The following is a 57,051-nucleotide window of genomic DNA, read 5'->3' as shown; positions in this document are numbered from 1 at the left end:
TGATCGATCTCTTCAGCGACCGGACGAAGGTGTCAGAAGCCGATGTCCGGGAGCGGTTCAGCGGCCGGGTAGATCCGGTCGAGGTGACAGAGCGGATCCGTTCGTTTCTCGATCTCGACATCATCACCGACGGCCGCCCGCCAAGGGCGGAGCGGCCGCCGATCCATATCCAGAACTTTCCGCTGACGACGATTGTTCTCAACGTCAACACGGGCTGCAATCTTTCCTGCACCTACTGTTACAAGGAAGATCTGGATACACCGTCCAAGGGCCGGCGGATGGCCTTCGAGACGGCGAAACGCTCGATCGAACTGCTGCTGGCGGAAAGCCCCGACCGGGACAGCTACAATGTTGTCTTCTTTGGCGGCGAACCGCTCAGCAACCTGGCCCTGATCAAGGAAGTCGTTGCCTATGCGGAAGACCGTTTCGGCAATCTGGGCAAGCGCGTCGACTTTACCCTGACAACCAACGCGACGCTTCTGACCGAGGAGATCGTCGACTGGCTCAACGCGCACCGGTTCGGTCTGACCGTTTCGATGGACGGGCCGAAGGCGCTTCACGACAAGAACCGCAAGACTGTCGGCGGCAAAGGCACCTACAATGTCGTAGCCTCCAAGACAAAGATGTTGCTGGAACGCTACACCTCCCGCCCGGTCGGCGGGCGGGTGACGCTGACCCATGGCGTCACGGCGGTCTACGAGATCTGGGATCACCTGAAAAACGAGATCGGCTTTCATGAAGTCGGCTTCTCGCCGGTGACCTCCGGTCCCATCGCGCCGTTCAATCTAACCGGTGACGAGTTGCAGACGGTGTTCGACGAGATGAAACGGCTCGGGCGGCACTACCGCGATGAAGCGCTTCTGGGCCGCAACATCGGCTTTTCCAACATGCACCAGCTCATGAACGACCTTTACGAAGGCCGGTCAAAAGCTCTGCCTTGCGGGGCAGGGCTCGGCATGCTGGCGGTCGATCACGAGGGCGGGCTCAATCTCTGCCACCGGTTCACCGGCTCGGACATGGAGACCTATGGCACGGTTGATGGCGGCATTGAAAAGCAGAAGCTGGCCCGTTTCATCGAGGACCGGGCCGACCGTACCGACAAGGGCTGCTCCACCTGCCGCATCCGCAACATCTGCGCGGGCGGCTGTTACCACGAGAGCTACGCCCATTTCTCCGATCCGATGAAGCCGACCTACCACTATTGCGACCTCATGCGCGACTGGGTGGATTTCGGCATCGGCGTCTATGGCGAGTTGATCGCCGGCGCACCGGCTTTCTTTTCGGATCACATCATGCCTCGGAGGGCATTTGGCAAATGAGACACTTGAAACCCCTGAACCAGAAAGCCGACCGCGTCGTCACTGCGGTCGAAACCGACAAGATGGATGAAGTGCGGGCCATGCAGACTGTTGTGGTCGGCTGCACATCGACCCTCGATCCCGGCTGGGAAGTCGACCCGTTTGGCGGTGTCGCCGCCCTGTGCCAGCCGATGGAGGCCGATCTCTACGGCTGCTCGGACCCATGCTGGTGGCCGGCCCAGGTGCCGGACACGATCAATTCCTATCGCGACTGGAACGCCGATGCCGACAACGCCGGCAAGGACTGGCGCTCGCTCGGCACGGTTTTCCCGTCCGACAGCGAAACCTGACCGGCAGACGCCTTACAAGATATTCGGAGAAACCCGATGCGAAACCTGATTGCTGCGGCAAGCGCAGCCCTGGCCCTGAGCCTTACCGCTCTGCCGGCCCTCGCCAAGGACCTGATCGTCACGGCCGCAAAGCCCGACCGGCTTTACGTGATCGACGCTAAGGCACGGACGATAGAGACCGACTGCAAACTCGACTTCAACCTGATCCCCGGTGTCATCGTCGTGTCGCCGGACAACAAGATCGCCTATATCCTCGGCAATCGCTGGGAGGACGTGTTCGGTATCGACCTGTCCACCTGCGAGATGGTCTTCTCCGCACATCAGTCCGACGGCGACATCCGGCGCAAGACGATTGCCTCCCTGGCCGTTTCCAAGGATGGCAAGGAGGTCTACACGGTGCGAAATCCCGTGCGGCTGCTCGCCGACCGCTACGAGATTCTGGAGCCGGAAATTGCTGTTTATGACACTTCGGCCGGCCTTGACGCCAAGCCGGCCCGCACGTTTCCAAGCCCGCGCCGCATGACGGTTATGGCGACCGGTCGGGACGGGATGCTCTATGCCGCCGGGCACGAGATTTATGCCATTGACCCGAAGACGGGCGAGATCTCGATCAAGATCAAGAATGCCACCTGGGACCGGCCGACCTATTCTCCGCCGGACGTCCTTGCCTTCTGGCCCATCGGCACGCAGGCAGACGAGTTCCTGCTGCTCTATTCGGCCGCCAAGTTCACCGACGAGTCGATGAGCGAGATTGCCGATTTCGTCTGGGGGTACCAGTCGGTCGATCTGACGACTGGGGAAAGCGATATCCAGGATTTCGCCAGCCTGGAAGTGATCATGTTCTCCGCTGTTCGTGATCCAAACGACAAGAGCAAGCTTTACGGTGTCTACACCCAGCTTTCCAAGCATGATGTCGAGAAGAAAGAGCTGATCAAGCGGGTCGACCTGCCACACACCTATTACTGTGTGAACATCTCGTCCGACGGCAAGGAGATCTATGTCGGCGGCACCAATGACGACATTGGCGTCTACGATGCAGAGACCCTGGAACGTATCGGTGAAATTCTCCTGCCTTCGGGCGGCGACATGGCTGCCGGTACGATGCAGGTGATCAGCACCGGAAGTTAGGAGAGAGAACCGAGCCTGCCAGGTCCCCGCTTTTATGGGGATGACAGTGGCAAGGTTGCAGACAAGGAACACGGATGAAACAGGCAGTTTCCTTGCAAGGAGCAGACCGGGCCGGGACCGTATCGTCCCGGCCTTCACTGCTGCGTGGCCTGTTTAACCGGGTCTTCGGCAGCCGCGAGGCGGCGTGGCTGGTGCCGCTGGTCGCGCCCTATCGCTGGCCGCTGGCAATGCTGTTCCTGCTGTCCTTGGTGGCGGCAGGTGCCGCCCTTGTGCCGCCTTACCTCACCAAGCTTGTCATCGACCGGGGCCTTATGGCTGGGGACAAGCAGGCGCTTGTCGTGTTTGTGGCCGTGCTGTTTGGTGTCGGACTGGTCGCCTTGGCGCTGGGCGCACTCAATTCCCTGCTGCACCTGCGATTTTCGGCAAGACTGCTGAAGGATCTGCGCCGGTCCGCGGTTGATCAGATCCTTGCCCAGTCGCCCCGCTGGCAGGCGAGACAATCCATCGGCGAACTCATGAGCCGCCTGGATGGCGATGCCGGGGAAGTTCAGCAATTCACCTTTGCAGTGCTGGTGAACGGCGGCGGCAGTCTTCTGAGACTGATCGGCGGTCTTGTGATGCTGTTTGTGCTTGCGCCTAAACTGGCTCTTCTGGCCCTTGCGTTGGCACCGGTGGAACTGTTGTTTTTTGCTCGTGCCCGGTCCGTGACCCAGGCGAAGGCAAGAGACGTGCGGCACGCGCGCGGTGTGCTGGCATCCGGGCTTGCGGAGACGATTACCGGGCTCTCTGCGTTGCGGGCGCTGAATGCGACTGGCGCGGCGGCAAAGCGGATCGAAACACGGCAGCAAGGCCTTGTCGCTGCGCTGCTTTCTGCGCAGATGTGGAACGAGGTGACGCGGGCGGTGCCGATGGTGCTGACGGCGATCCTGCGCGGCGCTGTGTTTCTCGTCGGCGGGCTGGCGGTGATCGACGGCACGATGCCGCTCGGATCCCTGATTGCCTTCACGGCCTATCTGGCCTTTCTGATCGGCCCTATGCAGGCGCTGATCTCGCTCTGGCACGGACAGGCCCGCATGAAGGCGGCGCTTGACCGGCTGGACCGGATCATGAGCGCCGTGCCGGATGTCCAGGAACCGGCATCGCCAGTTCGGCTGCCAGCCGATGGCGGTGAAATGGTGCTGGCAGGTGTTGCCTATGCACCGGACGGCGGTACGCCGCTGTTTGAGAATGTTTCCCTGATCGTGCCCAAGGGGCAGAAAGTCCGGCTCAGTGGGCCGTCCGGCATCGGCAAGACGTCCCTATTGTCTCTGCTACAGCGCCATGACGACCCGAAGGCCGGAACGATCCTGCTGGATGGCACGGACCTGCGCCATCTGTCGCTGCACGATCTCCGCGCGGTCATCGCGCTGGTGCCGCAAAAGGGGCATGTGTTTTCTGGGACCGTCTCGGACAACCTCCGTCTGGGAGCGGCCGATGCGGATGAAGACGACATGCGGGCCGTTCTGCGGTTTGTGGAACTGGAAGACCGGTTTGCGGGTGAAGGACTTGAAACAATACTGGGTGAAGGCGGGCTGGATCTGTCGGGCGGCGAGCGTCAGCGGCTGTGTCTCGCCCGGGCCCTGCTGCAACCGTTCAACGTGCTGATCCTCGACGAAAGCCTGTCGGAAGTCGATGCGGAGAGGGTGTCGCGGATCATGGCGCGGATCGATAGCCGATTTGGCGACCGCACCCGTCTAGTCGTCACGCATGGAGATGCGGAACGCTATGGCGCTTTTGACGGTGAGCTGGTGTTGAAAGCGAGGGGGGCCGGTTCGTGATCCGGGTCGGGCTGATAGACGGCGCCTTGCCACAGGATTGGCCGGGTTTGGAGGCGCAGGAATGGTTTTGCAGGCCGGATGGCGCGGACCTTGCGACTGGCCATGCCGAGGCCATGGCAAAAACCCTGTGCGCCCATGCGAAAGAGGTTCAGGTGTTCAACGCCGTGGTGTTTCCCGGGCAGCTTTCGACCTCGCTCGGTGCTGTCTGTGCCGCCTTGCACTGGCTTGCCGAAAATCCGCCCGACATCGTCCTATGCGCCTTCGGTATGGCGCGCTCTACCGTTGAGCTGTCCGTCGCAGTCTCCCGGCTGCAACAGGCAGGCAGCTGGATTGTGGGTTCTGCACCGGCGCGCGGCGGCAATGCCTATCCGGCGGCATTTGAAGGTGTCCTGTCCGTGCAGGGCGATGCGCGCTGCGGCCCGGAAGAGCTTTCGCGACTGGACCTGCCGCATGCGACCTTCGGGGCTTGCCCGACTGCCTTTGGGCGAGGCGATATCCGCGGCGCCAGCGCAGCGGCGGCGCATCTGGCCGGGCTGCTGGCAAAATCTGTTCAAACCTCAGAAACGGCAGCCGTGGACGGACTTGAGATTTTCACGCGCTATCGGGGGCGGGAGCGGCGCGAGGCCGCGGTTCAGCGTTTCTGAAGGGAAGAGACGCGGGGTGAGAGCCCTCGCATGCGCACTGACCAGCTGATAAAGATCCCTTCATGAGTGGCACGGTCAGATTTGAAAAATGGCATCACCGGAACGACAGCGCGGAAAATGCGCTGATCTTTCCTGATGGTTGCCGCGACGTGCTGGTGGTGCGCGAGCCGGGCAAACGGGAAAAGGTTCTGCTGACTGATCTGGATTTTCAACCGCGCGTGTCAAAGCTCGCGGAAGGCACCCGGATTACAGGCTTCCGCTTGCGCCCGGGGGCCGTGGTGACAGACGAGGTTCTTCTGGCTGTCGCCCGTGATTGCGCGCAGGTGGAAGAACTCCTGGGCAACGCACTTGATGAGACCAACGATCTGGACGACGTGATCGTTGCCCTGACGCTGCCGCAGGTAACCGTCGACTATGTATCAAAGCAGGCGGGCGTTTCGCTGCGCACACTGCAGAGGCGCTTCCGGGAGCATGGGCTACCGTCGCCGGAGTATTGGCGCCTGCTCGCGCGGGCCCGCAGGGCGGCAGGATTACTGGCCTCCGACCTGCCTCTGGTGGAGATCGCATCCGCCTGCGGCTTCAGCGACCAGGCCCATATGACGCGTGACCTGAAGCGCTGGTTCGGCGGGTCACCGGCGCAATTGCGCCGGGACCCTTATTGCTTGTCGCTGTTGTCTCAACCGGCACTTGGCAACTGGACAGGCGAGCAGATCTCGACGAGGTAACCGAACGGATCGCTCACATAGGAGGTGATCTGGCCCCAGGGTTCTTCGCGCGCATCCTGCAGCTTGGTTGCACCGGCGTCGACGGCGCAGGCGAGCGCGCCTGCAACGTCATCCGTTTCAAAGGCCAGTTCGAACACAGGTGACTTTGGGTCCGGCGTGCCTGGTGTCTTGCCGAGTTGCCTCATCAGCGACTTGGCGGAAAAGGCGAGTTTTGTCTCGCCGGTTGCAAGCTCGCCATAGTCGCCGGACTCATGGAGGAACAGCCGCTCCAGTCCGAAGGCGTTCTCATAGAAGTCGAGCGCGGCTACGACATTGTCGACATAAAGGATGGTGTATCTGAGGATCACATGGGTCTCCCGCTGGGGTTGGTGTGTCGCCAGCCTTAAGTGGTTGTTGCTTGGCCGTCTTGAACGATCGCGACATCAACGCTGATCATCCGCCAGTCATCTGTCAGTCATCCTTCAGCCAGGAGACCGGCCAGCAGTTTGCAGGTTGCGGTTTCATAGGCTTTCCTGTCGCCCCCGTTTGCAATGGCGAGGGCCGCGCGGTCGAACGCGGAGGAAAGCAGGTCTGCCAACGGCTCCAGCGGAACGTCTTTCAGAGCGCCGTGGCTGGCAGCATGCTGCAGGCCTTCCAGAAGGGTTGCGCCGCCGGTTTGCCGGTCGATCTCCGCCATTTCCGCAAGGCCGAGCACGGTTGGTCCCTCCAGCAGCATGATCCTTGCCCGGCCGGCAACGGACATGGCCGAGAAATAGGCGCTCGCCCCTGACATGAAGGCATCAAGTGGTGTCTGGGCGGTGTTCGTCCGGCTGTTGATCTCTGCCGCGATTGCTGCCGATTCCTGGTGAACCAGCGCCCGCATCAAGTCTGCCTTGTCGGCGAAGTGATGATAGAGCGCACCGCGGGTGACGTCCGCTGCCTTGACGATCTCCGGCGTTCCGGTTTCCGCGTAGCCTTTTTCAATGATCAGCGCCCTTGCCGCATCCAGCAGGGCCTTTCGCGTTTCGGCGCGCCGTTCCGCCTGGGTTCGCCGCTCGCCTGTTTTCTTCGGGCTTTTTTCTTGCATACGTGCAGCCTGTATGTTAATTGATTCTTACATACAGACTGTATGTCTTTTTGTTGAGAATGAAAAGTCTCGGGACCTGCCAGAGGCGCAAAAGGAGCAGGCAGTTTTCGCCCGGTTTTGGTGATGAACAGGAGAGAAACGATGAAATGCACACAGTATTACCCCGTTCTCATGACCGACAAGGTCGCCGAGACAGTCCGGTTTTATCGGGACAATTTCCGCTTCAAGGCGATGTTTGAAGCTGACTGGTACGTGCATCTGCAATCGGAGGAAGACGAAAGCGTCAACCTCGCGATCCTGGATCAGAGCCACGAAACCATTCCTGAAGCCGGCCGCGGCCGGGGAGCAGGCGGACTTCTGCTCAATTTCGAAGTCGAGGATGTGGACGCCGTTTATGAGACTGCGCAGGCAAACGGGCTGCCTGTCTTGCAGGTTCTGCGGGACGAGGCGTTCGGCCAGCGCCATTTCATCACCTGCGATCCAAACGGGGTGCTGATCGACGTAATCAAGCCGATCCCGCCCAGCGAAGAGTTTCTGAAGCAGTTTGCTGCTGCAGCTGTGCCTGCATGACAGGACCATGGTCATGCCGGCGAGTGTCTCTCGAGTGAGGGAATGTCGCCCGCTGCTGTAATCCGCTGAGGTCCAAGCCGGCACGAAAGAGGCGTGGCTGGAGATCCGGCCACGCCTCTTTCGTTTTCAAGACTGAAGGTCTGGCCCTCACGAAGACAGAGGCGGACAGGAGCTGCCCTGTTCCGCGCGCGATTTCAGGCCTTGCAGGCTTTGCATCGTGTTCGGGTTGCCCGGCAGGACGAAGCTTTGCTCAAGTGCCGTGCGGACGTTGTTGATCACTGCAAGATCCTGGACAGCCAGCGTCTGGCAGGGTGTGCCGGTGAAACGGACGCGGATGCGGATCACGCGCTGGCCGTTGTCGGACGGGCCGAATTCTGAATCGAGCGCCGGGTTCGGGCCGGTCATCGGCCGTTCCAGAACAACCATGTTGGGCTGGTCCTGCAGCACGACGGTGCCGCGTTCCTGGGCGCTGGAGACGAGGGCCGATCGCACGCTTGCGGGATCGGCCGCGATTTTCACCGACTGCGCACCGGCCGGCACGTTCAGTCTCGGCTGATCGGGCTGCGATGGGCGCTGAGAGGAGCCAGACTGGCAAGCGGCAACAGCAAGGGCGCAAAAAGCGGATAAAACGATACGTCGCATGGGCAGTCCCAAGGTTAAAATGGTCATAATTGGAGCCGGTCTAGAACACGTCTTCATAAAGTACAAGAAAACTGCTTGTGACCGCCGCCCTGTTCTGGAAGTAAACTGACATAACACTCCTAACGAAGCCTTGTGGCGGGATGGCGGCGGAGGTTTTCCTCGTTTGAGGTCAGAATCTATCGCCTGTCTTGAAACCGCTGCCACCAAAACTACCACCGCTTTTAAATCCGCCGCCGCCGAAGCCACCGCTGTTGCCGGAGCTTTTGCCCGTACCGCCGCCGAAGCCGCCGCCGAACCCGCCCCCAAAACCTCCCATGGATTTGGGAAGGCCCGAGCCGTTCGGGAACGCCACCTGACGCCCCTTCGGTTTGCGGCGTTTGTGCGCACGTTCCGCGCGCGCCCAGTATTCGGCACCTGTGATCGCACCCTTGACCAGTTCGCCCAGAAGGACGGTAGTCAGCTTCTCGTCAGAGAAGGTCGACTCCCAGCTGCCGTAGCCACTGGAACGGAAACGCTTAATGACGTCAGCTAGTTCCCCCCTGCGCCGGCCAATATCGCGCTGCAGTTCCCGGTCCTGTCGGATCTCACGCGTAACCTGCTCAATGCGTTCTCTCAGATCCTCGATGCGCTGGACGATTTTTTCGTCTTCGGGCGAGGGCGTGTCGAGCGCAGCGCGCCACAGGTCGCTGAGATCGTCCGCCTGCAGGGAGACGGACAGATGCTCCTCAGCTTTCTGAAAGTCGGCGTCTTCGCCGCTGGAAAATTCGGCAAGCGCGGAAGAAAGCGTTTCGATGCGCCGGTCCAGATTATCGAGCTCGTTGTCGATCCGGTCGATGTCCGCGCTCAGCGTTTCGATGGTGCCGACAAGGTCCGTTCCGGCGGCATCCGTCATGGCGTTGCGGCTGAATTCGGCGAGCTTGTCCTGTTCTTCGCGGGCGATTTCCGCACAGCGTTCCGCATGGCGGGCCATTCGATCCGGAATGCTGGTCAGCATGGCAAAGTTGGCACGGGCGTCGTTAAAGCCGACAAGGCCGGCCACCCAGCGATCGAGCGAGCGCACAAGACCGCGATGCGAATAGGCGGGCGTTCCGAAACCGCGCTGCCACAGATACATGAACAAGGGATCGGCCTCATAGGCCTTTCCCTTTTCCTGGCGGTCCTTTTCGGAAGTTGCCGCCTTGGCGGCAGCAGCCTCGGCAGTGGCAATGGCCGCTTCCGTTCTGTCGCGCTGCGCCTGATACGCGGCATCGCCTTCCAGGCGGCCGTCGACGGCCTCCATCAGCTCGTCCATCTGGTTTTCGGCGGCATCGCGCGCCGTGTCCAGCTCAACCCGTTTCTTCTGCAGCTGGCTGCGGTCGCTTTCGCACTGGCGAAGCTGTTCGGTCAGTACCTTGTAATCGGCGGTGCGCTTGTCGAGAAGCTTGCGGGCTTCGCGTGCAGCGCTGTCAAGCCGGGTGTTCAATGCGCCGGCGCTGTCGGTATCAAGACGGAAGCGGGCAAGGTCGCGGTAGGCTTCGCTCTGGCGTTCCTGCAGGTCCGTCAGCGCTCTTGTCGACCGCTCGATGCGTTTGCTCAGTTCGGCTTCTTCCCGGCGCAAATCGGCGAGCGACTGCTCGATCGTGCCCAGGGTCTGGCGTCCCGTCAGCATGCCGGTACCTCCCGGTGAGGCGGTGCAATCCTAACAGCTACCATTTTGTAATTGCTCCGTCCTGAACGCCGCTGCGCCATTTGATGTCCAGCTCTCCGCGCCGCTTTTGCCCAAGCACACCTTTCTGCACAATGCCGTCTTCCATCTTGTCCCGGCGAACGGCGTTATAGATGGTTTCCGATACGCGCTGGCCCCATTTGTCGACAAGTTCGGCCTCGCTGCTTTCCTCCGACAGGATCTTGCGGTCCAGGATCTTGCCGTCCGGGTCCACGGCCTCCACCACGATGTAGTAGTTTTCGGTGTCCGGATTGGATTCGGGAATGCGGGAAACGCCTGTCGGCACGCCTTCGCGGGAAATGATCCGAACTTCGAAGACCTCCTGCAAACGCCCCGCCAGGTCGCGCAAGTCGGCCTCTGCCTTGAAGGCTGCCTCGTTGTCGCCATCCGACAGGGCAAGGTTGCCGTCACTGGCCATGCGTTCGGCGGTGGCTTCGATGTCGGTGTTTTCGGTCAGGGAATCGATCCGCCCGACCAATTCGGAATAGGTTGCCGGCAATGCCTGTAGCCTTGCCTGCAAATCTGCTTCCGCGCGTTGCGCGGGCAATTTGACGATGAAATACCAAGCGGCAACGCAGACGATGACGACGGTAAAGGCAGCTGCCAGCCATTTCGACCAGGTGCCGCGCGAAATATAGATCATCGCCAGGGTGCGCTGGAAACCGGCGGCAGGCGGTGAATAGACAAAGCGATCGCGCTTCAGATCCTCGACGCCGGCCTTCAGGATATGGTCCGGAACATCGATGCCCTGGGAGGCATAGACCTGCCGCAGCCGCTCCACCATGGCCGCATCGCGCTCATCGCTTTTCAGCTCACGGGCCACCTGTCCTTCTTCATGACGCAGCGTGTCGACCACGTCCATCGCCATCATCAGATCGTCGAGCGGGGCGTCGGAATTGCTTGCCATGAATGCATGTCTTCTTGAAAAAGGGAGGGCGGGCCGGAAGGTCCGGCCTGCCGGATTATCGTCAGATCAAAGGGTCTTGCCCTGGGCGGTCAGCTTGGCAAGCCGGCGCTTGCCGTCTTCCACGGCAGTGCGGATTTCCTCGGAGTTCTTCGTCGACATCTCGCGCATTTCATCAATGATCTCGCGCGACTGGACCTGGAAGTTGACGACGGAGTCGACCAGTTTCTTCACCGAAGCTGCGGCGACGGTTGGTCCGTAACCTGCCTCGAGCGCTTTCTTCTGCACTTCGTCGCCGATGTCCGCAAGCGTTTCCAGGCTCTTGTTGATGCCATCCTTCATCGCATTCAGCGTTTCCGTGCTTTCGTGCAGACCCTGCAAGCCGGTGAAGGAGGCGTTGAGCGCCGTCAGAACGGATTCATTGGTGGAGAAGAAGCTGACCGACTGGGCGTAGACACGTTCCTTGGCGTTGGTGGTCTGTACCAGACGCGCCATGATCACTTCGGAGGTGTTGTAGCCGATGGTGAGATTGTCGGAGAGGTCTTTCGCGATCTGATAGCGCTTTTCCTCATCCTGCATCTCACGCAGTTTTTCGTCGCGCGCCAGTTCCAGACGGGCCTTCTGCGCCGGATCGTCGCCCGTGTAGGCTTCAACGTCGCCAGATGCGCTTTCAAGCGCGGCCTTTGCAGCGTCCAGTTTTCCGGTCGCAATGTTCAGGAGTTCAAGCGCGGTCACTTCCGCCTGCTTCAGCGCGCCGCGGAAATCCCGATAGGCTTCCAGAATGGTCTGTTCACGCTCAATCTGGTCTTTCGTCGCCTTGGCGACATCCTTGTAGGTGCCGCGAATATCGTCGAAGCGGTCGGATATCGTGCCGCGGCGGAAATCGCGCCACTTGTTGGACAGGTTCTCGGTGAAGGAGATCTTGCCGTCGGCCAACTGGTCGACCAGGGCCTTGGCGTCGTCCCGGATGGAATTGAAGGCGTCGGTGATCTGCTCATAGCGTTCACCGATGTCCATCTGCTGAACCTGCGAACGGACAACCTCGTTGAAGTTGGAGGCCTGGGCCAGTGTGCGGGTGATGATCAGCACCTTGTCGGGAGAAAGATCCGTGATCTGCTCCAGCAGGGCATTGATCGGGGCATCCTGCTCGCTTTCCGGCGTGATGCCGATATCGCGGAGTGTCGACAGCGCACGGTCGAGATACTGAAGCGGGGAAAAGCTTCCCGCCGGAGCCGTTTGGGTCTGCGGGGTTTCAGGGGCTGCCGCGTCTGTCATGTTTGACCTCCTTCAAGGACGCGGCCCGGTTTATGGTTTGTTGCCGCAACGTCCTGTTAACGTCATAATTTTGCATGTTAGGGCAGGCTTACGCCGCTCTGTCAACGGCTTGCCATGCATTTCAGGCCAAAGCCGGGCAGCATGCAAAAAGCTGCCATACCCTTTGCTTAGGCCGGTTTTGCGACAAATATGTTTCTATGGTGCAAGAACTGCCGAAATTCGCGCATAAGCTTATGGCAGTGAGTCGACGGGCGAGGGCCAGTCGCCGTCCCGCAGTCCCGTCCGTAGCAAGTTCGTTGGCGCCTTTATGAAATTTCTCAAGAGCATTCTTCTGATTGCCGTTTTTGCCGCCGCTGTTGCTGGTGGCCTGTCTCCGGTTTCACCAAGGGCCCAGACAGCGGATACGGTTGTGGCGCAGACCGATGAAAGCAACGCTGAAGCCACGCGGCGGTCTGATGTCGATGATCTTTTCAGACGTGCAGCCACTGCGCTTGAAGGTGGGGGCGTTTCGCCAAGAACCCTCGACCAGCTTCGGTCTCAACTGGTCATCGTGCGGGATGCGAATTCCCAGATCATGTCGCGCGGCAGCATTCGCGCCAGCGCGCTTGCGGCGCAGCTCAACAGCCTCGGCCCGCCGCCGGCCGACGGGCAGGAGGAAGCCGACGTCATCGCCGCGCGGCGCAAGGAGCTTACCAATGAGCTTGCGATCGCGAATGCCCCTGTCCGCCGGGCGGCGGAAATCCACGACGAGGCCGTGTTCTTCATTCGTCAGGTGGACAGGCAGCTGCGCACCAGGCAGCTCGACAAGCTGTTCGACAGGTATCCATCGCCGCTGGCGCCTTCAACCTGGTCGACCGGGTTTCTGGAAATCGGTCAGTTCTTCAGCCGGTTCGAACGGGACGTGCAAAACGAACTGGCGCGCCCCAGCGTGTCGAAGAAACTTGACGAAACGCTGCCACTCGCGCTCGCCTTGACGTTGTTCGGCATCCTGTTTCTGGCCGTTCTGCAGCAACCGATTTCCCGTGCGCTGAAGCGCTATTGCGAACGGCCGGCAACCGGTATCAAGGCATTGCTGCTGGCGTTGCTCTATAACGCCAGTTTCATCGTGCTGCCGACTATAGGGGCTGTGTCGCTAATTGCGGTGTTCCCGATTTTGGACATTTATCCCAATTCGGTCCGCACGGCCGTGATCGCGATACCCGCCATGGCGCTGGTGATCATCATCGCCAACTGGCTCGGGCACACGCTGTTTGCGCCGGGCCAGAGCCGCTGGCGGCTGCTGGACCTCGGCGACAGGGAAGCAAAGATCGGATTGCGCCTCTGCCAGGGGCTTGGTGTCTTCGTGGCGCTGGAAGTGGCTGTCGAGGCCTTCGAGCTGGACAATGCCTTTGGCCTGGCCGCCATTTCGGTGCTGTCGGCTACTCCCATCGCCGTTGCCGCTGTCATGCTGTGGGCTTTGGCCGGCATCATCCGCTTCAGCGATGCTGCCGAAAGGGAGGTGCAGGAAAGTGAGCAGACGGCGGAACAGCCCGAGGAAGGCTCGGTGAAGCCGCAGGAGTCGGGCTTTCTGCTGTTTTTGTCCCTGCTGATGAAGGCTTCCGCCGTTCTGGCCGTTTGCGTGACGATGCTGGGGTATGTGCAGCTTGCCCGGGTGGCGATCCTGCCGGTGATCATGACCGTCGCCCAGCTCGGCTTCGGGTTCATGCTTTACCATCTTGTGCTGGTCATCGTGAAAGCGGCGCTCGGCAAGCGGGAGGACGAGCCTGTTCCGATCCTGGCTGCCTTCAGCCTGATCTGTGTGCTGACGATGATCTTCGCCCCGTTGATCGCGATGACATGGGGCGCGCGTGCCACGGATATCATCGAAGCCTGGAACTTGCTGACGAATGGCGTGCAACTGGGCGACATTCACCTGTCGCTCGATTCCCTGATCGTGCTTGTCACCATTTTCGGCATCGGCGTTGTGGTGACGCGCTGGCTTCAGAACCTTCTCAAAAGCACCGTTCTGCCGCAAACGCGCATGGATAGCGGTGCGCAGAACGCCCTGGTCACGGGCACTGGGTATGTCGGGCTTACGCTGGCGGTGCTGATTGCGGTCTCGACGGCAGGGCTCAACCTCTCCAGCCTTGCGGTTGTCGCCGGTGCCTTGTCGGTCGGTATCGGTTTTGGTCTGCAGACCATCGTTTCCAACTTCGTCTCCGGCATCATTCTGCTGATCGAACGGCCGATCAAGGAAGGGGACTGGATCGAAGTGTCCGGGCAATCCGGCTATGTGCGCAAGATCTCCGTCCGCTCGACACGCATCGAAACCTTCGACCGTCATGACGTGATCGTCCCGAATTCGGATCTGATCGCCGGAACGGTCAAGAACATGACGCTGACGAACAAGTCCGGGCGTCTCATCCTGCCGGTCGGCGTTGCCTATGGCAGCGACCTTGAGAAGGTGAAGTCGATCCTGTTCGATGCGGCGCGGGCAAACAACACCATCTCGCGCTATCCGACACCGCAGGTTCTGTTCATCGGGCTGGGCGACAGCTCGCTGAACTTCGAATTGCGGTGCTTCCTTAAGGACATCGGCAATGTGATGACGACCAAGTCGGACCTCTATTTCACGGTCTATAACGAACTTGGCAAAGCGGGTGTCGAGATCCCGTTCCCGCAGCGCGACCTGCATATCAAGGATTTCGACCAGTTGGCCGAGGCGCTGGAGCGCCGGCAGGCGGTTCCGGCCTCTCAACCGGAAGAGGACAAGCCGTCCTGACGCGTGGTCCGGGCTTCAGGTTGGTCGTAACCGAAAGCCCGGAGGTCTTTTTACTCAATCCGTCCTAGACGAGTTCCGCGGCAATGCGGGCTGCCAGGCGGGCATTGTTGCGCACCAGGGCAATGTTCGTGTCAAGGCTGCGGCCGCCGGTCAACTCCAGGATCGCGCCGAGAACGAAGGGGGTCACTTCCTTGCCGCGAATGCCCTTGGCCGAAGCGTCAGTGATGGCGGCATCGATGTAGCCGGTCATCTCGTCCCGCGGGATCTGGTCGGTTTCCGGCACCGGATTGGCGATCAGCACACCGCCGTGGTCCGGAAAGCGCGACCGCATCTTCAAAAGCGTGCCGATTTCAGCTGCCGAATTCAGCGAGTAGGGGGCCTTCAGGCCGCTGGCCCGTGACCAGAACGCCGGCAGTTCTTCGGTGCCGAAAGCAATGACCGGCACACCCTTGGTCTCCAGAACTTCCAGCGTCTTGGGAATGTCGAGCAGCGCCTTGGCGCCAGCGGACACTACACACACCGGCGTGCGGCCAAGTTCATCAAGGTCCGCGGAAATATCGAAGCTTTCCTCAGCGCCCTTGTGAACGCCGCCGATGCCGCCGGTGGCGAACACCTTCAGGCCGGCCGCATGGGCCGCCATCATGGTGGCGGCGACGGTGGTCGCGCCGTAGCGCCCGGTGGCAAGGGCGAATGTCAGGTCGGCACGCGAACACTTCATCACGTCCTTGGCCTGCGCCAGACGGTCGAGATCCGTGTCGGATAGACCAACCATGATCTTGCCGTCCATCAGAGCGATCGTAGCCGGAACAGCGCCTTCCGCACGAATATCGGCCTCCACGTCACGGGCCGTCTCGACGTTCCTCGGGAACGGCATGCCGTGGGTGATGATGGTCGATTCCAGCGCAACGACCGGCTTGCCGTTCGTAAGAGCCTCGCGCACTTCATCGCTGTAAACGATCAGATCCTTGATGGAGGAGGGCGATGTCGGGGTGGTCACGGCGTGTGCCTTTCTGTTTCTTCATCCGGCAGCTCTAGGCCGGGGCAAATCTGCGGGTCTTATAGGCGCAAGGCGAGACTGCGCCAAGATTGGAATTTGTCCACATGGTCAAAAGTTGGCGAGGGCATCCCACGTAAGCTCATCGGCGAGCGCGCCCGTGCAGCGCAAGGTCAGGGCGGCGGCCGAAAGGCCAAAGGGGACGGCGTCTGTCAGGCCATACCCTTTTGAAAGCGCTGCGACCGTGCCCGCTGTCAAGGCGTCGCCTGCGCCGGTGACGTCGACAATTTGTGTCTGAAGCGGAGCAAAGCGGTGGAGCGTTCCCCCTTCCAGCACAAGCACGTCTGAGGCAGCACTGGTCAGGACAAAACTCTTCAGGCCGGTCTGCATCAAGGCTGCGGCAAGGTCTTCGGAAGATACATCGCAGGAGAGGCCGGTGAGCGTGGCCGCTTCGCCGCGGTTCAGCATCAGGCAGTCCAGTTCGTCAAGGACGCCACGCAGCCGGATGGCCTTGGCATCCGAAACGGCATTGGCAATGAGGCGCCCGGGCCGGGCAACGCCTGCCAGCCGGGCCAGCATGGCAGCGGGGAGGTTCGCATCCAGAAACCAGATCGTCTCCCGCGATGCACCTGCCGCGAGCTGCTCAACGATGGCATCGAACAGGTCTTCAGGGGCTTCGGACAGCACACGATCATCGACGCAGGCGGCTGCAAGATCGCCCGCCGGATTATGCAGCGCAAGGTATTGGCCTGTGGCGAAACCTGACCGGGCCAGGACATGGAGAACAAGACCTTCCTGTCGAAGCTGGCGAGAGAGCATGTCGGCAGCACCATCGTCCCCGACCGTCCCCACCAGATGCGTTCCCACACCAAGGCGCACCAGCGCTCGAGCTATATTCGTGGCAACGCCGCCCGGCTTCGCACTCAGTCTGGAAGGGGTCGATGTCTCGGGGCGGATCGGCTCGCTGGCATGGGCGATCGTATCGTAATGGATCGCACCGATGGCGATGACGGAAGAAGAATGGGCTGAAGTCACGTTCAGGACTGTCTCATAAAGGGCCGGCATCAGAACCCAAGGCTCGCTCCGCCGGTCGCAGGCAACCGTTGAAAGCGCGGGCTAGCAGATTAAGCGGGGGGCGGCAACGGGAAGCGCGCAGGCATAGCTAACAAGCATCCGTTGATAACATGAAACGACGGATCAGCGGCCAACGGGGCCGTTTTTCGCAGTCAGCGTGCTTTTGTGCCGATGATGAGGCCATTTCGGCGCGTCATTATGAACTTGCCTTGCGATCTGTCGCTTTCCTCGCGGATCAGCTTAGCAAGATGCCTCTGTTGAGCCTCGGCCGCAGTAATGCCTGGTGGACAGGACAACAGGAACTTCACCGCATCTTCTGGATCAGTGCACGTCATCGTATCGGTAAGATCAAATCGCCGTACAACGTCGAAAAGCTCACCAACAACCTGCTCGGCATCATCGAGCGAGAACATTGCGGCCGCGGGATCAACGGGCCTGCCTCCAAATGCCTTGACGCCGATTGAATGCAGTTCGCTCATATTCTCCAGAGCATTTGTGCTTACGAACACCTGCCCGCCCGTGCGCAAGACACGTCTCGCTTCACGCAACGCGGTTCGTGGATCTTCCAAGTGATACAGGACGTGCAAAAGAAGCACCGCGTCAAAGGTCTCATCTGGGTGCGGCAGGTCGATGGCATCTGCCACCTTAGCGCTGACGACCTCAATCTTCTCCACCGTTGCCAGGTTCGCCAAGACCTCCTCGATCATTCCGGGAGAGGCATCTATGAGAGAAAGACGAAGTTGGTTTGGCAGACGGTCTGCCTGAGAACGCCAAATCCAGCCAGGACCGCACCCGACGTCCAATACATGCATTTCTGTTTGTAAATTCAAATGCTCGATCAGCCAGCCAAACCAGCTGACAGTTGCATATTTCGCCTGAAACGAGCCACGTGTCGCAAGATGGCGGGGCGTCGCGTAGTGGCGTTGTGCTTCTTCACTTCGAGACGTGTCATTCATAAGAAGATGCTACGCCAATTATGGGTCTTTATCCATAAAGAGCTCTACGCAGAAACTTGAACCGCACTTGTTTTGAGAGGACGGTTGTTCTCGAACCGAACCAATGGTCGCATCGCGACTGCGGCCACAAAGTTGGCGCTCATCTGCCCCGGACAGATTATGCATTTCCAGGCAAGGCGCGCCGCCAGATCCTAACCGACTGTAGGAGCTAAATTGCAAGACATGGTCGTTGTGTTTCACACCTCTTTTGTCTTCGGGCACCCGGTTTATGTCCCGCATCGGATCACGTTTTTTAAAGGCCTGAGATCGCGCGATCCGGAGATCTCGGGCCTCCAGGTTGTCTCGACCATTTAAACTCCACCCGACTTCCGCATTACGGCTTCTTCCTGGGCGCGCTGTTTGGCGGCGATCTTTTCCTTGATTTCGGAGAGATCACCCTTGGGAGTTTTCGGGTTCCTGGGGTTGTTGGGGACCAGCTCTACGAGGACCGGATTGGGTGAGTGGTCGAGCGTGGCTCCCGAAACACTGTCGACGCCGACACCAATAACGCCGCCAATCAGCACGTTCCCAGCCATGCCGGCGACGCCGCCGGGGGCGACCTTGGTGTTCACCTCGACGGTCTGGGTCTTGTAGCCTTCCTTGGAAACCGTAACGGTGAATTCCTGTTTGCGTGAGACCTGAAGAGAGCAGGGGGACGTGTTGCAGGTCAGCCCGATGGACGTGGCGATCTGTGCTCCTTCCGGTGAGACGTAGACCTTCACGGTCTCATTGGTGCCGCGTGTCGCCGTGGCGCAAGCCGACAAGCCAAGCGCAAGCGCCAGGCACAACAGTTTGTTTGTTTTCATGTAAATCGCTTCCCAGCCAAGTGAAACAAAAGTGGCGAAGACCTAGCCGAACCGAAATTCTTTGCAAATCTGTTTTTCAAGTACCGATTGAAAGACGTGCTCACTGCCACCCGATATTCACATTCGAATTGCGACAAGGCCCAGCTGGTAGGCGCTCGATAAGACTGGACCGAGCCGCAAAGCAGGCTGACAGGGATGGCCAGTCGATCCACCCGAGATGCGGCAGAGCACTGATTCTATCTCAATGTGGAACAGGGAATAACCCGGTGTTCAGCTTACGTAGGGGAATACGCGATCTGTTCAGCTGAGAACATATTGGAAACAAACAGTCATTTTCATTTAAATACCAATCGGTTTTGCCATCTTGTCAAATGAGAACAAAATGTGTACAAAGCTCTCATTGAAACGGCACGTCCATCGTGGAATAAGGAGCGTAAGCCATGTCGCAAAGTACACTTCGTCTCGTAGAAAGCAGCCAGATGGATAAGACAAAAGCGCTGGACGCAGCGCTCAGCCAAATCGAACGCGCCTTCGGCAAAGGCTCCATCATGAAGATGGGCCAGGGCCAGGTGGTTGAGGTGCAAGCTGTCTCGACCGGGTCTCTCGGACTTGATATCGCCCTCGGGATCGGCGGTCTGCCGCGCGGACGTATCGTCGAGATCTACGGGCCGGAATCGTCCGGTAAAACGACGCTTGCGCTGCATGCGGTTGCCGAAGCTCAGAAGACGGGTGGGATCTGCGCCTTCATCGATGCGGAGCATGCGCTGGATCCGATCTATGCGCGCAAGCTTGGGGTCGATATCGACAATCTTCTGATCTCCCAGCCGGACGCCGGTGAGCAGGCACTGGAAATCGCCGACACGCTGGTGCGGTCCGGCGCCATTGATGTGCTGGTCATCGACTCGGTCGCCGCGCTGACGCCGAAGGCCGAACTTGAAGGCGAAATGGGCGACAGTCTGCCGGGCATGCAGGCCCGCCTGATGAGCCAGGCGCTGCGCAAGCTGACCGCTTCGATCTCCAAGTCGAAGTGCATGGTGATCTTCATCAACCAGATCCGCATGAAGATCGGCGTGATGTTCGGTTCACCTGAAACCACGACAGGCGGCAATGCGCTGAAATTCTACGCGTCTGTCCGTCTGGATATTCGCCGCATCGGCGCGATCAAGGACCGGGACGAAGTCGTCGGCAACCAGACCCGCGTGAAAGTCGTCAAGAACAAGCTGGCGCCTCCCTTTCGTCAGGTCGAATTCGACATTGTCTACGGTGAGGGCGTCTCCAAGACCGGCGAGCTGATCGATCTTGGTGTCAAAGGCAACATCGTTGAAAAGTCGGGTGCTTGGTTCTCCTACAACAGCCAGCGTCTTGGCCAGGGCCGGGAAAATGCAAAGCAGTTTCTGAAGGACAATCCGGAAATTGCCGATGAAATCGAACTGGCGATCCGCCAGAACGCCGGTCTGATCGCCGAGGCGATCATCGATCCGGACGGGGGAGTGGAAGACGAAGCAGAGGATTGATCCTCAGCTTCTGGTCGCCGCTCGCATGAGCTCCGGACGTTTGTCCGGTCTTCCAAGGGCCTCCTTCCGTTTATCGGAAGGGGGCCTTTTGCTGTTCGGGGCGAGGACCGGAACAAAATTCCAACATGTCGGATGGCGCGCTGACAGGTGGCCGGAGCGTCGCTTTAACGTGCAAACCGGAATTCGCCTTTATCCTGGCCGGTTTCCGTTGGGTCGGGCCCTTGCAACCGCTGGACAGGGTTGGAGGTCAAAGTTAAAAGGCTGTTCCGGCGCGGATCGGTGAGCCAGATCCCGCGCACCCAAGATTTTCAACAGGCCCTCATATGCGGGGCTGTGACCGATGCGAGATCCGAATGACCGGCGTAAATGAAATCCGCTCTGCCTTTCTGGACTATTTCAAGACAAACGGCCACGAAGTGGTCGAGTCCGGGCCGCTGGTGCCGCGCAACGATCCGACCCTGATGTTCGCGAACGCGGGCATGAACCAGTTCAAGAACGTGTTTACCGGCTTGGAAAAACGCGATTATTCCCGTGCGGTGACGGCACAGAAGTGTGTGCGCGCCGGTGGCAAGCACAACGACCTGGACAACGTCGGTTACACCGCACGCCACCACACCTTCTTCGAAATGCTCGGCAACTTTTCGTTCGGGGACTATTTCAAGGACCGGGCGATCGAACTGGCCTGGAATCTCGTCACCAAGGAATTCGGCCTGCCGAAGGACAAGCTCCTGGTCACCGTCTTCGCTGAAGACGATCAGGCTTTCGATCTGTGGAAGAAGATTGCCGGTCTCAGCGAAGACCGGATCATCCGTATTCCGACATCGGACAATTTCTGGTCCATGGGCGATACCGGCCCGTGCGGCCCGTGTTCCGAAATCTTCTACGATCATGGCGACCACATCTGGGGCGGCCCTCCGGGCTCCCCGGAAGAAGACGGCGACCGGTTCATCGAGATCTGGAACCTCGTCTTCATGCAGTACGAACAGACGCCGGAAAAGCGTCTCGACCTGCCGCGTCCATCCATCGACACCGGCATGGGCATCGAGCGTATCGCTGCTGTCATGCAGGGTGTTCACAACAACTACGACATCGACCTCTTCAAGGCACTGATCGCGGCGTCCGTGAACGCCACGGGCGTTGAAGCGGAAGGCGACGCCACCGGCAGCCACCGTGTGATAGCCGACCACTTGCGGTCGACGAGCTTCCTGATTGCTGACGGCGTTCTGCCGTCGAACGAGGGCCGTGGTTATGTGTTGCGCCGGATCATGCGCCGCGGCATGCGTCACGCTCATCTTCTGGGGGCGAGCGAGCCGCTGATGCACAAGCTGGTTCCGGCTCTCGTGCGTGAGATGGGCCGGGCCTATCCGGAACTGAGCCGCGCTGAAGACCTGATCACCGAGACGCTGAAGCTGGAAGAAACACGCTTCCGCAAGACCTTGGAGCGCGGGCTCGGCTTGCTCGACACGGCAACGGAAGATCTTGAGTCCGGCGGCCGTCTTGACGGGGAAACCGCGTTCAAGCTCTACGACACCTACGGCTTTCCGCTGGATCTGACCCAGGATGCGCTCAGAACACGTGATATCTCCGTTGATATCGATGGCTTCAATGCGGCGATGGAGCGCCAGAAGGCGGAAGCCCGTGCGGCCTGGTCCGGTTCGGGCAGCGCGGCTACGGAAGCTGTCTGGTACGCACTCAAGGAAAAACACGGGGCGACGGACTTCCTCGGCTATGAAACCGAGACGGCTGAAGGTGTCGTTGCCGGCCTTGCCGCCGACGACAAGGAAGTCGACAAGCTGTCCGCCGGCGAAAGCGGGTTCGTGGTTCTGAACCAGACGCCGTTTTACGGCGAAAGCGGCGGTCAGGTCGGCGATACCGGCTGGATGCTGGCGAGCGGCGTCAAGGCAGCCGTGACCAACACCCAGAAGAAGGCAGACGGCCTTTTCGTGCATTCCGTCACTGTGGAGGAAGGCGAGCTGGTTCCGGGTCTTGCCCTGGAACTGAAGGTCGACCATTCCCGCCGCAAGGCGATCCGCTCCAACCACTCGGCCACCCACCTGGTGCATGAGGCGTTGCGCGAGGTCCTCGGCAATCACGTGGCGCAGAAGGGCTCTCTGGTGACGCCGGAACGCCTGCGTTTCGACTTCTCCCATCCCAAGCCGGTGAGTGATGAGGAACTGGCGACGGTTGAGAGCTTCGCCAACGAGATCGTGTTGCAGAACGCTCAGGTCGACACGCGCCTCATGGCCGTGGACGATGCGATCGAAGCCGGTGCCATGGCTCTTTTCGGCGAGAAATACGGCGAGGAAGTGCGTGTGGTTTCCATGGGAACGGCTCTCCATGGTCCGAAGCAGGGCAAGCCCTATTCGCTGGAACTGTGCGGTGGCACCCACGTAAAGCGGACCGGCGACATTGGTCTGGTGACGCTGGTTTCCGAAGGCGCGGTTGCGGCAGGTGTCCGCCGGATCGAGGCGCTGACCGGTTCGGAGGCCCGTCAATACCTGGACGCGCAGGACAAGCGCATGCGTGAGCTGGCCAGCCTGCTGAAGATCAGCGCGGACGATGTTCCGGCCCGCGTGGCGCAACTGGTTGAAGACCGCAAGAAGCTGGAACGTGAACTGGCGGACGCCAAGAAAAAGCTCGCCATGGGCGGCGGAGCCGATGGCGCTACGCCGGTGAAGGAAGCCGGGTCGTTCAAGCTGATGGCCCGCGTCGTCGAGGGCATCAACCCGAAAGACCTGAAGGGCATGGCTGACGAGGCCAAGACCCAGCTTGGCTCCGGTGTGGTTGTTCTGATCAGCGTTGCCGAAGACGAAAAAGCCGCCATCGTGACGGCGGTTACGCAGGATCTGACCGACAAGGTCAGCGCCGTGGATCTGGTACGGATCGGCTCGGAAGCCCTGGGCGGCCGCGGTGGCGGCGGACGGCCCGACATGGCGCAGGCCGGTGGACCGGATGGCGCCAGGGCCGATCAAGCCGTTGCCGCGATCGAGGCACATCTGGCGGGGCTCTGATTGATCCTTCCAGAGATGAAGATTGAAAAGGGCGGCTCCATTGGGGCCGCCCTTGTTTTTTCACAGCCTTCGCTGATCTTCTTCGACGACCGACCGCAAACCTAGCCCTCGTTCGTCATTCTGGACGCAGCGTAGCGGAGATCCATGATCGGGAAGCCTGTGAGTTCTGGCTTTCAGCAGATGACGAGCGAAAGACCTGTGGCTCTCCGCTCCCGGCTCGCGCTTTCGCTTGGCCGGGAAGACGATGGAGAGGTTGGGTTGGAGCGGCTGAGCCGAGCAGTCTCATCAACGCCAGCCTTCCGCGTTTGCAGGTCGGGTCAGTTCACGACAGCGATAATCGCCAGGGCTGCGGCTGTGATGAATGTTGAGACCAGCAACATTTTCAGGACGATGTGGTGCGGCGTGGTTACTGCGGCGCGGGCCTTGTCGGTGTCTATGGTCATGGCATCCTCCTTTGGTGCGGTTGGCTATCCTTGAAGATGGGGCCTGCGGCAAATTAACCCAATCACGATGCTCTCACCCCTATGCACAGCTTCGTGCGGGGGCAGAGGGGCTGTCGGTGCGGAAAGGTTTGTCGTAGCCTGTCTTTCCGCTATTCATGAAAATGCGAGCAAAGACAGAAACGGGGGGCTTGGTGTCCGGCCACGAATTCAAACGAGCGCTCTATGAGCTGCTTGAGGACACAGGCAAACGGCGCATCGGCGCGCGCGTGCTCCGGCACCTGCTGATTGCCCTCATCCTGATCAACATCCTGCTTGCGGTGCTGGAAACCGTTCCGGAAATTCGCGAAATCTTCAGCGCACATCTGCGCCTCATCCAGTTCGCGAGCGGCTTTGTCTTTCTGGCAGAATATGTCCTGCGTCTTTATGTGGCCGATCTTCACCCGCCGCTGCGTCGATACGGGCCCGTTTTCTCGAGGCTGCGTTACGCGATCCAGCCGGACGCGATCATTGATCTGATCGGAGCGTTGCCGCTGTTGTTCGTGTTGTTCCTGCCCAATCAGGCGGTCACGATCGTTGTGATCCTGCGGTTGCTGCGCTTCCTGAAGCTTGCCCGGTATTCGCCCGCCCTGCGCTCGCTGATATCAGCTGTCGGCAACGAACGCCGGGCATTGCTCGGGTCGAGCATGATCATCTTCGGTGTGATCCTGCTGTCTGCCACGGTTATGTATCTGATCGAGAATGACGACCAGCCGGAAAAATTCCGCAGCATTCTCCATGGTATCTACTGGGCAATCACCACGGTAACGACAGTCGGATACGGCGACGTCGTGCCGGTCAGCAATCTCGGCAAGATGGTCGGCGGCATCGTCATGCTGATGGGGTACGGGCTCATCGCCTTGCCGGTCGGCATCATTGCCTCGGCCTTCGCCCGCGAGATCCATAGCCGGGATTTTGTCGTTACCTGGTCCATGGTGGCCCGGGTGCCGCTGTTTGAAGACCTGAAGGCGACCGAGATTGCCGAAGTGTCGAAGCTGCTGCAGTCGCTGCGGGTGCGCAAGGGCGGCACCATTGCCGAAAAGGGCGACGTTGCCGACAAGATGTATTTCATCGCCGATGGTGAGGTCGAAATTCGCTTGCAGCACGACACGGTTTATCTGGGCGAGGGCAGCTTCTTCGGCGAACTGGCCTTGATCAACCAGACACCGAGAACCGCGAAGGTGGTGGCCTACAAGGATTGTCAGCTCCTGGTTCTGGAAGCCGAAGCCCTGAAACACCTGATGGACAAGGACGAGGGGCTGGCCAAGAAGATCATGGACGAGGCCAGAGACCGTGTGGCCGCGGGCAAGCGGGTCCTGGGTGAGCTGGCGGAAGAGGAACTGCAGCAGGCGGGCGTCTTTGCCTCGTCGGAGCAAAGCGACCAGGAGCCGGAACTCTTTGAAGAGGAGAGTTGCTCACCGCAAGACGAGGGCGCGGAAGACCCCGACAGCGAAGAGGAGCGCCCGGAAGACGCCACTCCTTCACCAAAGGAACCGGCCCGCTAGCGTGCGGAAGATGAAATGGTTTGAGGAGGACCAATCCGGTCAAATTCCAAGGACATGGATATGGCGTCACCGCGCGTCGCCAGCATGTCTGACCAGGCAGAAAGCCCGCTCCGCGCACCCTTCCTGGCGCCGTTTCTTCTTCATGTATTGGGCCACACCGCAGGCCGGTCAGTAGGGTGTCAGGCCAGGGGGAATCTGGGCATAGAGCGGGTCGCCCTGCCAGAAGACATCCGTCGGGCCGACGACGAAATCGATCAGGTTCCACCGGTTGAACTGGTAGCGCAGCAGCGCATAGGTGACGAGACCGTCCATATACTCGGCCTGCGAAGCAAAAGTCGTGCGGTACGGGTCAATAGCGCCGCCTCCAGGACGTTGCGGCGAAACCTGCACGAAGGCCCAGCCATAGCCCGAGCGCATCCAGTTGACCACGAATTCGACGGGCGGACCGACCCTTGCTTCCATCATCGGACGCACGGCGTCGAGGATCTCCTTGCGTTCCCCTGTGCCGCGCGCAGGCTCATGGACGGTTTGTGCCGATGCTGCCAGACCGGCCCACAGCAGCAGGAGGCTGCTCAAGAAAACAATCGCAACTTTCTGAAACTTCATCAAAAAATCCCCTTCTTAAGAAAATGATTCAATGTGCCTCGCCGTGGGAGTGGGGGCTGTGGGCGAGGCGGCAGGTGGCAAGACTATCACGGATGTCCTGGCCTTGCCCTGCGCCCTGGCGCAGCACCTGTTGCAAGCTCGTTAGCGGCTGGCAGGTTTGCTTTGAAGGAAGCTGTTGCGGTCCCTGAACATCTGCAGCCAGGCGGACAGCCGCGGTGCCGAGCGCAACAGAAGCGCGCCTTCATCAGCCGTTTCGAACAGGGTCAGCATCGGGGCGGCATGGCAGTCGGCGAGAGTGAGCTGGCCTCCCATCAGAAAGGGGCCATCGGCGGCGAGTGCTTCCAGTGCCTGGATGATTGTCCGGGCGAGCCCAAGCGCCGAAGCAATTCTGACTTCATCCGACGGCGCACCTTCGCGTGTCTTTGACACCCGTTCCACATAGATGTCCCAGACCAGGGTCCTGTAGGCGTAATTGTCGAGAATGGAGAGAAACTGGGTCATCCGTGCCCGCGCTCGAGGCGTGGACGGCTGGAGCGGTGGCCCGTCGAAGGCTTCGTCGATGTAGCGCAGGATGGCTGCTGTCTCGTGAAGCGTGAAGTCGTCATGCTTCAGCGCCGGGATTTTGCCGAAAGGCTGCAGTTGAAGATAGCTCTCCGGCGGCCCACCTGGGGCAAACACGTCGATCGGGCGAAGCTCATGGGCAACGCCCTTTTCGAGGAGTGCCAGGCGGGCGGAACGCAGATAAACCGAATAGTCGGCGCCATAGAGTTCAATCATCGTGAACCTCCGTTCAAACGGTCAAGACGCAGTCTGTGGCGGGTGTCGGTCACACGCCAGAGGCTGCCGAAGGTTGCGCCAAGGACGCCGAGACCGGTTGCGCCCCCCAGAAGAAACATGATCATGAGCTGATACTTGACCGCTTCGCGCGGATCGACGCCGGACAGGATCTGGCCCGTCATCATGCCAGGCAGAGACACGACACCGGTGGCGGCCATGGCGTTGATGATGGGTGTGAACCCGGCGCGAAGCGCCTGCCGGGTGAAAGGGAGGGTTGCTTCCCAGCGGGTTCGCCCCAGCAGCAGCTGGGCTTCCACCTCGCGGCGGCCACGGGCAAGCGCGGTGTGGAGCGTGTCGAGGCCAAGACTGACGCCGGTCATGGTGTTGCCGAGCACCATGCCGAAAAGCGGCAGCGCATATTGCGGCAGCCAAACGGGATCGGGCCGGATGAGGCCTGCCAGCGCATAGACCGTGACCAGCGTGCCGGCGACCAGCATGGCGGCAGCGCCAAGGCCCGGGCCCCAGAGGCCCGACAGCCGCCGGTCCTGACGGGCCCAGATTTCACGCGCAGCAAAGGCAAGCATCACGGCCGCGGCCAGCAGCGTCCAGAGCAGAGACCCGGCATGGAAAATCGCCTTCAGAACAAGCCCCACCAGGATCAACTGAACACTCATGCGCAGGGCCGAGACGATAAGGGTTCGGGTGAGGCCGAGATCCAGAACGATGGAAAACACGGCATTCAGAAGCAGGAACACCGAGGCGGCGACAAGGTCCCAATAGGTGAGAGCGAGATAGCCGGTCACGCCTCAGGCTCCTGACAGGAGGCCTCCATCAGGCCTCCTTTGTCCATGACGAAGCGCCGCGCACCGAGGCGGCCTGGCTGATCCGGGTCGTGACTGACGATCAGAAGGGAGCGCTTGGCCGCAAGCTGCTGTTTCAGGAGCGTCTCGACCAGTGTCACGGAAGGCGGATCCAGTGCGGAGGTGGGTTCATCCAGAAGCAGAACCTGCGGTTCTGCCTGGAGCGCGCGTACAAGGGCAAGGCGTTGGCGCTCGCCGGTGGAAAGCCGGGCAACTTCCCACGAGCGCGCATCGGCAAGGCCAACCTGTTGCAGCAGGCTGGAAAGGTTTGCGGTTTCGGTAAAATGATCCTGGACGCGGTCAGCCCACCAGCCGCTTTCGGCAGGCACATAGGCCACCTTGCGGCGCCACTCGGGAGCCGGCATGGCTTCCCGCTCCGTGTCGTCCAGGGCAATATGGCCGGTGCTTTCATCGAGATCGGCAATTGCTCTGAGAAACAGGGACTTGCCAGCGCCCGAGGGTCCTGAAATTGCAACGGCTTCACCCGCATGCAAGGCAAGGTCTATGGGGCCGATCAGAGGTGTCTTCAATTCGCGGATCGTCAGCACCCGTCCTCTCCTCTGGTGGCCACCCAGGCGAGCCTAGCGCGGGCGGGGGAGAGGGACAATCGCCAGGTTGCCTTTGGTCCCTAAAGCAAAACACCGCGGACACTGCCGCGGTGTTGTTATTTCAGCCTTTGAAAGAAGGTTTTCAGTTCGCGGCCATGGCCTTTGCCAGGTTCTCGTCGATCTTGTCCAGGAAGCCGGTGGTGGTAAGCCAGGCCTGATCCGGACCGACGAGAAGGGCGAGGTCCTTCGTCATGTGGCCGGATTCCACCGTGTCGATGCAGACCTGTTCCAGCGTCTGGGCGAAACGGGCAAGCTCCTGGTTGTCATCGAGCTTGGCCCTGTGTGCGAGACCGCGGGTCCAGGCAAAGATCGAGGCAATCGAGTTGGTCGAAGTGCTCTCGCCCTTCTGGTGCTGGCGATAGTGGCGCGTGACCGTGCCGTGGGCGGCTTCTGCTTCCACCGTCTTGCCGTCCGGGGTCATCAGCACGGACGTCATCAGGCCGAGCGAGCCGAAACCCTGGGCAACGGTGTCGGACTGGACATCGCCGTCGTAGTTCTTGCAGGCCCAGACATAACCGCCCGACCACTTCAGCGCAGAGGCGACCATGTCATCGATCAGCCGGTGTTCGTACCAGATGCCCGCTTCCGCATACTGGTCCTTGAATTCGGCTTCGTAGATCTCCTGGAAAAGGTCCTTGAAGCGGCCGTCATAGGCTTTCAGGATCGTGTTCTTGGTGGAGAGGTAGCAGGGCACTTTTCTCATGAGCGCGTAGTTCAGCGATGCGCGAGCAAAATCGCGGATCGAGTCGTCGAGGTTATACATCGCCATGGCGACACCGGCTGACGGTGCGTCATAGACCTCGTGCTCGATCACCTGGCCGTCGTCACCGGTGAAGGTGATGGTCAGTTTGCCCTTGCCGGGGAAGCGGAAGTCGGTGGCGCGGTACTGGTCGCCAAAGGCATGGCGGCCGACAATGATCGGCTGGGTCCAGCCCGGCACCAGGCGCGGCACGTTCTGCATGATGATCGGCTCGCGGAAGATAACACCGCCAAGGATGTTGCGGATCGTGCCGTTGGGCGAGCGGTACATGCGCTTCAGGCCGAATTCCTCAACGCGGGCTTCATCCGGCGTGATGGTTGCGCATTTCACGCCGACGCCGTGTTCCTTGATGGCGTTGGCAGCATCGACCGTGATCTGGTCGTCGGTCTCGTCGCGTTTCTGGATCGACAGATCGTAGTAGAGCAGGTCGATGTCGAGATAGGGGTGGATCAGCTTGTCCTTGATGAAGGCCCAGATGATCCGGGTCATCTCATCGCCGTCGAGCTCGACGACCGGATTGTCGACTTTGATCTTTGCCATGATGCGCATTGCCTCGCGGGTCTAGAAGAAGGGAGGGCGAAACGGAAATCTAAACGATTTGAGTTGTATCGGATTTCTATTGTGTGCGCTTGTATACAATGCTGCGCTGCGAGGCAAGATATGCGACAGATAATTGGCTATTTTCTTAGTGATGTACTGCATGTAATGTGAAAATGGACAGCAAATTTTTTAATGGTCGCTTAGATGAAAGATATTTTTCCAGAGTACGATAATAGTAAAAATTTAGATTTCAACAATGTTTGGAAAAACGCCACATTTGTATTTGATGCAAATGTATTGCTAAACCTATATAGGTATCATGCAGAAACAAGAGATCAATTGCTAAATATATTTGAAGCGCTAAAGGAGCAGGTCTGGATTCCATATCATGTGGCGCTCGAGTTCCAGAGAAATAGATTAAACGTTATAGCAGATCAAAGTAAAAGATTTGCAGAAGTTCGAAAAATAGTAAGTGGTGTTAGTGCTGGGTTGCGTCAAGATTTAGAGAAACTTCAATTGGATCGAAGGCATTCTCTAATTGATCCAAATCCACTAATGATTTCGATTGATCGAGTTGTTAATGATTTTTTTAAAAAATTAGATAAATTGCAAGATAAGCAGTTAAAAATTAATGAAAAAGATCCTTTGAAAGAAAAGATAGAGCGCATCTTTCATGAAAAAGTTGGCGAAGAGCCTGAAAGTCAAGAAATTCTCGACGATTATTATCGTGAAGCTGAGGCGCGTTTTAAACTTTTTCTTCCTCCGGGTTATAAAGACAATCACAAAGAAGACATAGAGAATTTTTTTCACAAAGGGAAATTGTATAGAAAGAAGTTTGGAGATTATCTGATTTGGGTGCAGATTTTGGATTATTTTCGAGAAAAGAAGGCGGAGAAGTTTTTGGTATTTGTTACCGATGATGCGAAAGAAGATTGGTGGTGGAAAGTAGATTCAGATGGTGTGAAAACTATTGGCCCACGTCCTGAACTTATTGATGAAGCGAGGCGAATCGCTGGAATAAGGGAGTTTTTGATGTATAGGCCTGAATTATTTCTTAAATATTCGAAGGATTATTTAAGGGTAGACGTTACAGAAGATGCGTTGCAGGACGTAAGAGAAGTTTCTGAGAGTAAAAAGCAAAAGGTTGAAAAATTAAAAACACTAGATGAAGATTCTTATGGCGCTGTTCTTAATTGGCTGCACTCCAGATTTGGATCAGTTACTCAGTATGGAGATTTTCCAGACTTTGTAGTGAAGGATGATAAGGGCCGTCATGGATTTGAAATTAAGAGTACCATGTATGGTAGCAACTTCTTAAGGCAGGTTTATCAGAAAGTAAAAATGGGTGCTTCTTTAATTGATAAAGGGTACCTGGAAACGCTTTCTTATGTTTGGATCGTACCTGATGATCTTTCTAAGAATTTTATCGTAAATAAGTCAACTGATCTTAAGTTAATTTCGTACAAGCTAAGGGTGAATTTATTGTTCGGGGTGGTCGGTGATGGGGATTTCGGTGAGAAGATATATTCCCCGTTTCTAAAGATTATGCACAATACATCTCTCGAAATTTGAGTGTTACGACTCGCTTAATTGTCTAGATGCTTTTTTTGATTTACTGATGCTGCCGGATTTCCTGTGCATGGTGCGACACCAGATCCGCCACCGTCACTTGCCCGAGCTGTTCCTGAAACGTCTCCCGTGCTGCCTCAAGGGCTGCCGAGGTTGCCCGGTTGGCTGCCTGTTCAAGGAGGCAGGTTGGAGCATCGGCGGACTTGCCGACGGCAAAGAGCTGTGGTGAGCCGAGGGCGGCATAGACCTCGGCCAGCGAGATGCTGTCCAGGCTCTTGGCCAGCACCCAGCCGCCGCCATGCCCCTTGGTGGCCCCGACAAAACCGGCTTCCCGCAACCCTGCCATGGTGCGCCGGACGAGGGATGGGTTGGTGTTGAGCATCTTCCCGATCTGGTCGGATGTCACCGGGTCTTGCGTCTGATCCAGATGCAGGAGCACGTGAAGCACACGCGGCAATCGGCTGTCGGTTCGCATGGAAGTCTCCGTTTGGAAAACCTTATGCCGGATTCGGTTACGTGACAATTCAAGGCACATGAGATTGACGGGGCTGAATATGTGACTTTATAAGTAACGAAAACAGGTTCACGGGTTCCAGGAGTTCTGAATGTCCCTTTTGTTTGTCGGCACAGCCGGGGAAAGGCGCAATCGCTGGGCAGCACTCGCCGCGCTTTATCTTGCCATGTTTATGAATGTTCTCGACGTGTCGGTGGTCAATCTGGCGCTGCCTTCCATCCGTCACGGGCTCGGTGCTTCGGATACCCAGCTCGAATGGGTGCTGGTGGTCTATGTGCTGGCCTTTGCCGCCGGATTGCTGCCTTTCGGTCGATTTGGAGATGTTGCGGGCAGGGGGCGGATGTTCCGCTGGGGGGTGGCCGGATTTACCGCCAGTTCGCTGGCGTGCGGACTGGCGCCCGATATCACCTTTCTGATTGCCAGCCGCGCGCTGCAGGGGCTCTGTGCGGCAATGATGGTGCCACAGGTTCTTGCCATCGTTCACGTGATCTTCCCGGTGGAGGAAAAAGGCAAGGCCATCGGTCTTTTCGGCTCCGTCAGCGCGCTTGGGGCCGTGGCGGGGCCGCTTGTGGGTGGGGTGATCGTGGCAGCTGATGTCTTTGGTCTGGGGTGGCGGCCGATCTTTCTGATCAATCTGCCCGTGGGGCTGATCTCGCTGGCGGGTGCTCTTCGCTTTCTGCCGCATATCGAAAACGAGAGCCGGGTGATGCCGGACTGGTCCGGAACGTTTCTTTTCACCCTCGCAGTGCTGGCGCTGGTATTTCCTCTCGTTGAAGGCAGGCAGTTCGGCTGGCCTGCCTGGTGTTTTGCCCTGATGGGACTGAGCGTCGTTCTGGCCGTGTTGTTCTACCGGCTGCAGCAGCGCAGGGCGCATCTTGGCCAGGCGCAGCTTCTGCCGGTTCTGTTGACGCAGGACCGTGTGTTTGTTGCCGGCGTTGCGTTTGTCGCGCTGTTCTTTTCCGGCCTTGCCGGACTGTTCTTCATGATGGCGCTCTTCCTGCAGGCTGGCCTTGGAGTGTCGCCGATGACTGCCGGGCTCATCCTGGCGCCGCATCCGGTCGGGGTGATGCTTGCCTCTACGCTGACAGGCCGGTTTGGGACTCGCTTTCAGGAGGCGCGGATCTGCCTTGCCATGCTGGCAGTCTTCTGCGGATTGCTTGCAGCCCGGCTGCTGGTTTCCGATGGAACGAGCGCAAGCCTGCTGGCGTTGCCGTTCCTGATCGTGGGCCTTGGAACGGGAACGGCGATCCCGGCCTTGTTTCAGCTTGTGTTGTCTCGGGTCTCCGGACCGGATGCCGGTGCGGGGTCAGGCGTGCTGCAGGCTTTCCAGCAGATCGGCATGGCGCTTGGCATCGCTGTGCAAGGCCAGATTTTCTTTCATGGTCTGGCGGCAGGAGGCAATGAGGCTTTCTACCGGCAGGCCGCGGCTGCAACGCTGCTCTATCCGGCCGGTGCGTGTTTTGTGCTCACTGTTCTTGCCGCTGGTCTTGCATACAAGTTTCGCAGCAGGTGAGCTGAAATTTCAAAGGCGCTGGTAGCGGACAGCAAAGGCTCGCGCGGGCAGGCGGATTTCTCCTCCGGTGTCGAGTTGGTCCCGGAGCTTTGCTTTCAGCTCATCCCGTTTTTCCTCGCTCAGGTTCATGCAATACCCGGGCGCTGGTCCGGCTCCGAGTGTAAAGGGATGCCAGAATTCTTCAAACCCCGGAAAGACGGTGTCCACTTCAAGGGCGTGAACACTTGCGCCAGGCATTCGGGCTTCAGTGCAGAGGTTCTGAAGCCCTTCCGGGGTGCAAAAGGGAAACCGGAGTGCTTCATCAAGGTCTTCGGCAGAAGGATCGATTGAAGCGGCAGTTTTCCAGAAGGCGTCTATGAAGCCCATGCCACCACCTGGATAGTCCCAGACGTAGAAGGATATTATCCCGCCTGGGCGGGTAATGCGGCGGAACTCGGCAAGTGCCTGTAGTTTGTCCGGAACGAAGTTGAGGGCGAGAGCGGACGTTGAAACGTCAACGGAGTTGTCGGATAGCGGCAGGTCCTGTGCAGATCCAATTTCAAAGCGCGCTCTTGCGTCGGTGATCGCTTCCCGCGCATGCATCACGAAGCCTTCTGACAGATCGAGACCGACGACCGTTTTCGGGGACGCCATATCAAGTATGGTTTCGCTCAAGGCCCCGGTGCCGCACCCTATGTCTGCCCAGTCGGCATCAGCAGGTGCGTTGAGCCAGGAGACGAACTCCCTTGCGATCAATCTGCTCCATCTGCCCATGTAATGATCGTAGCTGCGACCTGCACTCCATGAATCGTGTTGCGCATTACCGGACATGTCCTCGGCCTCCCGCCCAGGATTGATTTTCCTGATGCGAAAATAGTGCCTGTGAATGCGGACTTGGACAACGGCATTCGAACTCAGGCCCCGAATGGGCCTGTCTGCCGTCTGTGCGGTGGCCGCCCTTTCCCGCGACAGTGCGTCGGCAAAGGGCGGGTTGCCGTGTGTCAGCCTGCTGCCAGGCTGGGTTTCAGCTTCACGAGCACCCGGACGACGGCATCCGGATCGCGGCGGCCGGCTTCCGGGTCATGATAGGTGAGGATGATTGTTGCTCCTGGAGCGTCAAAGCGCGAAGCCGGGTTTTCCAGGCCAGAACTTTGCTGCTGGTGCAGGTCGAGCGCGGTAATGCCGAAGAGGGTCGTGCATTCGTTCACGGTCGAACGCTGGTTCTCGTAGGTGTCCCGGGCGATGGCTTCATAGCCGCCTGCCTTGAGTGTGGTGATTGTCGGGACGGTACCCTTGGAAGGATGAGCTGAGTTCAAGGGCAGGGCCTGTTTGGTAATTGTCGAGGGGATTTGCAGCAGGCGGCGGATCGTGAAGCGGACTTCGGATTGCGGACAGGCCACGATATGCGGATAGCAGTCGTGATAATAGGCATTGACCAGAGAGGCGCGCAGGTTCTGTTCGCTGAGCCAGCTTGCCCCCATGCCCGAGTAATGGCGGGTGCCGAGCATGTCCTGGCCCATATACATGGCATTGAGGCCCTGCCAGAACCCGTCGGGCGCCCAGTCCAGATAGTCGTCCTTGTTCTTGAAATACATATAGTCGCCCGGGATCGGCGGATCCTGAAATGGCGCTTTTTCGGCCATGAAGTCGGTTGCCGGATTGTCCGTCCAGGGGCCGACCAGCATCGTGCCGAACTGGCTTGCGATTTCGCTGAACCGCTCGGAGCCGAGCCCGTTAAGAAGACCCCAGAAGACGGTCAGCTGGAAGGCTCCCGCGCATTCGCCACGGAACGGCAACGCGTGCCCGTTCTGCGGCAGGATGGCGGCCAGGGCCTCCTCTGTGACAACCTGCTGCCAGTCTGCGTCGGTGCCACCCGGCGTCTCGAACGCCCAGTAACTGGAAACGCGGGCACTGTCCGTCGACCCTAAACGTGCTTCCGGTCCGGTCGCCGGGTCGTAATAATCGCAGTCGTAGACGCCGGAGGTAAGGGCTGTCATGGAGGCGACAGCACCGATGCGAAACAGCAGATTTTCCCAGAAATGTTTCAGCGAAGGAAATTCGCGTGGCTGGGTTTGTGCCGCGGAAGTGACAATGATCTCGTCAGCCAATCGGCCCTGAATGGTTTCCTTGTGCTCGTCACCGGCAAGGTCCAGCAGGTCAAGCTTCAGCTGCGCGGTATCGCGCATCAACAGGCCTTCAATCAGAAGACCATGTTTCACAAGTGTTTGTATCGTCATGTCTGCCCCATCAATAGCCCTGCACCTTTTTGGTGCCTTGTTAAAATATACATCTATTGATTTAAATTTGGTGTTTAGCGGGAGGCAAACGCTCGTGATTGGCGCCTAAACTGCAGGGAAAGCGCTCAGGTGAGGCTTCAGGTTTAGCAGATGGAGGTCGGTTCCCGACCGGCGGGCGTGGCTGGCGGATTTGCAAAGAAGCGTCCTGACCAGATGCCTGCCACCCGGGCGGGTTGCCTTTGCAGCAAGCGCGGATAGGCGCAGCAGTTCGGCGTCAAAATAGCGTTCGCCGGAGCGGCGGGAGAATCTGCGCACATCGATCAGGCGGCTGAAGGCAGTGCCGCGATCGCCCCGATGAAGCTGCGCTTCTGCAATCCAGGCTTCCGCATAGGGGCGGGCAAGCACCGCGCCGGTGCCGAGGTAGGCTTTCAAGCCGTCCAGCATTCTGTCCAGGCCGGAGGGGTCGCCCGAAGTGACCCGGGCACGGCCGAGGTTGATCTCTGCCTGCGCCAGTTGCTGGGCAAACCCTTGCTCGCGGCTGAGAGAAGCCGCTGCAAGGGCGTGGTGCTCGGCTTCAGCGGAGTTGCCCAGGAAATTGTGGGTGGTCGACAGAAAACAACTGCTGAACGCCTGGCAGAAGGCGTGATCCGACAGGAGGGCGGCTGTTTCCAGCGACAGCGCATTGTCGCGAAGGTCGTCCGGGCGGTCCATCAGAGCATAACACCAGCTCAGATAGGAGCGGGCCAATATGCCGAGATCCAGACTGTACTTGGTGATCATTTCATCGAAATCAGCCGCCAGAGCAGCTTCAACCGAGCGTAGCAGCAATTGCTCTGCCCTGGCCAGTTCCCCAACATAAAAGGCCCCGACGCCGGCCATATAGAGACCGGCAGACAGTTCAAGCCCGTTCTGCCTTGCCCGGGCCATCCGCAGGAAGTCGTCACTGAGTGTTTTGGCGAAGGCAATGTCGGCCCTGACGATATGTGCGCCCCACAGCCCCCAGAGCATTTGAAGCAATTCCGGCGAACTGGTGTCGCTCGATGTCAGTTGGCGCGCGCGGGTGTAGACCTCCTGCACTTCGTTGGAGGCAAAGCCGTGGTTGGTGATCAACTGTGGCCCGAGCAAGAGAAGGAAGTGACTGACGGCGACGTCCCTTTCCGCGTCGTTGCCGATGTTCTGCGCCAGTTCCAGAGCCTTCTGGAAATAGCGTCCCGCCTCCCGGTGGGCGGCAACGCGAACGGCTTCGACACCGGCAACTTCCAGATAGTCGAGTGCGGCCGGGATGTTGCCGGCGTATTGAAAATGGCGGGCAATGACTTCGGCAGCGACCGGCGGATAGCGCTCCGGGGTTTCGGTCAGCGCCTCGGCGATACGGGCGTGATGGCGGCTGCGTGCATCGGGCTCGATGGATTGGTAGGCCAGATCCTGAACCAGACTATGCTTGAACTCGAACACCCCATCCTGAGGCGCGCCGATCCGGTAAATCAGATTGGAACGTTGAAAGGCCTCCAACTGGGTGGCCAACGTGTCTTCAGGCACTCCGGTAACGGCCGAGAGCAGCGGGACGTTGAATTCCCGTCCGATGACAGCGGCCACAAGCAGTGTGTCCCTGTTGCCGTCCAGATGCGACAACCGGGCTGCAAGCGTTTCCCTCAAGGACGCAGGGATCAGGTTTTCCGGCCCTTCTTCGAAGAAACGGCTGCCGCGTTCGGCAGCGATATTCATCAGCTCTTCCAGAAAGAGCGGAATGCCGTCACATCTCTGGACGATGGTCTCGAACTGGGTATCCGTCATGTCGGCCGGCCGGAGCAAGTCGGCCAGCGCGCGGGCTTCAGTCTCAGGCAGATTATCCAGACGGCAGATGGCGTCGACGGAGCTTTCCAGGTTTTCCGGTCCGGTACCGGGTCGCGAGCTGACCAGAGAGAGGACACGGCTTGCACTGAATGCACCGCGAAGCGCGTTGATCAGCTTCAGCGTGCTCGGATCCATCCAGTGCGCATCTTCGAAAACGAGGATGACCGGATTGACGTCCGAAAGCTGCCTGAAACAGGCGATGAGCGTTTCCACCGGGTTTTCGGCGGCGGCCTCCGCCTGTGGCACGTGGCTTTCGATGCCGCCGCTTTTGAGAATGGCGCGCAGGTTGGCATTGTCGCGCATGGTATCGAGGCCAAGGTCATTCAGAAAATTATGAATGACAGTGCTGAGCAACGAGGGGCTTTGCATGCCTTTCAGCCCCAGAAACGAAAACAGGCCCTGGGCAATCGGAAAATAGGGGGTCCGCCTGTGATGGGCGGAGCCGAGAAAATTGAGAACCAGTGGCTGGTCCGCCTGCACTTTTTTCAGGAAGGCGTTCATCAGGCTGGACTTGCCAATGCCCGGTTCGCCTTCGATGAGGACCGATTGCACCAGGCCGGTCTTCGACATCGTCCAGCTTTTTCCCAGAAGGCGCAGCTCCTTCATACGGCCCATGAAGTATCGAAGTCTCGGATCCTGATCTCCCGTGTCGAACCGCGTGGAGGGGACGATTGCCGGCGAGACTTCCCAGGCGGCTTGCCCTTCACTATCAAGCTGGACCTTGCGCGCCATGAAGTTGCTGCGAAAGAGGGCTCGCGCGTCCGCTGAAACCAGCAGGACATTTCCCGGCGCATGCTGTTCCAGGTGCAAGGCCGTGTCGTATACGGGGCCGGAAACAGCCCGGGGAGACATGTTGGGGCTATCCGCGAGGACAATGAAGCCCTCGCCACTGGCAATGCCGCATCTCAGGCGCGCCGGGCACTTGAAACTGCTCCATTCGAAACTGCGCAGAACCTTCTGGGCTGCGAGCACCGCGCGTTCCGCGTCAAGTTCATGCGGGTGGGGAACACCGAAGGTCAGGACTTTCCGCCCGTTCGGCAAATTGACCAGCTTGCCGCCGAATTCGGAGGCTGCCACGGCGCATACCGTTGAGAAACGGCGATCGAGCACCGCAAGGTGTTCTTCGCTCATCTGGTTGTGCATGGCCGCCGGGTCGTCGAAGCCGAAAACGGCAAGGCTTAATGATGCACGGAAGGAGCCATGTGAAATATCAAGATCTGCGCGTAAATCTCCGTTTCCTGAAGTTTTTTCAGTATTACGGTCCGATGATGTCTCAGTCTTTCCTGTAGAAGAGACTTTCATTGTTACCCCGAAAAATCCAGGAAATATCCAAAAGCAGAATCCGGTAGTGGTAAACTCAAAACAATTTATAGTTGCTCTTTCTCAACTACAAACCACAAAAGTTACCAACAAACCAACAATGTCAAAAATACTGTGTGTCAACGCCGATTTGAGGTCTAGCGAGGTTATGGTCTCGTTAAAAGTGGGCTTGTAAATCCGCAGCATTGCCGCTGCGCGTCGTGCGCGCAGCTCGCCGTATCGGCAGCGTTGGGTTTGTCCGGCAGTTGCCAAAGGGTATGGAATTTCGCGTTCGCCCGAGATATTTGAAAAATCTGGCAGGGCAATTGACCGGCCGAATGGCCAGCCTGAACAGAGGGAGGGCTTGATCGCAAGGTCGTGCGTGTTGGCTGCAAAGTCTCGGAAATGGCTGCGCGAGGCCACCAGCAATCATCAGCCGCGTCTTCTTGCAAGCCGCTGGCGGCGAACGAAGCGTCCACCAGCTGGCTCATTCGGTCACGAAGGTTTACTCGTGTACGTCCACCAGGCCTTCAAACAAGGCAGTCCTTGCACCGTCAGACAGGCATTCGACGGTCACGGCTTGTGTGAAAGCCGCCTTGTCGGAGGCTTCGACCGGGGTTTCTGCAAGCAAGGTCAGAATGTCGTTGCCGAGGCGCAGCAGTTCCGGGCGGACGTCCTTGATCAGGTCTGGCACGTTCTTCGGACGCGCTTCACCGCCGTTCCACCGGTCGATCCAGCAGGTTTGAATGTCCTTTGCGGCATCGATCTGCGCCTGGAAAAACAGGGTGACATTGTCGGCGGACAGGCCGTTCTCGACAGCCTTCGCACGGGCGGCTTCCAGAACCACCTTTTCTCTCGGCAGATCCTCGACCGGCTTGTCGTTATCCGCTTTCCAGGCAGCAACCGACTGCATGTAGGACAGGCGCTCGTTGATGGCGCTGAACAGCTTGTCGGGCGCAGCCCAGCCTGGAGTGGCTGTCGCAGCAAGGAGGGATACCGCCAGAGCGGCCAAGGGAATCGATTTCAACATGTGCGCAGACTTTCACAGGTATTCACCTGCGGCAAGTCCGTGGTTGTGATCTACTTCCGTTCAACCGACCGGCTGATTTCGGTGATCACGCCGAAGGCGACGGCGGCCATGATCTTCAGAAGTCCGCTGTCGAGGGCCTGTTCGCGTGTCAGATTGCCAAGGAAAAACCCCGGACGCGGTTCGGTGATGGCACCCAGGGTAACGCCGGCCAAAAGTGCCAGCTGAATGCAACCGAGAAAAAAGACGACACCAGCGATCAGCGTTCCCAATTTGGTGAAGGGCATTGCAAACTCTCACGATGTGCTTTGTATACGAGCGAGGTTATCTTTCGTTAGGGTTTCTGCAAGTAAAAATCGCCGTTACCCTAAATACAGAAAAGTTTAATAAACAAAGGATTTATTTTTGTTCTTTGTTTTGTTTTCGTGAGGAGCCGGAAAGAACAGCGAGCAGAAGCTCATCTTGAAAAGATTTGTTTGATGCCTGGGGTTCCATTTCTCCGGTCATCCGGCGGATATTCTCCGCGATCCTCAGGCGGCAAAATTTCGATGCAATGTCGCATTCAGAGCGAATATGGCGAAAATTCGCTTGCAGAGCATTGCCAATCCTTGCAAACCTAGATCGTGTGATGGTTTCGCCCGAACAAGCGTAACGGCGGATGAAATGGGAACACGGTGAGGCGTACCCAACAGGGACCAAGACCGTGGCTGCCCCCGCAACTGTAAGCGAAGAGCAAAGCCCTTCAAGCCACTGGAGCGATCCGGGAAGGCGGGCTGCGCAGAGACTCGCGAGCCAGGAAACCTGCCATCCAGCGGTCCCAACGGGCCGGTCTACAACATCTGCTCGCGCACGGAGGGTGCGCAAAGGAGAAACACATGCATATCGAACCGGGCATCGTCGACGGTGCCAAAATCGTGCTCAGCTACGGTACAGCAGCTGCTTCCTTCGGCCTTCTCGGCAAAATGGCGCTCGACACGATCCGCAAGAGCGGCGTTCTGAGCCTGGCCGTGCGGTCCGTCATCACGACGGTTGCCGTCTTCTGCTTCTTTGAAATTCTGCCGCATTATCCGGTCGGGGTTTCCGAAGTTCACTTCATTCTGGGCTCTACCCTGTTCCTGATGTTCGGCGCCGGTCCGGCTGCCATTGGTCTGGCTGCGGGTCTTCTGCTTCAGGGCGCCCTGTTTGCACCTTTCGATCTGCCGCAGTACGGCATCAACGTGACCACACTGCTTGTGCCGCTTTGGGCCGTCAGCCTGCTGGCCAACCGGATCATTCCGGAAAAGACCGCCTATGTTGACGTTTCCTACGTTCAGGCGCTGGCGCTCTCCACCACGTTCCAGGCCGGTATCGTTGGCTGGGTTGCTTTCTGGGCCTTCTACGGTCAGGGCTTCGGTGCCGAGAACATGGCGTCCGTCGGCTCCTTCGGCGTTGCCTACATGCTGGTGATCCTGGGTGAGCCGCTGGCCGACCTGGCTGTTCTGGCCGCTGCCAAGACCCTGGCACCGCTGACCCGGAACCTTGCTTTCGAAGGCCGCCTGCACGACGCGGCTGCCTGAGCCTTCAAGGCTTTTGGCTGAATTGAAACCATGAAGGGCGGCCCTGGGCCGCCCTTTTTGTTTGTTTCCGGCTGTCTGGCCGGAGAGCCTGTCAGAGGTCCGTCGCGGCGGTCGTGCGGATCTTCTTCCAGTTGGCTTCGGCCTTGGAGATGGTGCCCGACTGGTCCTTCTGGAACTCGCGGAAGATGGCCTCGTTCAGGAACAGGTAAAGCTTGCCGTCGACAACGGCGGCGAACTGTGGGTCGCCGTCAAACTTCTTGCCGACCGACACACCAAATGTGCAGAAGCCGCCGTTCTGCGGCAGATACTGGTCCGGATGCGCGGTAAACGCATCCATGGCTTCCTGGGATGCGAAGTAATAGGCAACACCGTCGTGCACGGCGGTATATTGGGCCGTGCCGTCAATGCGGTTACCCAGGCTGACAAAGGCCACGGGGTCGACGCCATGGAGGCCGAGCGGGCTGCCGGCCGCCGTCAGGCCGCTGGAGGTGTTGTATTCGTCCGCGGCCATCGCCGGGACGGACAGGACTGCAAGGCTCAGCACAGTTGCGGCGAGGGCGGATTTCATCAAGGACATGTTCTACTCCTGAAAGGATGTGAAGGTTGAAGGCCGGAAGTGCTCCGGTGCCTCTACCTTGCGTCCGAACCGCCGGTGTCTCCATGCTTGCTCGTTCCTGAGGATTTGCAGATCGTCCGGCATTCGGCACAAAAAAACACCGGCGCGGCGGCCGGTGTCTTTTGGTCTGAAGGTGCGGTCGTTGCAGGCCTCTCAGGCGGCCTGCGGAACGGCTTCCTGCGGTTTGCCGAGGCTGACGACAGTCAGGACGGCAAGGGCGTTGACCACGTAGTAGGCGAAGTCGAGGCCGGTGAAGCCAAGGGCAAACGGCGCTACCAGAAACACGATACCGACGGCGAAATCCACCGCCAGATGCACCGAATATGGCAGGACGCGGATGATGCCGGTCTGATGATCCGTCAGGATCGTCAGCACCAGGGCTGCGAAGCCGGTCAGGAAGGACAGCCAGAAGGCAATCGGGTTCGATTGGCCGAGGTTCAGCAATACCGGCAGGGAAATCAGGCCAATGGCGACGGGATAGTCGAGGTAGGCATGCATGGTTTTCGTAACGAAGCGGACAGACATCTTTCATGTGCTCCAGGTTGGTTATCCGAGGGCGGATTGCCCACGAGCCCAAAGATGTTGCGAGCCTGCAGTTCTATCCATGCACGGAAGTCCCTGAAAATTGACTGATCGTCCGGGAGCCTTGCGCTTTGCGGTGTTGACGCAAAAATGCAGGAAGAGCGCCTCAAACCGGAGCCTGCCTTGCATGAAACACGATGCCCTGACCCAGATCCTGGATGCCTTGAAACTTCGGGGTTCCGTCTACTTCCATACCTGTTTCTCACCGCCCTGGGCCGTGCGGGTGCCTGCTTTCGGCAATGTGGCTCGATTCCACATGGCAATGCGCGGCGGTTGCTGGCTGGCGGTGGACGGCCTTGAAAAGCCGATCCGCCTGGCGACCGGCGATCTGGCTGTCATTCCGCACGGGGCCGCGCATGTCCTGAGCGATGAACCGGACCGTCCCGCGGCCGATGTGGACGAGGTCGTGCGGCAATCCGGTTACGCTGGTGAGGGGGCGCTCTATTATGGCGGGCCTGACGAGGATATGGCCTGCAAGCTCTTCTGCGGTCATTTCGAGTTCGAGGAAGGTTCGGTTCATCCGCTGCTGGACGCCTTGCCAGCCGTCATCCATCTGCCCAACACCCAGACGATGAACGCCTTCTGGCTGGAAGCGGTGATGCGTTTTGTTGCCAGCGAGGTGCGTGCGGGGCAGCCGGGGTCCGAGGCGATCATCCATCGGCTGACGGAGATCATCTTCATCCAGGTGGTGCGCACGTTTGTCGACCGGGAAGGCGACAGGGCCGGTTGCCTGGCAGCAGTGCTCAACCCGAAACTCGGCCGCAGCATGTCGAAGATCCATCTGGCGCCGGAAAGACCCTGGACGGTAGAAAGTCTGGCCCGGGAGGCCGGCATGTCCCGGACGGTTTTTGCCGACAGGTTTACGAACCTCGTCGGCATGACGCCGCTGGCCTATGTCACCCACTGGCGGATGGAGCGGGCACGGCGCGATATTCGCGAGACGGATCTGCCCCTGATCGATATCGCCGAGAACATCGGCTACAGTTCGGAGGCTGCCTTCAACCGGGCCTTCAAGCGCCAGTTTAACCAGACGCCCGGACAGGTGCGGCGGCAGGAGGCGGGCGTATCAGCCTGACCTCGCGTTAGCGGTTCGTGAGGTGCGCCGGCAGATCGGCCACGCTGTCCAGAATGGCATCCGCCAGGTGTTCAAGGTCGCGGCGTGCGCTCGTGCCTGTCAACACGCCGATGCAAAGTCCCGCGCCTGCCGCATGGGCCATTTCCAGATCATGCGTGTTATCGCCGACAACGGCGATCCGGTCGGCTGCAAGACCGGCTGCCTCTGCAAAGCCATGCACCATGCCGGGCTCCGGTTTGGGGCCAAAACCGGTGTCATAACCGGTGACGAAGGCGAACCGGGGGGCAAGCCGGGTGCCGGCGAGAAAGGCCCTGATGGCCGCTTCACTGTCGCTGCTGGCCACGCCCAGGGTGAACCCGGTTGCGCTCAGGGTCTCGACGGCCTCCGGTATGCCGGGAAGCGTTGCTGCATCGTGCATGCAGCTGATGAACACCCGGTCGAGTTCCGCCGTCAGCACGCCTTCCTCAAAGTCCGCTCCGCAGGCGATCCAAGCCGCAGCGATTTCGGCGGAGTTGCCGGCAGCAAGCAGGGAGCCGGCCGCGGACTTGCCGGTCGTCAGGTCCATGCCGCTCTGTTCCAGCAGCTTGTCGGCCAGAGCCTGGTCGCCCCGGGCTGCATGGAGCGAGGTCTCGCGATAGGCCGGCGCCCATGTCGCATCAAAATCGAGCAGCGTACCGTCCTTGTCGAACAGGATGGCCGAGATGTTGCCGGTGCCGTTGTTCAAGTCCGGTCTCCCGAGGATTTCAGGTTCGATCGCAAAGTGTCGAGGGCCGACCTCAGCTGCTCGAAAGCCTTCTCCGAAAGGCCAGATGCCTCAGCCACACACTGTGGTATCGCCGCGGCTTTTTCCCTGAGCGCACTGCCCCTGGCCGTCAGGCATACATTGACCACGCGCTGGTCTTGCGTATCGCGAACGCGGGAGACAAGCTCCATGGCTTCCAGGCGTTTTATCATCGGCGTCAGGGTATTGTACTCCAGACTGAGCGCATCGCCGATATCCTTGACTGTCCGTTCGTTCCGGCGCCACAGCAGGGTCATGACCAGATACTGAGGATAGGTCAGGCCAAGCTCGTCCAGCAAAGACCGGTACAGGTGATTGAAGGCCAGATTGGCCTCATAAACGGCAAAACAGAGAAAATCATCAAGATCTCTGCCTTGGCCGTCCAGCCCGGTTTCCATCGACATTTCCGAGGTGTCTTTGTTTTCAGTGCGTTCTGACATGAACCGTTCCTAAGCAGCATTTTTTTTCTTGGCAAGCGTTGACAGAGCGAACACGCCAGCACATATACATCGTGCACGATTTAATCGTGTACGATTTAAATGGAGATCATGCGATGGGAAACAAGATCGTTTGGCCGAAGGTCAATCGTCGCCAGACGCTGATTGGCGGCGGAGCCCTCGGGCTCGGTCTGGTTATGGCGCCGAAGTTCGGTGCCGCGAAACAACTGCTTGAACAGGAGAATCTGAAAATGACCACCTTCACGACAACCGACGGCACAGAGCTTTTCTACAAGGACTGGGGGCAGGGCCAGCCGATCGTCTTCTCCCATGGCTGGCCGCTGTCGGCCGACGCCTGGGACGCGCAAATGCTGTTCTTCGGCCAGAACGGTTTTCGGGTGATTGCCCATGACCGCCGCGGCCACGGCCGCTCCAGCCAGCCCTGGGACGGCAACAACATGGATCGTTACGCGGACGATCTGGCGGAATTGATCGATCATCTCGATCTCAAGGACGTGATCCTGATTGGCCATTCCACCGGTGGCGGTGAGGTTGCCCACTATGTCGGCCGGCATGGCAATGACCGGGTGTCCAAGGTCGTTCTCGTCGGCGCCGTTCCGCCGTTGATGCTGAAAACCGCGGACAATCCGGACGGCACGCCGATGGAGGTGTTTGACGGTATCCGCGAGGGAACCGCCTACAACCGGTCGCAGTTCTTCAGGGATCTGACGGTGCCATTCTATGGCTTCAATCGCGATGGGGTCGAAACCAACAAGGGCCTGCAGGAAAGCTTCTGGCTGCAGGGCATGGCCGGCGGCATCAAGGGGCAGTACGACTGTATCCGCGAGTTCTCGGAAGTCGACTACACGGGTGACCTGAAGGCCATCAAGGTGCCGACACTGATCGTGCATGGCGACGACGACCAGATCGTGCCCATCAAGGCGTCTGCCCACCGGGCGGCGGACATCATCGAGGGCGCCACCTTGAAGATCTACGCGGGCGGCGGTCACGGTCTTGCTCAATTGCAGGCCGAGGCGTTCAACAAAGATGTTCTGGCGTTTATCCGCGGATAAGCGGAGCCTGGAAAAAGGGGCGGCTCACAGAGCCGCCCTTTTCAGTTCTTGATTTCCTGGAACGAGTCTCCCCGAAAGACCCGAACCGGGTTGCCGCGTTCCAGTTGGCCGTGCTTTCGGTTCTGTTCGGACCGGTTGCGGGCAGCTGTTTCCTGCTCCCTCAACAGAAACCTGGCCTTCAGCCGTTCCAGGGCGACCTGCCGGTTGCGGTGCTGGGAGCGTTCGTCGGTCGAAACCGCCGAAAGGCCGCTTGCCTCATGGGTGATGCGAACCCCGCTGTCGGTGGTGTTCTGGTGCTGACCGCCGGGGCCTCCGGAACGGAAAGTCTCGATCCTGAGGTCCTGTGGGCCGAGGTTGGCGACAGGCTGTTGATCCGGTTGCAACGCAAAGACGCCGACAAACCAGTTCTGCCGCTTGTGATGCGGGCGGAAGGGGCTCTTGCAGATCCATTGCACGGTGCCGGTCCAACGCGCGGCAAATGCCAGCGCATTTTCGCCACTGAGCGTGACCAGTGCAGACGCCGGGTCGCCCTTTGGCGCGGCTTCAGGCATCTCGACGTCAGACCGAAGACCGGATTGCCCGGCTTCTTTCACGATCCTTTCAAGAACGAGGGCGACCGCCCGGCGGCATTCGCGCGGACCGTCACCGCTTGTCACAAGCAGCCTTGGGCAAGGCGATGTGCTCATCGGGCAGCCCTCCGTTCCTTCAGGCGCTGGCGCTTGTCCTGCCGTGCCATCTCTCGTTGCTCGGCTTCGGCTTTCTTGAAGGTCAGCAACGGCTTCAAGGTTGCCACCGCCTCTGCAAGCCCCGCCGCGGCCAGGTCTTTGACAACCTGTGCCGGGTCCTTGTAGGCGTTGGGGGCTTCGTCGATCAGCAATTGGCGATCCTCGCAGATCACCAGACCGCCGAAGGACGTCCTTGTCAGGGCCTGCCGGTCGGAGCGGGTGACACCTGCACGGCCTGTCATGGAGCGCCGGTCGTACTTACGGCCGGCGCCGTGGGCGAGGGAGGACAGCGCCTCCGGTTTGTCACCTGCAGGTTTCAGCAGATAGCTCACGGCATCTCGCGATCCGGCCAGGGGAACAAGCGGCAGATCGGCCTTGGCGGCTCCCTTGCGGTGCAGGAGGCCGTCGGGACGCGCCTCGACCAGGTTATGCGGTGCGTCGCAAACAAGGCGGAAATCGCAACGAAGCGTTTCGGCAGCCCGCTCGGCAATGAGGGCCCGATTGAGCGCTGCCCAACGAACGGCCTGGTCATGCGCCTCCAGATAGGCCCTGCCGGAAGCGGCATCCGCCTCCAGTCCGCTGAAGCCATCAAGAACAGTGCCGAACACAGCCATGCCAAGTGATCTGGAGCCGGAATGGACGAGCAGGACAAGCTCGCCCTTGTTCGGCCCCGCAGCCCCGGCGGCAAGCGTCTCCACCATCTGCAGTTCGCAGAAGTGGTTGCCACCGCCAATGGTGCCTAGAGCCTGGGTGTGCAGGCCGGCAGGCAGATCTTCTGCCTTCAGCCGGGCGGCGGCATTGCCGCTCCATGCCCCTTCAAGTGCGCGCAGTTTCTGCGCCGCCTTGTCCAGCCGCAGTTTGCGGTGGGGAAGGTCGAGCGCAAACAGGCTCATGCCGCAGCCGATGTCGTTGCCGATCAGTTGCGGATAGATTCGCTCAGCCAGAATGGCGCTGCCAACCGGGCCGTATTTGCCCGGGTGAAGATCCGGAAACGCGGCAACCTGTGAAACGCCTGCCATCGCCGCAACGATACCAAGCTGATCTTCCGCCGTGCCTTCGATCCAGGAAGCGCTGGAGTAAAAACGATGGATGGGCGCCGCGCCGATGGCCGGCGCAGCACCATCCTCATGAGAAGTGCCCATGTCGGGAACCTTTTTGAAAACAGGATAAGGCTCAGGAACAAGGTGGTCTTGTCCTGGTCAGCCTTCGGCGCACCGCTAGCGCGGATCAGCGAAGGGTGGCGGCCTCTCTGGGCGCGCGGCTCATGTGCGTCATGTCCGGGTATCCCGTTTTCAAATCAAAAGCAGCGCACGGTGTGTGCGGTGGACGTTCAGGTAAGGCTTTGCTGCCGTTAAGGCAATGGCGGCAAGTGTCGGTTTTGAGTTCCCTGGCAAGGTGTTGCAACCAGGCAACTAGGCTCTTTAGGCGCCAGGGTGTGGAGCCACAAATAAGGGCGAAATGGCAAAAACGCGTCAGGAAGGGTGCGCGGAGCGGGCTTTGTGCCCGGTCAAGCAGGCTGTCGAGAGGCGGTGAAGGCATTTTCATGTCCTTCGGATTTGGCCGGACTGGTCCTCCTCAAACCATTTCATCTTCATTTGTGGGGCCTCACCCTAGTGTCTGACGGTTGCCCCACGCTCTTTCAGAAGCAGATCGAACAGAAACGGCACATTCATGGAGCCGAACCGGCTTGCGCGCGCGACACCTTCGTCGGAAATCTCGACGATGCCGAACATCTTGTAGAGTCGGAAAAGATAGTTTGAAGACTGGTCCAGATCGAAATCATACCGGGGATCAGAAAAGAACATCCGGAACGTGTGCAGGGCTTCCAGCGGGAAGCCGGTGTGATGTTCCCGCAGATTGTCGAACTTGGTGCAGAAGTCTTCCAGCGGCTCCCTGTTGCCCTCCAGCTCCTCCATCTGGATCCGCTGGGCAATCACGAAATCGGCGATATGTTCCCTGCCGTAGTCGGTCAGGCCGCGTTCGACCAGGTGCCCTTGCAGCTCGTCGGGCAGGGGCTTGTCCGTGACGCTCATGTATCCGAGGTGTTCCAGACGGGCATAAAGTTCGTTCGTGACGCTGCCGGGCCCGGTCAGGAAGACAGGTTCGTGGTCATCGTCCATGAGCTGTATGGCACCGCGCAGGGTCGAAAAATCGCCATCGCTGAGCGCATGCACCAGAAAACTCGTGTCCGGCCACCACTTGGGGGAAAGGGTGTCGTCTGTGGCCGAAAAGAGCGTGAACTCTTCCTTGGCCCCGTTGCGGACGACCGGAAGCTGCTTCTTGTTTCGAAAAAACATTTAGAATGAGCTCCTTGTCGCAAAAAAATAGGGCGGCCGGAGCCGCCCTACTTCTACCCATGAGGGAAATGGCAAATCAACCGATAATGCCGTTGAGTGTCGCGCTCGGGCGCATGACGGCATTCACCTTCTCCTGCGGAGCATGGTAGTAGCCGCCGGTGTCGGCCGGAGAGCCCTGAACGCCGTTGAGTTCGGCAACGATGGCGTCCTCATTGGCAGACAGCGCTTCCGCGATTGGTGCGAAATGCGCCTTCAGCTCGGCGTCCTTGTCCTGTGCAGCCAGAGCCTGGGCCCAGTAGAGCGCGATGTAGAAATGGCTGCCGCGGTTATCGAGGCCACCGACCTTGCGGGACGGGGACTTGTCGTTGTCGAGCAGCTTTTCGACTGCCTTGTCGAGCGCGTCGGCCAGAACCTGAGCCTTGGCATTGTCCTTGACGTTGGCCAGATGCTCCAGCGATGCACCGAGAGCGCAGAATTCGCCCAGGCTGTCCCAGCGCAGGTAGTTTTCTTCCATGAGCTGCTGGACGTGCTTGGGAGCCGAACCACCGGCACCGGTTTCGAACAGGCCGCCGCCGTTCATCAACGGAACGATGGACAGCATCTTGGCCGAGGTGCCGACTTCCAGGATCGGGTAAAGATCGGTCAGATAGTCGCGCAGCACGTTGCCGGTGATGGAGATCGTGTCTTCACCGCGAGCAAGGCGCTCGGTGGTGTATTTCGCCGCATCGGCCGGAGCCATGATCTTGAGATCGAGACCGGAGGTGTCGTGTTCCGGCAGATAGGCTTCCACCTTCTTGATCAGTTCCGCATCATGGGCGCGGGCCTTGTCCAGCCAGAAGATGCCCGGCATTCCGGACAGGCGTGCACGGGTGACACCGAGCTTGACCCAGTCGCGGATAGGAGCGTCCTTGGTGCGGCATGCGCGCCAGATGTCGCCGTCTTCGACAGCATGTTCGATCAGCGTGTTGCCGGCAGCATCGACAATGCGGATCGTGCCGTCGGCAGGAGCCTTGAACGTCTGCGGGTGAGAGCCGTATTCCTCGGCCTTCTGGGCCATCAGGCCGACGTTCGGCACGGTGCCCATCTTGGCGGGATCGAGCGCGCCGTTTTCGCGGCAGAAGTCGATCACGGCAGAGTAGACGCCGGCATAGGAGCTGTCCGGGATCACGCATTTCGCGTCGGCTTCCTTGCCGTCCGGGCCCCAGCCCTTGCCGCCCGCGCGGATCAGCGCCGGCATGGAAGCGTCGATGATGACGTCGGACGAGACATGCAGGTTGGTGATGCCCTTGTCGGAGTTCACCATGTACATGGCCGGGCCATTGTCGAGGGCAGCCTTGATGTCGGAGTTGATCTCGGCGGCCTTGTCGGCGGGCAGCGTGGCGACCTTGGCTTCCAGATCACCGATGCCGAGATCCGGATTGACGCCAAGCTCGGCAAAGGTTGCTGCGTGCTTCTCGAAGACGTCCTTCAGGAAAGCGCGGACACAAAGGCCGAAGATGATCGGGTCGGAGACCTTCATCATGGTTGCCTTCATGTGCAGCGAGAACAGGATGCCCATGTCCTTGGCATCCTGAATTTCCTTTTCCAGGAACGCGAACAGCGCCTTGGCGCTCATGTAGGTGCCGTCGACGACGTCGCCTTCATCCAGAGCGAAGTCGCCCTTGAGAACCGTGGCAGCCCCGTCCTTGCCGACGAATTCGATCTTCGCCTTGCCTGCGGAGCCGGCAGAAACGGTCACCGACTTTTCGTTGGAGAAGAAGTCGTTCTCGCCCATGGTGGCGACGTGGGTCTTGGACGAGGGCAGCCATTCCCCCATGCGGTGCGGGTTCTTCTTGGCGTATTCCTTGACCGCTTTCGGTGCGCGGCGGTCGGAGTTGCCTTCGCGCAGCACCGGGTTCACGGCAGATCCCTTGATCGCGTCATACTTGGCCTTGACGGTCTTTTCCTCGTCCGTCTTCGGATCGGACGGATAATCCGGCAACTTGTAGCCCTGCGCCTGCAGTTCCTTTATGGCAGCGTTGAGCTGCGGCTGGGATGCAGAGATGTTCGGCAGCTTGATGACATTGGCGTCCGGCTGCTTGACCAGTTCGCCGAGGACCGCAAGATCGTCGGACTGCTTTTGCGCGTCTGTCAGATATTCCGGGAAATTCGCCAGGATACGGCCTGCGAGGGAGATATCCTTGGTACCGACGGTCAATCCGGCTGCCTTGGTGAAGGAGCGGATGATCGGCAGGAACGAGGCGCTGGCCAGTTCCGGTGCTTCGTCGACCTTGGTGTAGATAATGTCGGCCATGACAATCACATTTCCTAGCGTTCGAACATTGGTCAAAGGAGTGGCGCGGGACCGCTCCCGATGAATTTCGACATGCGTATACAATTGTACGCAATCAATTGAAAGCCCTCCGGAAGGCGAAGGGTGTGACGATTGCTGGTGTTCTAGCAAAGCCGCTGGAAAAGGCAATCGGGGAGGGGAAATCCCACCCTGTCGCAGCAGGCGTGACTGACCTGTGGCTGAAACGAAAAACGGACTGATTGATATGGAAATGCTCGCAAAGCAGCTTTCCAATCCCCCGAAGAAACGCTAAATCCCCGCCTCATGAGCAAGAATGCACACATCCGAGACGAAGCGCGCGCGGTGACGGCCAAACCGCCGGCGGTGATCCTGTGCGAGCCGCAGCTTGGCGAGAATATCGGAACGGCGGCCCGTGCCATGGCCAATTTCGGTCTGGTGGATCTGCGGATCGTCAATCCGCGCGACGGCTGGCCGAGTGAAAAGGCGAGGGCAGCGGCAAGCCGGGCGGATCATGTCATCGACAAGGTGCAGGTGTTCGACAGTGTGGAAGCGGCCATTGCCGACCTGCAATTCGTCTTCGCCACCACCGCCCGCTCGCGCGAAGTGCCCAAGCCCGTCCGCGGGCCGGACGAAGCTGCCAAGAAATCCGTTGAACTTGGAGAGCAGGGCGCCGCGACCGGTTATCTGTTCGGCCGCGAGCGCTGGGGCCTCAACAACGAGGAAGTGGCGTTGGCGGACGAGATCGTCACACTGCCGGTCGACCCGGATTTTGCCTCGCTGAACATTGCCCAGGCAGTGTTGGTGTGCGCCTACGAGTGGCGCAAGACCGCGACAGCCGGAGCGTTGCCGTTCCTGCTGTCGGAGGAGGTGCATCCGCCAGCGAAGAAGGATGAACTGTTGCGCTTCTTCGAGCACCTGGAAGGGGCGCTCGACAAGGCCACCTTCTTCCGTCCCCCGGAGCGGCGGCCGCATATGGTGCGCACGTTGCGCAACATCTTCCAGAAGGCGGAACTGACCGACCAGGAAGTGCGCGCGCTGCGTGGTGTCGTGGCCTCGTTGGAAAAACGCGAGACGCGGCCGCGCAAGGACAGGTCAGGTTCAGGCAGCGAAGAATAGAGGCATATCTTGCAGGGTTCGGGACCGGTACTCTTTTTCGATTCAGGTCTTGGCGGGCTCACGGTGCTGCGCGAGGCGCGCTATCTGCTACCCTATGAGCCGCTGCTCTATGTTGCTGACGATGCAGCCTTTCCCATCGGCCGCTGGCCGGAAACGGAATTGAAGGCGCGGATCGTCTCCCTGTTTGACGAGCTGATCGCCGAACATGGCCCCAAGGCGGTGGTGATTGCCTGCAACACCGCCTTCACGCTTGCCGGCGACGCCTTGCGCGAGGCGCATCCGGATGTGCCTTTTGTCGGCACCGTTCCGGCAATCAAACCGGCGGCCGAGCGCACGTCCTCCGGGCTGATTTCGGTGCTGGCGACACCGGGCACGGTGCGCAGAACCTACACCAGAAGCCTGATCGACAGTTTTGCCAGCCAGTGTCACGTCCGGCTGGTCGGCTCGGACATGCTGGCGGAACTAGCCGAAAAGCACCTGCGCGGTGAAACCGTTTCCGACAAAGCGCTTCTATCGGAAATCGCCAACTGTTTTCTGGAGCAGGGTGGAAAGCGCACGGACATCGTCGTGCTTGCCTGCACCCACTACCCGTTTCTTGCCAACCGCTTCCGCAAGATCGCACCCTGGCCGGTCGACTGGCTCGACCCGGCCGAGGCAATCGCCCGCCAGTTGGTCCGGGTTCTTAGGGAAGGGGTTGCCAGGGAACATTCCCGGCATCTCCCGGACCGGGCGATCTTTACCTCAGGCTCGAAGGATCCGGGGCTGGCACGACTGTTGGCCGGCTTTGGCCTTGTGCTGGACTGAACGCCAATAAGGTTGCCGGCGGATGGTCCCGGGCAAACAGACACCCGGGCCTTTGTGGCTATCGAGTGCTAAAACCTTACACGCCGCTGTTTGACACCCGTGCTTCGAGACGGCGCTGCGCGCCGCTTCAAGCCGCCAGGCATTTGACGGCCAGGCCGTCGTCGGAGCGTTTGGCGGCGCGCTTCAAGTCCATGATCTCATGGTTCAGCGTGTCGGGATTGAGCGTGACGCCCTTTGGCAGGCTGAGGATGGATATGGAACACTGCAGCAGCGGGAACTGCCGTGTCGTTCCAAACCTGTCCTGGGCTTCGATAAAGCCTTGTTCCCGATGCTCGGCATCATAGAAACTTTCCACATCCAGGCGGAAGGCGCGCTTGAGTGCCAGCATGCGGGCAGCGACATCGGTCTGGTCGACATTCTGGAACCCGGCGAAGAAATCATCGCCACCGATATGGCCGTAAAAGGTATCGGACTCCGACACGTGACGCTGCAGCAACTCGCTGAACAGAATAATCGCCCTGTCACCCTGCCGATAGCCGTAGGTGTCGTTGAACGGCTTGAAGTTGTCGAAGTCGAGATAGCACAGGTGCCGGTCGTTGGCGCCCTTGCGACCGCTTTCGGCAATGAACCGGGACACGGCACCGTTGCCCGGAAGACGGGTCAGCGGGTTCTGGTCCTGCGCTTCCTGAAGACGCTTTTCGTGAATGATCTTCAAGAGCGAGGTGGCGGAGAGAAAGCCCGCGTAGCGAAAATTCTCGGTGATGATGATGCCATCCGAATTGATCGAGGAGGCAAAGGTCACCAGCAGCATGTCCGCATTGGAATCGATGTCGGCGATCGGGCAGGCGCGCACGAAGGAGCGCAGCGGGAAATCGAGGGCCGCCTTTTCATCGTCGTCACCGGGCGCGCCAGCATAGAGATAGGCTTTCAGGTCCCGTTCGTGGATCAGGCCGCGCGGTTCGTTGTTGGTGTCGACAACGGGAACCACACTGGCTTCCTGGTTGTGAACCACCATGTCCAGAAGGTCGTTCATGGAGGCGCCTGACTGGATCGTCGGAAGCTTGATCAGTTCGTTGCGGATCCGGTCAAGTTCTTCCCGGCGCTTGCGGCCGACGCCCGGTGCGCGCACGTGATCGTAAAAGAGCTTCGCCGAAGACCTTTCCTGGAAGGGTTTGGCAACGAAGTAGCCCTGGATCAGGTCGCAGCCGGCTTCCCGGCAGGCCTTGAACTCGCTTTCGGTCTCCACGCCTTCCGCAATCACCCTTGCCCCCAGCACGTGCGCGAGGTTGGCCACGGTGGTGACGAACAGCTTGCGCCTGGCATCGCTGTCGATTCCGTTCAGGAAGAACCGGTCGATCTTGACGTAGTCGGGCGACATGTCGTGCAGGAGCCGCAGTTCGGAAGAGCCCCGACCGAAATCGTCGAGGGCAATCAGGAAGCCCAACTGGCGCAAATCGTTGACGGCATGGTGCGTCACGTCGGTAAAGGTTTGCTGGTGGCGTTCGGAAAATTCCAGGCAGATCTGGTTGACCTGCAGACCGGCTTCGGAAACCAGCTTGCCCAGCCGCATGCGCGGGTCGTTGTCGTGACCGAGGTCGCGGCCGTCCAGCTTGAAATAGAGTTTGGTGCCTTGGGCGATCTTCAAATTTCCGAAGCGCTGCATCGCTTTCACCAGCAGATGAGCCTCAAGTTGCGGCAAATATCCTTCGGCGTGCGCAAAATCGATGAGTTCGTCAGGAGACTGCGCCCCCACAAGATCGCAGTTCCGGATCTGGGCCTCGTAGCCGTAAACAACGCCGGTGCCGATGTCGACGACAGGCTGCAGGGCGTAGTCGAGTTTCGTCAGTGTGTCCTTTGGCGTACGACAGAGCGAACCGGGCGCTTCCGGAACTGTCTGAAGAGCTGGTTGACGATTCGCTGACATTACTGATCCTACTGCCAAGGTCCGGCTGATACGCTTTCGTTATTTGATGGGGTCTCGAGCAGTCCGTCACACTGGTATTATTCGCTATGGTTGTAACGGTGATTGCATAGTGAAAAGCTGCAATTAAAAATCTCTAAATGTATGCATTGTTTTCCCCATTTTGTGGACGCAACGTCATAAATTGTGGCAGGCAAACCCGTCTGAACCGTTAAATGTGTCTGCTCGTTCGGCGAAAATCAGACAAACGGCCCGATTTGGCGGTTCTTTTCCGGGGCAGGCCGGCCCACGCATTGACATTTGGAGGCACTGCCTGTATCTCCGCGCGGTCCGGCAGGCAATGTCTTCCGGATCTACGCACCCGTGGGCATCCGGCCGGCGCCGTCTAGCTGGGTCCCTGTCGATCTGACCTTTCTGTCGCAAGACAGGTTGTGACGATAAAGGAGGGCGCGTTTCCTTTTAAATAACAACGCGAATTCAAAGGAAACCGCGATGTCGAAGCGCCATAGCGTTAAGTACAAAATTGACCGCCGGATGGGCGAAAACATCTGGGGTCGTCCGAAGAGCCCGGCCAACAAGCGTGAATACGGCCCGGGTCAGCACGGCCAGCGCCGCAAGGGCAAACTGTCCGACTTCGGTGTTCAGCTCCGCGCAAAGCAGAAGCTGAAGGGCTACTACGGCAACATTTCCGAAAAGCAGTTCCGCAAGGTTTATGCTGAAGCGTCCCGTATGAAGGGTGACACTTCCGAAAACCTGATCGGCCTGCTGGAGCGCCGTCTGGACGCCATCGTCTACCGTGCGAAGTTCGTCCCGACCGTTTTCGCAGCACGTCAGTTCATCAACCACGGCCACGTGAAGGTGAACGGCAAGCGCGTCAATATCTCGAGCTACCAGATCCGTCCGGGCGACGTGATCGAAGTTCGCGAAAAGTCCAAACAGCTCGCCCTGGTTCTGGAAGCAACCCAGTCCGCGGAGCGTGACGTTCCGGATTATCTCGACGTCGACCACAACAAGATGACCGCGACCTACTCCCGCGTTCCGAGCTTCTCTGACGTACCGTACCCGGTACAGATGGAACCGAACCTGGTGGTCGAGTTCTATTCGCGCTAATCAGCGCCGAATATGGTTTGACGGAAAGGCCCGCCTCTGGCGGGCCTTTTCTTTTGGCAGATAGCTGTTCCGGACCGACGCCAGTTGTCAGATGTCGTTTCGCGGTATCCGAAGTACCTGACCCGGGAAAATTACGTTGGGGCTGGATAAGATGTGCTGATTGGCTTCGTAGATCGGCTGATAGTCGCCGTTGCCATACTGGTCTTGCGCAATCTTGGTCAGCGTATCACCCGCCTTCACCGTATAGGGCTGCCAGCCGCCGTAACCGGGCAGGATGCGCGGACCGAACAGCACCGGAAGGACGACGGAAGGGCCGTTTTCGTTGCCTGTGTCGTCCGCCAGGGTCAGGAACAGGCGGTTCATCTGAAACTGGTTGGTGTCCGGTATATCGATGAAGCCCTGAAACTGCTTCAGCCCGAATGAACCCACCTGGGTGAAGGAGGCATATTCGTCGTGTCCTTCGGAAACGCGAATGCTCAAGGTGCCTTCGAACGCGGTCGCATTGCCCGCGATCAGTATTCTGGATCCCACCAGATCAAACGGCTGTGGCTGCTGGATGTCGAGAGTTACAGTCATATCAATACCTTCCGCGTAAAAAGTCTCAGGTATCTTCCGCTGCCCCCAACCAGCACTTTGTCAGGGTACAACGTTTTCGCGGAAAAACGATAGATGCAACTTTGCCGGGGGCTGTCCTTGCGACAGGCCGTTCCGGATTTTGACGGAACGCTCTGGCTGCGATAAAGCGGCCAGAGCGTCCGGACGGCTATTGAATGCCGATTTCCTTGTAGTAACGGGCAGCGCCAGGGTGGAACTTGGCCGTGCCGAGTGTCTGGGCGGCATATTCAGGCGACAGCGCCTTTGCCCAGGGAGCGTCGGTCGTGATGCTGTCGAGATTTTCCCAGAAGGCCTTGGTGATCCGGTAGACAAGCTCTTCGTCGAGGTCCGCGCGCACGCCAATGCCGACGGCCGTGTCGTTGGACATGACCGGGCCGTCGTTCACCTGGTTCTCGTAAAGTCCTGCCGGGATCTCAGCCCGATGGCGAAACTTGCCGAGGAACTTGTCGACCGCTTCTCCCTGATCGTCCTCGGGGCCGATAAAACGAACGGTTTCGGTTTCGGTAAACTGGATGAACTGCTGGCACGGATCGATGCAGCCGTTGACATACATTTCCACCTTGCCGTCCATGAACGACTGGAAGCCGGTTGCCCAGTTGGCCTTGATGGCGTCGTAGTCCTCACCGGCAACAAGACCGGTGGTC

General features: G+C 59.4%; 52 protein-coding genes and 1 riboswitch (2 of these 53 only partly in view). Of the genes, 19 read left to right on the top strand and 33 right to left on the bottom strand.

What is annotated here, in order from left to right; all coding sequences use genetic code 11:
* The 6 genes from peaB to V1T76_RS06625 form a co-directional block, all read left to right on the top strand.
* Positions 1–1,319 carry the 3' portion of a quinohemoprotein amine dehydrogenase maturation protein gene (gene peaB, locus V1T76_RS06650; protein WP_330559829.1) on the top strand. 118 nt of this gene lie to the left of the window's left edge, so the window shows 1,319 of its 1,437 coding nt (coding positions 119–1,437); the start codon falls outside the window, past its left edge; its stop codon occupies positions 1,317–1,319.
* Complete coding sequence (gene qhpC, locus V1T76_RS06645) at positions 1,316–1,648, top strand: quinohemoprotein amine dehydrogenase subunit gamma (RefSeq protein WP_006932572.1); 333 nt, start codon at positions 1,316–1,318, stop codon at positions 1,646–1,648. Before peaB ends, qhpC begins: the two co-directional genes overlap by 4 nt.
* A gap of 36 nt (positions 1,649–1,684) precedes the next feature.
* Positions 1,685–2,776, top strand: a complete 1,092-nt coding sequence (gene peaD, locus V1T76_RS06640) for a quinohemoprotein amine dehydrogenase subunit beta (RefSeq protein WP_330559823.1) — start codon at positions 1,685–1,687, stop codon at positions 2,774–2,776.
* 74 nt (positions 2,777–2,850) lie between these two features.
* Complete coding sequence (locus tag V1T76_RS06635) at positions 2,851–4,593, top strand: ABC transporter ATP-binding protein (RefSeq protein WP_330559822.1); 1,743 nt, start codon at positions 2,851–2,853, stop codon at positions 4,591–4,593.
* Positions 4,590–5,237 carry a hypothetical protein gene (locus tag V1T76_RS06630; RefSeq protein WP_330559821.1) on the top strand — a complete coding sequence of 216 codons (648 nt, stop codon included), beginning with the start codon at positions 4,590–4,592 and terminating at the stop codon, positions 5,235–5,237. The genes V1T76_RS06635 and V1T76_RS06630 overlap by 4 nt, the downstream gene beginning before the upstream one ends.
* 62 nt (positions 5,238–5,299) lie before the next feature.
* Positions 5,300–5,962, top strand: coding sequence for a helix-turn-helix domain-containing protein (locus tag V1T76_RS06625; RefSeq protein WP_330559820.1), 663 nt, complete (start codon positions 5,300–5,302; stop codon positions 5,960–5,962).
* Here the strand turns inward: V1T76_RS06625 and V1T76_RS06620 are convergent.
* Both V1T76_RS06620 and V1T76_RS06615 read right to left on the bottom strand, forming a co-directional pair.
* Positions 5,914–6,309, bottom strand: a complete 396-nt coding sequence (locus V1T76_RS06620; RefSeq protein WP_330559819.1) for a VOC family protein — start codon at positions 6,307–6,309, stop codon at positions 5,914–5,916. The genes V1T76_RS06625 and V1T76_RS06620 overlap by 49 nt on opposite strands.
* 107 nt (positions 6,310–6,416) lie before the next feature.
* Positions 6,417–7,028 (bottom strand): TetR/AcrR family transcriptional regulator, encoded by a 612-nt coding sequence (locus V1T76_RS06615; protein WP_330559818.1) that lies wholly within the window; start codon positions 7,026–7,028, stop codon positions 6,417–6,419.
* A gap of 141 nt (positions 7,029–7,169) precedes the next feature.
* On the opposite strand from V1T76_RS06615, the gene V1T76_RS06610 reads away from it, so the two are divergent.
* On the top strand, positions 7,170–7,598 hold the full coding sequence (locus tag V1T76_RS06610; protein ID WP_330559817.1) for a VOC family protein: 429 nt from the start codon (positions 7,170–7,172) through the stop codon (positions 7,596–7,598).
* Between the two features lie 147 nt (positions 7,599–7,745).
* Here the strand turns inward: V1T76_RS06610 and V1T76_RS06605 are convergent, their stop codons facing one another.
* The 4 genes from V1T76_RS06605 to V1T76_RS06590 form a co-directional block, all read right to left on the bottom strand.
* Positions 7,746–8,240, bottom strand: a complete 495-nt coding sequence (locus V1T76_RS06605; RefSeq protein WP_330559816.1) for a hypothetical protein — start codon at positions 8,238–8,240, stop codon at positions 7,746–7,748.
* Positions 8,241–8,409: 169 nt separating this feature from the next.
* Positions 8,410–9,888, bottom strand: a complete 1,479-nt coding sequence (locus V1T76_RS06600) for a hypothetical protein (protein WP_330559815.1) — start codon at positions 9,886–9,888, stop codon at positions 8,410–8,412.
* Between the two features lie 37 nt (positions 9,889–9,925).
* On the bottom strand, positions 9,926–10,852 hold the full coding sequence (locus tag V1T76_RS06595) for a DUF6384 family protein (protein ID WP_330559814.1): 927 nt from the start codon (positions 10,850–10,852) through the stop codon (positions 9,926–9,928).
* A gap of 66 nt (positions 10,853–10,918) precedes the next feature.
* On the bottom strand, positions 10,919–12,124 hold the full coding sequence (locus tag V1T76_RS06590) for a cell surface protein (RefSeq protein WP_330559813.1): 1,206 nt from the start codon (positions 12,122–12,124) through the stop codon (positions 10,919–10,921).
* A gap of 307 nt (positions 12,125–12,431) precedes the next feature.
* On the opposite strand from V1T76_RS06590, the gene V1T76_RS06585 reads away from it, so the two are divergent.
* Complete coding sequence (locus tag V1T76_RS06585; protein ID WP_330559812.1) at positions 12,432–14,885, top strand: DUF3772 domain-containing protein; 2,454 nt, start codon at positions 12,432–12,434, stop codon at positions 14,883–14,885.
* Positions 14,886–14,949: 64 nt separating this feature from the next.
* Here V1T76_RS06585 and V1T76_RS06580 read toward each other — a convergent pair whose 3' ends face one another.
* From V1T76_RS06580 to V1T76_RS06565, 4 genes are all read right to left on the bottom strand, one after another.
* Positions 14,950–15,882 carry a pseudouridine-5'-phosphate glycosidase gene (locus V1T76_RS06580; RefSeq protein WP_330559811.1) on the bottom strand — a complete coding sequence of 311 codons (933 nt, stop codon included), beginning with the start codon at positions 15,880–15,882 and terminating at the stop codon, positions 14,950–14,952.
* Positions 15,883–15,990: 108 nt separating this feature from the next.
* The gene (locus V1T76_RS06575; protein WP_330559810.1) at positions 15,991–16,944 is read right to left on the bottom strand and encodes a PfkB family carbohydrate kinase; all 954 of its coding nucleotides are present in this window, start codon (positions 16,942–16,944) and stop codon (positions 15,991–15,993) included.
* Positions 16,945–17,105: 161 nt separating this feature from the next.
* Positions 17,106–17,909, bottom strand: coding sequence for a class I SAM-dependent methyltransferase (locus tag V1T76_RS06570; RefSeq protein WP_330559808.1), 804 nt, complete (start codon positions 17,907–17,909; stop codon positions 17,106–17,108).
* Between the two features lie 350 nt (positions 17,910–18,259).
* Positions 18,260–18,754 carry a translation initiation factor 2 gene (locus V1T76_RS06565; RefSeq protein WP_330559807.1) on the bottom strand — a complete coding sequence of 165 codons (495 nt, stop codon included), beginning with the start codon at positions 18,752–18,754 and terminating at the stop codon, positions 18,260–18,262.
* 440 nt (positions 18,755–19,194) lie between these two features.
* Between V1T76_RS06565 and recA the strand changes: the two genes are divergently transcribed.
* Positions 19,195–20,268, top strand: coding sequence for a recombinase RecA (recA, locus tag V1T76_RS06560; protein ID WP_330559806.1), 1,074 nt, complete (start codon positions 19,195–19,197; stop codon positions 20,266–20,268).
* 353 nt (positions 20,269–20,621) lie between these two features.
* Positions 20,622–23,279, top strand: coding sequence for an alanine--tRNA ligase (gene alaS / locus V1T76_RS06555; protein WP_330559805.1), 2,658 nt, complete (start codon positions 20,622–20,624; stop codon positions 23,277–23,279).
* 317 nt (positions 23,280–23,596) lie between these two features.
* On the opposite strand, the gene V1T76_RS06550 is transcribed toward alaS, so the two are convergent.
* Positions 23,597–23,722 (bottom strand): hypothetical protein, encoded by a 126-nt coding sequence (locus V1T76_RS06550; RefSeq protein ID WP_330559804.1) that lies wholly within the window; start codon positions 23,720–23,722, stop codon positions 23,597–23,599.
* 191 nt (positions 23,723–23,913) lie between these two features.
* On the opposite strand from V1T76_RS06550, the gene V1T76_RS06545 reads away from it, so the two are divergent.
* On the top strand, positions 23,914–25,263 hold the full coding sequence (locus V1T76_RS06545) for a cyclic nucleotide-gated ion channel (RefSeq protein WP_330559803.1): 1,350 nt from the start codon (positions 23,914–23,916) through the stop codon (positions 25,261–25,263).
* A gap of 168 nt (positions 25,264–25,431) precedes the next feature.
* On the opposite strand, the gene V1T76_RS06540 is transcribed toward V1T76_RS06545, so the two are convergent.
* The 5 genes from V1T76_RS06540 to V1T76_RS06520 all read right to left on the bottom strand — a co-directional run bounded on the left by V1T76_RS06540 (position 25,432) and on the right by V1T76_RS06520 (position 29,414).
* Positions 25,432–25,869 (bottom strand): hypothetical protein, encoded by a 438-nt coding sequence (locus tag V1T76_RS06540; RefSeq protein ID WP_330559802.1) that lies wholly within the window; start codon positions 25,867–25,869, stop codon positions 25,432–25,434.
* Positions 25,870–26,010: 141 nt separating this feature from the next.
* A complete protein-coding gene (locus V1T76_RS06535; RefSeq protein WP_330559801.1) occupies positions 26,011–26,646 on the bottom strand; it encodes a glutathione S-transferase family protein in 636 nt (211 codons plus the stop codon).
* Entirely contained in the window at positions 26,643–27,449 is an 807-nt protein-coding gene (locus tag V1T76_RS06530; protein ID WP_330559800.1) for an ABC transporter permease, read from the bottom strand. Before V1T76_RS06530 ends, V1T76_RS06535 begins: the two co-directional genes overlap by 4 nt.
* On the bottom strand, positions 27,446–28,054 hold the full coding sequence (locus V1T76_RS06525) for an ABC transporter ATP-binding protein (protein ID WP_330559799.1): 609 nt from the start codon (positions 28,052–28,054) through the stop codon (positions 27,446–27,448). The genes V1T76_RS06530 and V1T76_RS06525 overlap by 4 nt, the downstream gene beginning before the upstream one ends.
* A gap of 142 nt (positions 28,055–28,196) precedes the next feature.
* A complete protein-coding gene (locus V1T76_RS06520) occupies positions 28,197–29,414 on the bottom strand; it encodes an NADP-dependent isocitrate dehydrogenase (protein ID WP_330559798.1) in 1,218 nt (405 codons plus the stop codon).
* Positions 29,415–29,618: 204 nt separating this feature from the next.
* Between V1T76_RS06520 and V1T76_RS06515 the strand changes: the two genes are divergently transcribed.
* On the top strand, positions 29,619–30,986 hold the full coding sequence (locus V1T76_RS06515; protein ID WP_330559797.1) for a PIN domain-containing protein: 1,368 nt from the start codon (positions 29,619–29,621) through the stop codon (positions 30,984–30,986).
* A 40-nt stretch (positions 30,987–31,026) separates the two neighbouring features.
* On the opposite strand, the gene V1T76_RS06510 is transcribed toward V1T76_RS06515, so the two are convergent.
* Positions 31,027–31,458, bottom strand: coding sequence for an Rrf2 family transcriptional regulator (locus V1T76_RS06510; protein ID WP_330559796.1), 432 nt, complete (start codon positions 31,456–31,458; stop codon positions 31,027–31,029).
* A gap of 130 nt (positions 31,459–31,588) precedes the next feature.
* On the opposite strand from V1T76_RS06510, the gene V1T76_RS06505 reads away from it, so the two are divergent.
* Positions 31,589–33,010 (top strand): MFS transporter, encoded by a 1,422-nt coding sequence (locus V1T76_RS06505; protein WP_330559795.1) that lies wholly within the window; start codon positions 31,589–31,591, stop codon positions 33,008–33,010.
* 9 nt (positions 33,011–33,019) lie between these two features.
* Here the strand turns inward: V1T76_RS06505 and V1T76_RS06500 are convergent, their stop codons facing one another.
* The 5 genes from V1T76_RS06500 to V1T76_RS06480 form a co-directional block, all read right to left on the bottom strand.
* Entirely contained in the window at positions 33,020–33,820 is an 801-nt protein-coding gene (locus V1T76_RS06500; protein WP_330559794.1) for a class I SAM-dependent methyltransferase, read from the bottom strand.
* A gap of 170 nt (positions 33,821–33,990) precedes the next feature.
* On the bottom strand, positions 33,991–35,226 hold the full coding sequence (locus tag V1T76_RS06495) for a hypothetical protein (protein WP_330559793.1): 1,236 nt from the start codon (positions 35,224–35,226) through the stop codon (positions 33,991–33,993).
* Positions 35,227–35,331: 105 nt separating this feature from the next.
* On the bottom strand, positions 35,332–38,211 hold the full coding sequence (locus V1T76_RS06490; RefSeq protein WP_330559792.1) for an ATP-binding protein: 2,880 nt from the start codon (positions 38,209–38,211) through the stop codon (positions 35,332–35,334).
* A 673-nt stretch (positions 38,212–38,884) separates the two neighbouring features.
* Positions 38,885–39,409: a gamma subclass chorismate mutase AroQ gene (aroQ, locus tag V1T76_RS06485; RefSeq protein WP_330559791.1), complete on the bottom strand. Its 525-nt coding sequence runs from the start codon at positions 39,407–39,409 to the stop codon at positions 38,885–38,887.
* Positions 39,410–39,459: 50 nt separating this feature from the next.
* The gene (locus V1T76_RS06480) at positions 39,460–39,693 is read right to left on the bottom strand and encodes a hypothetical protein (RefSeq protein ID WP_040439299.1); all 234 of its coding nucleotides are present in this window, start codon (positions 39,691–39,693) and stop codon (positions 39,460–39,462) included.
* 325 nt (positions 39,694–40,018) lie between these two features.
* Positions 40,019–40,229, top strand: a riboswitch (cobalamin riboswitch).
* Between the two features lie 52 nt (positions 40,230–40,281).
* Here V1T76_RS06480 and V1T76_RS06475 point away from each other — a divergent pair.
* Positions 40,282–40,962, top strand: coding sequence for an energy-coupling factor ABC transporter permease (locus tag V1T76_RS06475; RefSeq protein WP_330559790.1), 681 nt, complete (start codon positions 40,282–40,284; stop codon positions 40,960–40,962).
* A gap of 91 nt (positions 40,963–41,053) precedes the next feature.
* Here the strand turns inward: V1T76_RS06475 and V1T76_RS06470 are convergent, their stop codons facing one another.
* Together V1T76_RS06470 and V1T76_RS06465 are read right to left on the bottom strand one after the other, a co-directional pair.
* Complete coding sequence (locus V1T76_RS06470; RefSeq protein ID WP_330559789.1) at positions 41,054–41,539, bottom strand: YHS domain-containing (seleno)protein; 486 nt, start codon at positions 41,537–41,539, stop codon at positions 41,054–41,056.
* 192 nt (positions 41,540–41,731) lie between these two features.
* A complete protein-coding gene (locus tag V1T76_RS06465) occupies positions 41,732–42,103 on the bottom strand; it encodes a hypothetical protein (RefSeq protein WP_330559788.1) in 372 nt (123 codons plus the stop codon).
* Between the two features lie 184 nt (positions 42,104–42,287).
* On the opposite strand from V1T76_RS06465, the gene V1T76_RS06460 reads away from it, so the two are divergent.
* Positions 42,288–43,235, top strand: a complete 948-nt coding sequence (locus tag V1T76_RS06460) for an AraC family transcriptional regulator (protein ID WP_330559787.1) — start codon at positions 42,288–42,290, stop codon at positions 43,233–43,235.
* 7 nt (positions 43,236–43,242) lie between these two features.
* Here the strand turns inward: V1T76_RS06460 and V1T76_RS06455 are convergent, their stop codons facing one another.
* Both V1T76_RS06455 and V1T76_RS06450 read right to left on the bottom strand, forming a co-directional pair.
* A complete protein-coding gene (locus V1T76_RS06455; protein WP_330559786.1) occupies positions 43,243–43,959 on the bottom strand; it encodes an HAD family hydrolase in 717 nt (238 codons plus the stop codon).
* Positions 43,956–44,456, bottom strand: coding sequence for a MarR family winged helix-turn-helix transcriptional regulator (locus V1T76_RS06450; RefSeq protein WP_330559785.1), 501 nt, complete (start codon positions 44,454–44,456; stop codon positions 43,956–43,958). The genes V1T76_RS06455 and V1T76_RS06450 overlap by 4 nt, the downstream gene beginning before the upstream one ends.
* 248 nt (positions 44,457–44,704) lie before the next feature.
* Here V1T76_RS06450 and V1T76_RS06445 point away from each other — a divergent pair, with 248 nt between their 5' ends.
* Positions 44,705–45,526, top strand: coding sequence for an alpha/beta fold hydrolase (locus tag V1T76_RS06445; RefSeq protein WP_330560225.1), 822 nt, complete (start codon positions 44,705–44,707; stop codon positions 45,524–45,526).
* Between the two features lie 41 nt (positions 45,527–45,567).
* Here the strand turns inward: V1T76_RS06445 and prfH are convergent, their stop codons facing one another.
* From prfH to V1T76_RS06425, 4 genes are all read right to left on the bottom strand, one after another.
* Positions 45,568–46,212, bottom strand: coding sequence for a peptide chain release factor H (prfH, locus tag V1T76_RS06440; RefSeq protein WP_330559784.1), 645 nt, complete (start codon positions 46,210–46,212; stop codon positions 45,568–45,570).
* Positions 46,209–47,393: an RNA ligase RtcB family protein gene (locus V1T76_RS06435; RefSeq protein ID WP_330559783.1), complete on the bottom strand. Its 1,185-nt coding sequence runs from the start codon at positions 47,391–47,393 to the stop codon at positions 46,209–46,211. The genes prfH and V1T76_RS06435 overlap by 4 nt, the downstream gene beginning before the upstream one ends.
* 468 nt (positions 47,394–47,861) lie before the next feature.
* Entirely contained in the window at positions 47,862–48,548 is a 687-nt protein-coding gene (locus V1T76_RS06430; protein ID WP_330559782.1) for a hypothetical protein, read from the bottom strand.
* Between the two features lie 76 nt (positions 48,549–48,624).
* The gene (locus tag V1T76_RS06425) at positions 48,625–50,841 is read right to left on the bottom strand and encodes an NADP-dependent isocitrate dehydrogenase (protein ID WP_442970089.1); all 2,217 of its coding nucleotides are present in this window, start codon (positions 50,839–50,841) and stop codon (positions 48,625–48,627) included.
* Between the two features lie 303 nt (positions 50,842–51,144).
* On the opposite strand from V1T76_RS06425, the gene V1T76_RS06420 reads away from it, so the two are divergent.
* Positions 51,145–51,957, top strand: coding sequence for an RNA methyltransferase (locus V1T76_RS06420; protein ID WP_330559780.1), 813 nt, complete (start codon positions 51,145–51,147; stop codon positions 51,955–51,957).
* Between the two features lie 9 nt (positions 51,958–51,966).
* Positions 51,967–52,761: a glutamate racemase gene (gene murI, locus V1T76_RS06415; protein WP_330559778.1), complete on the top strand. Its 795-nt coding sequence runs from the start codon at positions 51,967–51,969 to the stop codon at positions 52,759–52,761.
* A gap of 127 nt (positions 52,762–52,888) precedes the next feature.
* Here the strand turns inward: murI and V1T76_RS06410 are convergent, their stop codons facing one another.
* Positions 52,889–54,685: an EAL domain-containing protein gene (locus V1T76_RS06410; protein ID WP_330559777.1), complete on the bottom strand. Its 1,797-nt coding sequence runs from the start codon at positions 54,683–54,685 to the stop codon at positions 52,889–52,891.
* Between the two features lie 489 nt (positions 54,686–55,174).
* Between V1T76_RS06410 and rpsD the strand changes: the two genes are divergently transcribed.
* On the top strand, positions 55,175–55,792 hold the full coding sequence (rpsD, locus tag V1T76_RS06405) for a 30S ribosomal protein S4 (RefSeq protein WP_330559776.1): 618 nt from the start codon (positions 55,175–55,177) through the stop codon (positions 55,790–55,792).
* Positions 55,793–55,879: 87 nt separating this feature from the next.
* Here the strand turns inward: rpsD and V1T76_RS06400 are convergent, their stop codons facing one another.
* Both V1T76_RS06400 and V1T76_RS06395 read right to left on the bottom strand, forming a co-directional pair.
* Positions 55,880–56,368, bottom strand: coding sequence for a LysM peptidoglycan-binding domain-containing protein (locus V1T76_RS06400; RefSeq protein WP_330559775.1), 489 nt, complete (start codon positions 56,366–56,368; stop codon positions 55,880–55,882).
* A 187-nt stretch (positions 56,369–56,555) separates the two neighbouring features.
* On the bottom strand, positions 56,556–57,051 hold the 3' portion of the coding sequence (locus V1T76_RS06395) for a TAXI family TRAP transporter solute-binding subunit (protein ID WP_330559774.1). Its footprint extends 479 nt past the window's final position; 496 of the gene's 975 nt are visible here — the last part of the coding sequence; its start codon lies off the right edge, out of view; its stop codon occupies positions 56,556–56,558.

The organism is Roseibium sp. FZY0029 (genome assembly GCF_036350355.1).
In the GTDB taxonomy this organism is placed as follows: domain Bacteria; phylum Pseudomonadota; class Alphaproteobacteria; order Rhizobiales; family Stappiaceae; genus Roseibium.
Note: the sequence above shows the minus strand (reverse complement) of the source record. Positions and strands in the feature narration are given on the sequence as shown.

Coding starts and splice junctions, on each gene's coding strand:
- V1T76_RS06475 (WP_330559790.1), top strand. CDS start 40,282: ATGCATATCGAACCGGGCATCGTCGACGGTGCCAAAATCGTGCTCAGC.
- V1T76_RS06425 (WP_442970089.1), bottom strand. CDS start 50,841: ATGGCCGACATTATCTACACCAAGGTCGACGAAGCACCGGAACTGGCC.
- peaD (WP_330559823.1), top strand. CDS start 1,685: ATGCGAAACCTGATTGCTGCGGCAAGCGCAGCCCTGGCCCTGAGCCTT.
- V1T76_RS06565 (WP_330559807.1), bottom strand. CDS start 18,754: ATGAAAACAAACAAACTGTTGTGCCTGGCGCTTGCGCTTGGCTTGTCG.
- V1T76_RS06605 (WP_330559816.1), bottom strand. CDS start 8,240: ATGCGACGTATCGTTTTATCCGCTTTTTGCGCCCTTGCTGTTGCCGCT.
- aroQ (WP_330559791.1), bottom strand. CDS start 39,409: ATGTTGAAATCGATTCCCTTGGCCGCTCTGGCGGTATCCCTCCTTGCT.
- V1T76_RS06450 (WP_330559785.1), bottom strand. CDS start 44,456: ATGTCAGAACGCACTGAAAACAAAGACACCTCGGAAATGTCGATGGAA.
- V1T76_RS06625 (WP_330559820.1), top strand. CDS start 5,300: ATGAGTGGCACGGTCAGATTTGAAAAATGGCATCACCGGAACGACAGC.
- V1T76_RS06570 (WP_330559808.1), bottom strand. CDS start 17,909: ATGAATGACACGTCTCGAAGTGAAGAAGCACAACGCCACTACGCGACG.
- V1T76_RS06495 (WP_330559793.1), bottom strand. CDS start 35,226: ATGACGATACAAACACTTGTGAAACATGGTCTTCTGATTGAAGGCCTG.
- V1T76_RS06600 (WP_330559815.1), bottom strand. CDS start 9,888: ATGCTGACGGGACGCCAGACCCTGGGCACGATCGAGCAGTCGCTCGCC.
- rpsD (WP_330559776.1), top strand. CDS start 55,175: ATGTCGAAGCGCCATAGCGTTAAGTACAAAATTGACCGCCGGATGGGC.
- V1T76_RS06465 (WP_330559788.1), bottom strand. CDS start 42,103: ATGTCTGTCCGCTTCGTTACGAAAACCATGCATGCCTACCTCGACTAT.
- V1T76_RS06505 (WP_330559795.1), top strand. CDS start 31,589: ATGTCCCTTTTGTTTGTCGGCACAGCCGGGGAAAGGCGCAATCGCTGG.
- qhpC (WP_006932572.1), top strand. CDS start 1,316: ATGAGACACTTGAAACCCCTGAACCAGAAAGCCGACCGCGTCGTCACT.
- V1T76_RS06435 (WP_330559783.1), bottom strand. CDS start 47,393: ATGGGCACTTCTCATGAGGATGGTGCTGCGCCGGCCATCGGCGCGGCG.
- V1T76_RS06515 (WP_330559797.1), top strand. CDS start 29,619: ATGAAAGATATTTTTCCAGAGTACGATAATAGTAAAAATTTAGATTTC.
- V1T76_RS06540 (WP_330559802.1), bottom strand. CDS start 25,869: ATGAAGTTTCAGAAAGTTGCGATTGTTTTCTTGAGCAGCCTCCTGCTG.
- V1T76_RS06400 (WP_330559775.1), bottom strand. CDS start 56,368: ATGACTGTAACTCTCGACATCCAGCAGCCACAGCCGTTTGATCTGGTG.
- V1T76_RS06615 (WP_330559818.1), bottom strand. CDS start 7,028: ATGCAAGAAAAAAGCCCGAAGAAAACAGGCGAGCGGCGAACCCAGGCG.
- V1T76_RS06430 (WP_330559782.1), bottom strand. CDS start 48,548: ATGTTTTTTCGAAACAAGAAGCAGCTTCCGGTCGTCCGCAACGGGGCC.
- V1T76_RS06490 (WP_330559792.1), bottom strand. CDS start 38,211: ATGAGCGAAGAACACCTTGCGGTGCTCGATCGCCGTTTCTCAACGGTA.
- V1T76_RS06460 (WP_330559787.1), top strand. CDS start 42,288: ATGAAACACGATGCCCTGACCCAGATCCTGGATGCCTTGAAACTTCGG.
- V1T76_RS06510 (WP_330559796.1), bottom strand. CDS start 31,458: ATGCGAACCGACAGCCGATTGCCGCGTGTGCTTCACGTGCTCCTGCAT.
- V1T76_RS06550 (WP_330559804.1), bottom strand. CDS start 23,722: ATGACCATAGACACCGACAAGGCCCGCGCCGCAGTAACCACGCCGCAC.
- V1T76_RS06470 (WP_330559789.1), bottom strand. CDS start 41,539: ATGTCCTTGATGAAATCCGCCCTCGCCGCAACTGTGCTGAGCCTTGCA.
- V1T76_RS06500 (WP_330559794.1), bottom strand. CDS start 33,820: ATGTCCGGTAATGCGCAACACGATTCATGGAGTGCAGGTCGCAGCTAC.
- V1T76_RS06595 (WP_330559814.1), bottom strand. CDS start 10,852: ATGGCAAGCAATTCCGACGCCCCGCTCGACGATCTGATGATGGCGATG.
- V1T76_RS06520 (WP_330559798.1), bottom strand. CDS start 29,414: ATGGCAAAGATCAAAGTCGACAATCCGGTCGTCGAGCTCGACGGCGAT.
- V1T76_RS06445 (WP_330560225.1), top strand. CDS start 44,705: ATGACCACCTTCACGACAACCGACGGCACAGAGCTTTTCTACAAGGAC.
- V1T76_RS06575 (WP_330559810.1), bottom strand. CDS start 16,944: ATGCCGGCCCTTTATGAGACAGTCCTGAACGTGACTTCAGCCCATTCT.
- V1T76_RS06610 (WP_330559817.1), top strand. CDS start 7,170: ATGAAATGCACACAGTATTACCCCGTTCTCATGACCGACAAGGTCGCC.
- V1T76_RS06410 (WP_330559777.1), bottom strand. CDS start 54,685: ATGTCAGCGAATCGTCAACCAGCTCTTCAGACAGTTCCGGAAGCGCCC.
- V1T76_RS06480 (WP_040439299.1), bottom strand. CDS start 39,693: ATGCCCTTCACCAAATTGGGAACGCTGATCGCTGGTGTCGTCTTTTTT.
- V1T76_RS06635 (WP_330559822.1), top strand. CDS start 2,851: ATGAAACAGGCAGTTTCCTTGCAAGGAGCAGACCGGGCCGGGACCGTA.
- V1T76_RS06420 (WP_330559780.1), top strand. CDS start 51,145: ATGAGCAAGAATGCACACATCCGAGACGAAGCGCGCGCGGTGACGGCC.
- V1T76_RS06590 (WP_330559813.1), bottom strand. CDS start 12,124: ATGACAGACGCGGCAGCCCCTGAAACCCCGCAGACCCAAACGGCTCCG.
- recA (WP_330559806.1), top strand. CDS start 19,195: ATGTCGCAAAGTACACTTCGTCTCGTAGAAAGCAGCCAGATGGATAAG.
- V1T76_RS06535 (WP_330559801.1), bottom strand. CDS start 26,646: ATGATTGAACTCTATGGCGCCGACTATTCGGTTTATCTGCGTTCCGCC.
- prfH (WP_330559784.1), bottom strand. CDS start 46,212: ATGAGCACATCGCCTTGCCCAAGGCTGCTTGTGACAAGCGGTGACGGT.
- V1T76_RS06585 (WP_330559812.1), top strand. CDS start 12,432: ATGAAATTTCTCAAGAGCATTCTTCTGATTGCCGTTTTTGCCGCCGCT.
- alaS (WP_330559805.1), top strand. CDS start 20,622: ATGACCGGCGTAAATGAAATCCGCTCTGCCTTTCTGGACTATTTCAAG.